At 66.2% G+C, this 57,311-nt stretch carries 46 protein-coding genes, 5 tRNA genes and 1 pseudogene (2 of these 52 cut by a window edge); 25 read left to right on the plus strand and 27 right to left on the minus strand.

The features are described from left to right. From alaS to EZ304_RS17315, 3 genes are all read left to right on the plus strand, one after another. Positions 1-406: the final stretch of an alanine--tRNA ligase gene (gene alaS, locus EZ304_RS17305; protein WP_142807697.1), read on the plus strand. Its footprint begins 2,243 nt before the window's first position; 406 of the gene's 2,649 nt are visible here — the last part of the coding sequence; the start codon falls outside the window, past its left edge; its stop codon occupies positions 404-406. 147 nt (positions 407-553) lie between these two features. Next, entirely contained in the window at positions 554-757 is a 204-nt protein-coding gene (gene csrA, locus EZ304_RS17310; RefSeq protein WP_004152909.1) for a carbon storage regulator CsrA, read from the plus strand. Between the two features lie 78 nt (positions 758-835). Continuing rightward, a tRNA-Ser gene (locus EZ304_RS17315) sits at positions 836-928 on the plus strand. Positions 929-1,047: 119 nt separating this feature from the next. Here EZ304_RS17315 and EZ304_RS17320 read toward each other — a convergent pair. Then, entirely contained in the window at positions 1,048-3,378 is a 2,331-nt protein-coding gene (locus tag EZ304_RS17320) for a TonB-dependent receptor (RefSeq protein WP_142807698.1), read from the minus strand. Positions 3,379-3,517: 139 nt separating this feature from the next. On the opposite strand from EZ304_RS17320, the gene EZ304_RS17325 reads away from it, so the two are divergent. Together EZ304_RS17325 and fauA are read left to right on the plus strand one after the other, a co-directional pair. Further along, complete coding sequence (locus EZ304_RS17325) at positions 3,518-4,453, plus strand: helix-turn-helix transcriptional regulator (protein WP_142807699.1); 936 nt, start codon at positions 3,518-3,520, stop codon at positions 4,451-4,453. 111 nt (positions 4,454-4,564) lie between these two features. After that, positions 4,565-6,736, plus strand: a complete 2,172-nt coding sequence (gene fauA / locus EZ304_RS17330) for a TonB-dependent alcaligin siderophore receptor FauA (RefSeq protein ID WP_142807700.1) — start codon at positions 4,565-4,567, stop codon at positions 6,734-6,736. A gap of 17 nt (positions 6,737-6,753) precedes the next feature. On the opposite strand, the gene EZ304_RS17335 is transcribed toward fauA, so the two are convergent. The 4 genes from EZ304_RS17335 to EZ304_RS17350 form a co-directional block, all read right to left on the minus strand. Further along, complete coding sequence (locus tag EZ304_RS17335) at positions 6,754-7,860, minus strand: YdcF family protein (protein ID WP_142807701.1); 1,107 nt, start codon at positions 7,858-7,860, stop codon at positions 6,754-6,756. Further along, the gene (locus EZ304_RS17340) at positions 7,860-10,355 is read right to left on the minus strand and encodes a TonB-dependent receptor (RefSeq protein ID WP_142807702.1); all 2,496 of its coding nucleotides are present in this window, start codon (positions 10,353-10,355) and stop codon (positions 7,860-7,862) included. Before EZ304_RS17340 ends, EZ304_RS17335 begins: the two co-directional genes overlap by 1 nt. Before the next feature lie 86 nt (positions 10,356-10,441). Then, positions 10,442-11,599: an ROK family protein gene (locus tag EZ304_RS17345; protein WP_142807703.1), complete on the minus strand. Its 1,158-nt coding sequence runs from the start codon at positions 11,597-11,599 to the stop codon at positions 10,442-10,444. Then, entirely contained in the window at positions 11,596-12,825 is a 1,230-nt protein-coding gene (locus EZ304_RS17350) for an MFS transporter (protein WP_142807704.1), read from the minus strand. The genes EZ304_RS17345 and EZ304_RS17350 overlap by 4 nt, the downstream gene beginning before the upstream one ends. Before the next feature lie 191 nt (positions 12,826-13,016). Here EZ304_RS17350 and EZ304_RS17355 point away from each other — a divergent pair, with 191 nt between their 5' ends. Next, positions 13,017-13,499, plus strand: coding sequence for a LuxR family transcriptional regulator (locus EZ304_RS17355; RefSeq protein ID WP_099554306.1), 483 nt, complete (start codon positions 13,017-13,019; stop codon positions 13,497-13,499). A 51-nt stretch (positions 13,500-13,550) separates the two neighbouring features. Here EZ304_RS17355 and aceE read toward each other — a convergent pair whose 3' ends face one another. Then, positions 13,551-16,223, minus strand: coding sequence for a pyruvate dehydrogenase (acetyl-transferring), homodimeric type (aceE, locus tag EZ304_RS17360; protein ID WP_142807705.1), 2,673 nt, complete (start codon positions 16,221-16,223; stop codon positions 13,551-13,553). Positions 16,224-16,468: 245 nt separating this feature from the next. Then, positions 16,469-16,867 carry a hypothetical protein gene (locus EZ304_RS17365; protein ID WP_142807706.1) on the minus strand — a complete coding sequence of 133 codons (399 nt, stop codon included), beginning with the start codon at positions 16,865-16,867 and terminating at the stop codon, positions 16,469-16,471. 38 nt (positions 16,868-16,905) lie between these two features. On the opposite strand from EZ304_RS17365, the gene EZ304_RS17370 reads away from it, so the two are divergent. From EZ304_RS17370 to EZ304_RS17385, 4 genes are all read left to right on the plus strand, one after another. Continuing rightward, a complete protein-coding gene (locus tag EZ304_RS17370) occupies positions 16,906-17,421 on the plus strand; it encodes an RNA polymerase sigma factor (protein WP_072166673.1) in 516 nt (171 codons plus the stop codon). Next, on the plus strand, positions 17,418-18,440 hold the full coding sequence (locus tag EZ304_RS17375) for a FecR family protein (RefSeq protein WP_142807707.1): 1,023 nt from the start codon (positions 17,418-17,420) through the stop codon (positions 18,438-18,440). Before EZ304_RS17370 ends, EZ304_RS17375 begins: the two co-directional genes overlap by 4 nt. A 141-nt stretch (positions 18,441-18,581) precedes the next feature. After that, positions 18,582-21,515, plus strand: coding sequence for a TonB-dependent receptor (locus EZ304_RS17380; RefSeq protein WP_142807708.1), 2,934 nt, complete (start codon positions 18,582-18,584; stop codon positions 21,513-21,515). Between the two features lie 10 nt (positions 21,516-21,525). Then, entirely contained in the window at positions 21,526-23,121 is a 1,596-nt protein-coding gene (locus EZ304_RS17385; protein WP_142807709.1) for an alkaline phosphatase D family protein, read from the plus strand. A gap of 57 nt (positions 23,122-23,178) precedes the next feature. Here the strand turns inward: EZ304_RS17385 and EZ304_RS17390 are convergent, their stop codons facing one another. The 4 genes from EZ304_RS17390 to EZ304_RS17405 form a co-directional block, all read right to left on the minus strand. Next, a complete protein-coding gene (locus EZ304_RS17390; RefSeq protein WP_142807710.1) occupies positions 23,179-25,287 on the minus strand; it encodes a phosphocholine-specific phospholipase C in 2,109 nt (702 codons plus the stop codon). Between the two features lie 8 nt (positions 25,288-25,295). After that, on the minus strand, positions 25,296-27,674 hold the full coding sequence (locus EZ304_RS17395) for a TonB-dependent receptor (RefSeq protein WP_142807711.1): 2,379 nt from the start codon (positions 27,672-27,674) through the stop codon (positions 25,296-25,298). Positions 27,675-27,789: 115 nt separating this feature from the next. Then, on the minus strand, positions 27,790-28,716 hold the full coding sequence (locus EZ304_RS17400; protein WP_142807712.1) for a c-type cytochrome: 927 nt from the start codon (positions 28,714-28,716) through the stop codon (positions 27,790-27,792). Next, a complete protein-coding gene (locus tag EZ304_RS17405) occupies positions 28,713-30,059 on the minus strand; it encodes a c-type cytochrome (protein ID WP_142807713.1) in 1,347 nt (448 codons plus the stop codon). The genes EZ304_RS17400 and EZ304_RS17405 overlap by 4 nt, the downstream gene beginning before the upstream one ends. Positions 30,060-30,242: 183 nt before the next feature. Here EZ304_RS17405 and EZ304_RS17410 point away from each other — a divergent pair, with 183 nt between their 5' ends. Further along, the gene (locus EZ304_RS17410; protein ID WP_049412666.1) at positions 30,243-31,361 is read left to right on the plus strand and encodes an alpha/beta fold hydrolase; all 1,119 of its coding nucleotides are present in this window, start codon (positions 30,243-30,245) and stop codon (positions 31,359-31,361) included. A gap of 81 nt (positions 31,362-31,442) precedes the next feature. On the opposite strand, the gene EZ304_RS17415 is transcribed toward EZ304_RS17410, so the two are convergent. After that, positions 31,443-32,582: an MFS transporter gene (locus EZ304_RS17415; protein ID WP_142808119.1), complete on the minus strand. Its 1,140-nt coding sequence runs from the start codon at positions 32,580-32,582 to the stop codon at positions 31,443-31,445. A gap of 184 nt (positions 32,583-32,766) precedes the next feature. Here EZ304_RS17415 and EZ304_RS17420 point away from each other — a divergent pair, with 184 nt between their 5' ends. After that, positions 32,767-33,462: an alpha/beta hydrolase gene (locus EZ304_RS17420; protein ID WP_099554286.1), complete on the plus strand. Its 696-nt coding sequence runs from the start codon at positions 32,767-32,769 to the stop codon at positions 33,460-33,462. 144 nt (positions 33,463-33,606) lie between these two features. Further along, positions 33,607-35,811, plus strand: coding sequence for a TonB-dependent siderophore receptor (locus EZ304_RS17425; RefSeq protein ID WP_142807714.1), 2,205 nt, complete (start codon positions 33,607-33,609; stop codon positions 35,809-35,811). A 113-nt stretch (positions 35,812-35,924) separates the two neighbouring features. On the opposite strand, the gene EZ304_RS17430 is transcribed toward EZ304_RS17425, so the two are convergent. Continuing rightward, complete coding sequence (locus EZ304_RS17430; protein ID WP_049428172.1) at positions 35,925-36,626, minus strand: pirin family protein; 702 nt, start codon at positions 36,624-36,626, stop codon at positions 35,925-35,927. A gap of 140 nt (positions 36,627-36,766) precedes the next feature. Between EZ304_RS17430 and EZ304_RS17435 the strand changes: the two genes are divergently transcribed. Continuing rightward, a complete protein-coding gene (locus EZ304_RS17435) occupies positions 36,767-37,687 on the plus strand; it encodes a LysR family transcriptional regulator (protein ID WP_099554280.1) in 921 nt (306 codons plus the stop codon). Between the two features lie 585 nt (positions 37,688-38,272). Here the strand turns inward: EZ304_RS17435 and EZ304_RS17445 are convergent. The 10 genes from EZ304_RS17445 to EZ304_RS17490 form a co-directional block, all read right to left on the minus strand. After that, positions 38,273-38,349 (minus strand) — tRNA-Arg (locus EZ304_RS17445). 32 nt (positions 38,350-38,381) lie between these two features. Continuing rightward, a tRNA-Arg gene (locus EZ304_RS17450) sits at positions 38,382-38,458 on the minus strand. A 69-nt stretch (positions 38,459-38,527) separates the two neighbouring features. Beyond that, positions 38,528-38,604: transfer RNA gene (locus EZ304_RS17455), tRNA-Arg, on the minus strand. Further along, complete coding sequence (locus EZ304_RS17460) at positions 38,595-39,521, minus strand: alpha/beta hydrolase family protein (protein ID WP_142807715.1); 927 nt, start codon at positions 39,519-39,521, stop codon at positions 38,595-38,597. The genes EZ304_RS17455 and EZ304_RS17460 overlap by 10 nt, the downstream gene beginning before the upstream one ends. Next, positions 39,518-40,327 (minus strand): bifunctional hydroxymethylpyrimidine kinase/phosphomethylpyrimidine kinase, encoded by an 810-nt coding sequence (thiD, locus tag EZ304_RS17465; protein WP_099554275.1) that lies wholly within the window; start codon positions 40,325-40,327, stop codon positions 39,518-39,520. The genes EZ304_RS17460 and thiD overlap by 4 nt, the downstream gene beginning before the upstream one ends. 64 nt (positions 40,328-40,391) lie before the next feature. Next, on the minus strand, positions 40,392-41,060 hold the full coding sequence (locus EZ304_RS17470; RefSeq protein ID WP_049410361.1) for a YoaK family protein: 669 nt from the start codon (positions 41,058-41,060) through the stop codon (positions 40,392-40,394). Positions 41,061-41,071: 11 nt separating this feature from the next. Continuing rightward, on the minus strand, positions 41,072-41,578 hold the full coding sequence (locus tag EZ304_RS17475; protein WP_099554271.1) for a hypothetical protein: 507 nt from the start codon (positions 41,576-41,578) through the stop codon (positions 41,072-41,074). Then, positions 41,575-42,975: a PhoH family protein gene (locus EZ304_RS17480; RefSeq protein ID WP_049486960.1), complete on the minus strand. Its 1,401-nt coding sequence runs from the start codon at positions 42,973-42,975 to the stop codon at positions 41,575-41,577. The genes EZ304_RS17475 and EZ304_RS17480 overlap by 4 nt, the downstream gene beginning before the upstream one ends. 84 nt (positions 42,976-43,059) lie before the next feature. After that, entirely contained in the window at positions 43,060-43,539 is a 480-nt protein-coding gene (locus tag EZ304_RS17485; protein WP_142807716.1) for a peroxiredoxin, read from the minus strand. A 91-nt stretch (positions 43,540-43,630) separates the two neighbouring features. Continuing rightward, positions 43,631-44,191 (minus strand): glycine cleavage system protein R, encoded by a 561-nt coding sequence (locus EZ304_RS17490; protein WP_005409051.1) that lies wholly within the window; start codon positions 44,189-44,191, stop codon positions 43,631-43,633. A 164-nt stretch (positions 44,192-44,355) separates the two neighbouring features. Between EZ304_RS17490 and dapA the strand changes: the two genes are divergently transcribed. Then, positions 44,356-45,249 (plus strand): 4-hydroxy-tetrahydrodipicolinate synthase, encoded by an 894-nt coding sequence (gene dapA / locus EZ304_RS17495; protein WP_111202489.1) that lies wholly within the window; start codon positions 44,356-44,358, stop codon positions 45,247-45,249. A 32-nt stretch (positions 45,250-45,281) separates the two neighbouring features. Next, complete coding sequence (locus EZ304_RS17500) at positions 45,282-45,797, plus strand: hypothetical protein (RefSeq protein ID WP_005409053.1); 516 nt, start codon at positions 45,282-45,284, stop codon at positions 45,795-45,797. A gap of 150 nt (positions 45,798-45,947) precedes the next feature. On the opposite strand, the gene fdxA is transcribed toward EZ304_RS17500, so the two are convergent. Then, positions 45,948-46,271 (minus strand): ferredoxin FdxA, encoded by a 324-nt coding sequence (gene fdxA / locus EZ304_RS17505; RefSeq protein WP_005409054.1) that lies wholly within the window; start codon positions 46,269-46,271, stop codon positions 45,948-45,950. 193 nt (positions 46,272-46,464) lie between these two features. Between fdxA and EZ304_RS17510 the strand changes: the two genes are divergently transcribed. Next, positions 46,465-47,889: a sugar porter family MFS transporter gene (locus EZ304_RS17510; RefSeq protein ID WP_099554263.1), complete on the plus strand. Its 1,425-nt coding sequence runs from the start codon at positions 46,465-46,467 to the stop codon at positions 47,887-47,889. A 259-nt stretch (positions 47,890-48,148) separates the two neighbouring features. Here EZ304_RS17510 and EZ304_RS17515 read toward each other — a convergent pair. Beyond that, positions 48,149-48,223 (minus strand) — tRNA-Glu (locus EZ304_RS17515). 52 nt (positions 48,224-48,275) lie between these two features. Here EZ304_RS17515 and pcnB point away from each other — a divergent pair. From pcnB to pgi, 7 genes and pseudogenes are all read left to right on the plus strand, one after another. Then, complete coding sequence (gene pcnB / locus EZ304_RS17520; RefSeq protein WP_099554321.1) at positions 48,276-49,655, plus strand: polynucleotide adenylyltransferase PcnB; 1,380 nt, start codon at positions 48,276-48,278, stop codon at positions 49,653-49,655. Between the two features lie 3 nt (positions 49,656-49,658). Then, positions 49,659-50,144 (plus strand): 2-amino-4-hydroxy-6-hydroxymethyldihydropteridine diphosphokinase, encoded by a 486-nt coding sequence (gene folK / locus EZ304_RS17525; protein ID WP_099554261.1) that lies wholly within the window; start codon positions 49,659-49,661, stop codon positions 50,142-50,144. A 34-nt stretch (positions 50,145-50,178) separates the two neighbouring features. Continuing rightward, a complete protein-coding gene (gene panB / locus EZ304_RS17530; RefSeq protein WP_099554258.1) occupies positions 50,179-50,994 on the plus strand; it encodes a 3-methyl-2-oxobutanoate hydroxymethyltransferase in 816 nt (271 codons plus the stop codon). Continuing rightward, on the plus strand, positions 50,991-51,830 hold the full coding sequence (gene panC, locus EZ304_RS17535; protein ID WP_099554257.1) for a pantoate--beta-alanine ligase: 840 nt from the start codon (positions 50,991-50,993) through the stop codon (positions 51,828-51,830). The genes panB and panC overlap by 4 nt, the downstream gene beginning before the upstream one ends. A 66-nt stretch (positions 51,831-51,896) precedes the next feature. Continuing rightward, positions 51,897-52,394: a hypothetical protein gene (locus EZ304_RS17540; RefSeq protein ID WP_142807717.1), complete on the plus strand. Its 498-nt coding sequence runs from the start codon at positions 51,897-51,899 to the stop codon at positions 52,392-52,394. 87 nt (positions 52,395-52,481) lie between these two features. Then, the gene (gene panD / locus EZ304_RS17545; RefSeq protein ID WP_005409061.1) at positions 52,482-52,862 is read left to right on the plus strand and encodes an aspartate 1-decarboxylase; all 381 of its coding nucleotides are present in this window, start codon (positions 52,482-52,484) and stop codon (positions 52,860-52,862) included. Beyond that, positions 52,859-54,374 (plus strand): annotated as a pseudogene (pgi, locus tag EZ304_RS17550) (glucose-6-phosphate isomerase). Before panD ends, pgi begins: the two are co-directional and overlap by 4 nt. Before the next feature lie 102 nt (positions 54,375-54,476). Here pgi and EZ304_RS17555 read toward each other — a convergent pair. Then, positions 54,477-55,040 (minus strand): response regulator transcription factor, encoded by a 564-nt coding sequence (locus EZ304_RS17555; protein WP_005409063.1) that lies wholly within the window; start codon positions 55,038-55,040, stop codon positions 54,477-54,479. After that, positions 55,037-56,263: an ATP-binding protein gene (locus EZ304_RS17560; protein ID WP_142807718.1), complete on the minus strand. Its 1,227-nt coding sequence runs from the start codon at positions 56,261-56,263 to the stop codon at positions 55,037-55,039. The genes EZ304_RS17555 and EZ304_RS17560 overlap by 4 nt, the downstream gene beginning before the upstream one ends. A 114-nt stretch (positions 56,264-56,377) precedes the next feature. Here EZ304_RS17560 and ispG point away from each other — a divergent pair, with 114 nt between their 5' ends. Further along, positions 56,378-57,311: the 5' portion of a flavodoxin-dependent (E)-4-hydroxy-3-methylbut-2-enyl-diphosphate synthase gene (ispG, locus tag EZ304_RS17565; protein WP_099554248.1), read on the plus strand. Its footprint extends 332 nt past the window's final position; only the first 934 of its 1,266 coding nucleotides appear in the window; it begins with the start codon at positions 56,378-56,380; its stop codon lies beyond the right edge, outside the window.

Consider the following 57,311-nt stretch of genomic DNA (forward strand, 5'->3'; position numbering starts at 1 on the left):
GCTGGAGCGGGAGCTGGAAGCCGTGAAGGCCAAGATCGCCGCCGGTGCCACGGCCGACCTGTCCGGCCAGGCCGTCGAGGTTGCTGGCGTGAAGGTGCTGGCGGCCCGCCTGGAGGGCTTCGATGCCAAGGCCCTGCGTGACGCCATGGACCGCCTGAAGCAGCAGCTGGGCGACGCGGTGATCGTGCTGGCCGGTGCCCAGGACGGCAAGGCCGCCCTGGTCGCGGGTGTGAACGGCAGTGCAATGGGCAAGGTCAAGGCCGGGGAACTGTTGTCCCATATCGCCGGTCAGATCGGGGGCAAGGGCGGCGGACGCCCGGACCTCGCCCAGGGTGGTGGCGAGGACGGGCCCGCCCTTGCCACTGCGCTGGCTGCAGTCGTCGAATGGGTCAGCCCCCGCCTGTGATGAACCTGGCCGTCCCCCTCCTTGTAGGAGCGGGACGGCTGACGGTACCATTGCGAATCTTTTCCCTTTGTCGTGGTAGCGCTTCTTGACGGAGCGTCAAGCCGGTGGGGGATACCCTTCCACACGGTTCCATGGAGACTTACAAAAATGTTGATCCTGACTCGCCGCGTCGGCGAAACCCTGATGATCGGTGACTCGGTGAGCGTCACCGTGCTTGGCGTCAAGGGTAACCAGGTGCGTATCGGCATCACCGCGCCGAAGGACGTCGCTGTGCATCGCGAAGAGATCTATCAGCGCATCCAGCGCGGTGACGAAGCCGGTGGCACCGGTAGCGAAAATTCTGCCGAATAACGCTTTACCTTCGCACTCGATTAACGTTATGATTCACGCCCCGCTGAGGTGCAACGCACCAGACGCGGAGAAAACCCCGGAGTGATGCCCGAGTGGCCGAAGGGGCTCCCCTGCTAAGGGAGTATAGGGTCAAAAGCTCTATCGAGGGTTCGAATCCCTCTCACTCCGCCAGATACAAAGAAGCGCCTGCAGATCCTCGATCTGCAGGCGTTTTTCTTTATGGTGACACTCATTGCCGGTGCGCCATCCACTGATCAGAGATCAATGGATGGCGCTTCGGATGCCCCGGCTCAGAGCCTTACCGTCACACCCACCTGGAAACCACGCCCCGGCAACGGCGCGATGTATTTCAGCGGCGAGTTGTGCGGGCGTGCTTCTTCATTGAGCAGATTGCTGCCGTTGACGAACACCTCCATGCCGGCGATGTAGCTGTTGCGTACCGGCAGCTCACGACTGACCTGCAGGTCCACCAGGTTGAAGGCATCCAGTGGCACTTCCTCGCTGACATTGCGGCCGAGGTACTTCTGCGTGTCGTAGTAGGTGCTGGACAGCTGCGCCTTCCAGCCCTCCCGTTGCCACTGCAGGTTGGCGCCGTAGCGATTGGTCGGCATGTTCGGCAGGTACTCGCCGTCATTGTGGGCACGCAACGAGTCGGGGTGATCGGCCTTGTTCTTCACCAGGTCGGCGAAGGCGGACACGTTCAACGTGCCGTAGCGGCCCAGGTCCAATGCCTGCGAGGCATCGATCTCGAAGCCCTTCACCGTGGTGTCGGTCTGTTTCCAGTACTTCAGCGGCAGGCGGTTGGCGGTCTGCACCCCCGAGTAACCCAGGTATAGATAGTTCTCGTACTTCATCCGGTAGGCGGTGGCCGACAGTTCGAAACCACCGAGGTGGAACAGGCCGGTCAGTTCCAGGTTCTTCGCGCGTTCCGGCTCGAGGTTCTGGTTGCCTTCTTCCTGGGTCATCACCGAATAGTGAGCATTGCTCGCATACAACTCGTTGATCTCCGGTGCGCGCTGCGACGACGAGTAGCGCACCTTTGCGGCGAACAACGGACCGAGCTCGGCATACGATCCCAGGCTGTAGCTGTTGAGCCGGTAGTCGCGGTCCTGCAGTTTCGTGTTGGCGGCATTGCGTGCGGTCTTGAAGCGGCTTGGCTGCAGGTCATGGTCAACGCGCTCGTGGCGCACGCCAGCGTCGAAACTGGCCCAGCCGAAGTCCAGCGTCTCCTTCAGGAACACCGCGTTGCTGCGGGTGTCCACGTCAGGCAGGTAGCGCAGCGAGCCGCTGCCGGTGACATCACGCGACTGATGGCTGAAGCCCAGCAGGCCGCTGAGCGGACCGAGGCGCTGATGGCTGAGCAGCAGCTCGGCCTGGGTGCTCTCGAAATCGTAGTCGTTGGCCCGGGTGGCACCCAGCCGCTCGCCCGAGGTGTTGTCCAGCTTGGAGACTCGCAGTTCGGCGCGCTCGAACCACGGCAGCGGATCGCGCAGCAGGGCTTCCAGGGCGTAGCGTTCCTGCTTGATCACCACACCCACAGGCAGCCCGTTGGCATAGTTGGAACCGAACGACAGGTTCTGCATCGAGAACCCCGGCACGCCGTACTCGCTGTCCTTGGCATCGATGCTGACACCCACGTAACCCCGCTCGAAGAACAGGGTCGACCCGAACGCCACCTGCGAATTGCGCGCGTAGCTGTTGCCCAACCGGTGATGGTAATCGGGCGTCACGTCGTTGTTGATCTGCTTCTGCACGTACGACGGCGTGCCAGCGACATAGGCAGGATTGACCGGATTGATATAGGTACGGCGCTGCCAGACCGAGGTCGGGTTGTTGGTGAAGAACGAGAAATCACCATCGGCCCAGTCCGGATTCTCGGTCATGAACTGGTCGATGTAGGGCTGCGAGGCCTTGTTGTAGATCTGCTGCACGCGCGCTTCCTTCTGGCAGCTGTCGGCCAGCGCCGAGTTGACGCCGCCGGTAGGCGGGAACAGTTGGGTGTTGCAGGCACTGGCCTTGCTGTTGCCGGGGATGTCGTAGTGCGAGATGCGCTGTCGCGAGACCAGCAGGTTGGTCGAGAGGTTGCGCTGGTTGTTGAAGTTCATGCGGAAGCCCTGCGCATCGGCGGCATTGAAGCCCCTGCGCAGGACCAGTTCCATCGACTGGTCCCTGTCTTCCATGCTGCGCGAGATCAGGCCCGGATCGATCTCCACGCTGCCGCCGATCGCATTGCCGCCATAGCGCACGGTGTCGGAAGACTTGTTGACGGTGACGCTGCGTACGAACAGTGGATCGAACGGAATGTTGATGTCGCCGCTGATCGCGTTCATGCCGAGGATGGACTGGCCGTCCTGCAGGATCTGCACGCGGTTGCCGCTGAGGCTGCGGATGACCGGCGCGCCGGCATTCGGCCCGAACGCGCTGCTCTGCACGCCGGAGACGTGTTCGAGCAGGTTGCCCAGGGTGCGGTTCTGCGCCTGCGGGTTGTCGACGGTGACCCGGCTGTCGATGCGCGAGGGCTGGGTGGCCTCGACCCGGAGGGCGGGTAGGGTGGGTTCGTCCGCGGCCTGGGCGGTGTGGACGGCGAACAGAATGGCAGCAGCAAGCAGGTGGCGACGCATGGCACGATCCGTGAAAATGATGTGAAATGTTATAACGTAACTATTTGTATCGACAAGGGTGGAATGGGCCTTGCGGCAATGGCTGGATATGAGAATGGTTCTCATATGAAAATGCAGGACGATCCCGCCTGGTCCCATCATGCTCAACCTCACCCTTGCCGACCTCGATCGCCTGGGCCGCAGCAGCGGCTTCCGCTATCGCCTGCCTGCGCTGGCCGCCGATCTGCCGGGTGAACAGTGCGTGGTGCAGGGCAGGGTGGAGCAGCGTCGCCTGCGCCCGGGCATGACCCTGGCGCTGTCGGACGTGATCGCCCATCAGCCGTTCGAGGCAAACGCGGAGTCGCCGCCGGCCTTCTCGGTGATCGTGATGCTGGAGGGACGTGCAGGGGCGCGGTTGGCCGGGCAGGCGGTGATCGGCATGAGCCCGGGTGCAGGCGCGATGGTGCTGGCCGAGGCGGCGCCGATGACCGCGATTCATCCCGCAGGGCAGCGGATGCGCAGCCTGAATGTCTCGTTGGACGCGCCCGACGGGATTGACGACCCGATGATCAGCGAGCTGCTGTCCACCGCGCACCGCACCGGTCACCCGCGGTTGCGTGGTTGGCAGGTCCCCGGGCACCTCGAGCACGCCGCCGACCAGCTGCTGTCGGGCAGCTGGCACGGCGCGATGCATGCACTGCTGTGCGAGAGTATCGGCCTGCAGATGCTGGCCCTGGCGCTGGGCGCACCTGCGCGGGAGGCATCGCCGGACCTGCGTGTTTCAGCGCGTGATCGCCGCATGCTGCAGCGGGTGATGGATTGCCTGGAGGCGGCTCCGGCCGCCGACCATTGCCTGGAGGATCTGGCGCGCCTGGCATGCATGAGCCCAAGCAGCCTGCGCCTGAAGTTCCAGCAGGTGTACCAGTGCTCGGTGTTCGGCTGGCTGCGCGAGCACCGCCTGCAACTGGCCTGCGAGCAGCTGCGGCAGGGCTGCAGCGTGCAGCAGGCCGCGCATCTGGTCGGCTACCGGCATGCCACGAATTTCGCGACCGCATTCCGTGCGCGCTACGGCATCGCGCCCAGCCAGCTGAGCTGACCCCGGATCAGGGTCGGCAGCGCGCATACATCTGCTGCGTTCGGGCATACGTGTGCTCACGCTCAAATGACAATAATTCTCATCCAGCCTTTCCTTCCTGCTGGATCTCCCATGCCCGCCTGTATCCGCCCGCGCGCCCTGGCAATCGCCATTGGCACGACCCTGGCGCTGTTCAATACTGCCCACAGCGCCGAGCGCGCCCCCGCTGCGAAGACCTCGCAGCTGCCCACCGTGCAGGTCACGGCCGACCTCGATGGCAGCACCGAAACCTCGCGTTCCTACACCACCGATTCCATGGGCACGGCGACGGGGCTGTCGCTGACCTCGCGGCAGACGCCGCAGTCGGTCAGCGTCATCACCCGCCAGCAGATCGAGGATCGTGGCCTGCTCAGCAGCGCCGATGCGCTGGCCACCGCTCCGGGCATTTCGGTCACGCGCAGTGATGCCAACCGTTACTCATTCTCGGCACGCGGCTTCGATATCGACAACTATCAGTTCGATGGCGTGGTGATGCCGGTGCTGTCGCCATGGAACTTCGGCGAGAACAATCTGGACATGGTGGTGTACGACCGCATCGAGATCGTGCGCGGTGCCAATGGCCTGATGACCGGTGCCGGCAATCCGTCGGCTGCGGTGAACTATGTGCGCAAGCGCCCGCTGCGTGATTTTGCTGCCAGTGGCGGCATCAGCCTCGGCAGCTGGGACGCGCGCCGCGCCTGGGTGGATGTGTCCAGCCCGTTGAGCAGGGAAGGGCGTGTGCGTGGTCGTGTGGTCGCCGCGCAGGCAGAGGGCGACAGCTACACCGCTGGCCTGGACAGCACCGCGAAGACGCTCTACGGCGTGGTCAGCGTGGACCTGGGCGAGGACACCGGATTGATCGCCGGTATCTCTTACCAGGCCAACGACAATCGTGGCTTCGGCAGCGGCTTCGCGCTGTTCAACGCCGATGGCACGCGTACCCGCTTCGACCGCTCGGTATCGGCCACCGCGCCGTGGGCACGGATGACTACCGACACCCGCAACGGCTTCTTCGATTTCAACCATCGCTTCGGCAACGACTGGCAGGCGCGCGTGTCCTACAGCCGCTCGCATACCGACATGGAGATGAAGCATCTCTACCGGGGCGGCTATCCCGATCCGGTTACCGGTGCGATGCCTGCAGGCAACAGCTTCACCCGCTACGACGGTCCGGTGCGCCGCGAGGCGGTCAGTGTCAGCCTGACCGGTCCCTTCCAGCTGTTCGGCCGCCATCACACTGCGTCCGTCGGCTGGTCGCGTTCACGCGACGAGATCGCACTGGGGCAGTACCGCGCACTGGCGCCGCTGCCGCCGTTGGCCAGCTACCTGGACTGGCACGGACCCGGTACGCCGGAGCCGGTGTGGGCCAGCAACAAGACCCAGGCCGATGATCTGGACAATCATCAGAGCGGTGCCTATGCGGTGGCGCGGTTGTCGCTGGCCGATCCGCTGCATGTGATCGTCGGTGGTCGCCTGAGCAACTGGGAGACCGACCAGGTCTACTTCGGCAGCAAGCGCAAGTACCGCTATCGCAACGAATTCGTACCGTATGCCGGCGTGGTCTGGGACATGAACGGTTACAGCAGCGCGTATGCCAGCTACACCGGCATCTTCAAACCACAGAACAACCGGAATGAGTCCGGGCAGATCCTCGACCCGGTCAGCGGCCGCAGCTATGAGCTGGGCCTCAAGGGCAGCTGGTTGCAGGAGCGCTTGAATGCCTCGGCGGCACTGTTCCGTACCCAGCAGGACAACCTCGCCGAAGCTACCGGTGGGCTGGTCGAGGGCAGTACGCAGGCGGCGTATCGTGCGGTGAAGGGCGCAACGGTGGACGGCCTGGAGCTGGAACTGGCCGGCGAACCATTGCCGGGTTGGAGCCTTGGCACCAGCTTCACCACCTTCATCGCGCAGGACGCGCAGGGCAGGGCGATCAACACCGCCAAGCCGCGCAGCCTGTTCAAGCTGTTCACTACCTGGCGGCTGCCGGGTACCTGGGACCGGCTGACCATCGGCGGTGGCGTGGACTGGCAGAACCGCATGTACCAGACCGCCACCGCGCCCGGAAACCGGCGGGTGCCGGTGGAGCAGCCCAGCTACGCACTGGTGAACCTGATGGCGCGCTACCAGTTCAGTTCCAATGTGTCGGCGGCGGTCAACATCAACAACCTGTTTGACCGCCACTATTACTCGCAGATCGGCTTCTACAACCAGGGCTGGTACGGGGCACCGCGAAACGTGATGTTCACGGTGAAGGTTGGCTATTGAGGATGCCGTCGCGAGGGTCAGGGATCCAGCGGATCCATCGGGTCGATGCGCAGCGATTCGGGGGCCGGCACGAACGGGATCGCGTAGGGCGAAACATGTGAACCGACCTTGCCCGGAACGTAACCCAGTTCATGGCGGTTGCGCTCGCTGAAGGCGCTGCTGGCGACCGAATCGATATGCGACGGACTGCTGACCACCAATGCTGGTTGCCGTGGCGGTGCCTGCAGGGCCGCCAGCAACCGGGCTGCATTGCGCAGGTTGGTGGTGGTGTGGCGGGCATACGGCTCGATGATGATGGCATCTGCGGGAATGCCGAAGCGTGCCATCAGCGCCTCGCGCATCTGCACCGCTTCGACGCTGCGGGTGCCGCGCGGATGTACCGCACCACCCGAGACGATGAGGAAGGGCGCATCACCTGCCGCGTAGCGCTGCGCGGCCGCCTTCAGGCGCAGCTTGCTGCCGGCGCTGAGCGGGGTGGTCAGTTCATCCGGTCCCTGGCCAAGAACGATGATCGCGGTGTACGGATGCGCATTCCAATCGAGCTGCCGCGCACGCGCAAACGGCGCGGCGTTCGTCCCGGCGCTGGTGGGCTCGAAGCGGATCGCATCAAGGCGGTCATTGGCATCGAGCAGGCCCACCGCCACCGCGATGCTGCGATCAAAGGCGGTGTAGGCCGCGCTGGCGTCCACCTCGCTCATCTGCATGGCAATGGCAACATCGCCGACCAGCCGCGTGCTGCCTGCCGCGCCGACCGGGCCGTCGATGGCGTCGTAGCGGGACGGCTGGCCCTGGCCATAGACGGAGAGAATATTGTTGAGGCCGGCCAGTTCCCGTTCGATGGCCTCGGCGTGCGCGGGAGCCGCGGCGGTCAACAGGCCTGCCTGCGCGGGCGTCCAGCGAGCGGACGCGAGCGTGCAGGTGGCGGTCCGGCAGCGGGCCAGCTGCTGCGTACGTTCGGCCAGGAGGGCGCGCGCATCATCGGGCAGTGTATCGGGCTTCAACTGCATGAGGGTCGGGAACAAGCGTGCGGCAAGCGTGGCGCTGTCGCGGTCGTCGGCCACCGCCGCAAGCGGCAGCGCTGCCGTGGCGAGCAGGACAAGGGACAAGGCAAGTCGTCGATGCATCACCAGCTCCTGCTGACCATCAGGCGGACGTTGCGGCCGAACAGCGGCCGTCCATAGATGGCCTCGGCCGAACCCTGTCCGGCGAGGGCATCGGTGCGGGTGTTGCCTTCGGTGAGTCCCTTTTCATTGGTGAGGTTGTCGCCCACCAGCTGTGCGCCCCAGTTGCCACGCTTCCATGAAATGCCCAGGCCGAGGGTCTGGTAGGCGGGCAGCGCTGTCTGGTTGAACAGATCAACATATGATTTGCCGACCACGTCATAACGCAGCCAGGTCTCGAACTGGTCCTGGCCATGCTGGAAACTGAAGGTCGGGCGGAGGTTGCCGTAGAGCTTGGGCTCGCGAACGATCTGCTTGCCGTTGACGGCAGCCGGATCGGCGCCGGAATCGTTCTGCAGGCTGTCGTACTGCGGATCGCTGACCGTGATCGAGCCGGCGATGCTGAACCAGTCCAGCGGCCGGAACAGCCCATCCAGTTCGATGCCCTTGGAGACGGCGGTACCGATGAACGGCACCGACTGGTCATTGCGGCCGGTTGTCGGGTTGAAGGCCACGAACGAGGCGTTGAGCGGATCGAACTTCGTGTAGAACGCTGTCAGGTACAGGTAGGACCGGCCGAATCCGGCCTTCAGGCCAAGCTCGTACTGGTCCAGCTGGGTCTGCACGATGGTGGGATCGATCGAGCGTGCCACTGACGAGTTGGGAACGATCTCCATGTGGGAGACGCGGGCGTAAGCACCCACCGAAGGGGTGAAATCGAAGTTCGCACCCACGGTCCAATTGGTCGCGGACGGATCCAGGCGATGGTTCTGGACCACGCCGGTGAACCGGCGCGTGGTGTTGTCGGCCAGTGTGTTGCGGTCGCCGAGGTCGACCTGGGCGGTCTGCTCTGCGTAGCCTTCATAGCGATAGCGTTCATGGCGGATACCAGCGTCGAGCTTGAAGCGGTCCGTCAGTGCCCACGTGTCATTGGCATACACCGCGAACATGCGGGCATCGACCTTGCCGCGATTCAGGGTGGTGGTGTAACGCAGCGTGCCCTTGTCGGTCACATAGCCCAGCGGGGTGCCATCGTTGCCGTAGGCCACCAGATCCAGCAGGCGTGGCTTGCCGCGCATCTCCATCAGCATGTCCTGGTACAGGCTGAAGGCCGTGGTGCCGAAGAAGGCCGTATATGCGCCGATGTTCAGATCGTGGCTGCCCCAGGCCGTCTCAAACAACCGCGTCGCACTGAAGTCGGCCTGGCCGGAGTAGAAGTCCGAATCTGCGGCCCGGTACTGGGCCGAGATCACCAGGCCGGAGTCGGCATAGGGATCGTAGGCGCTCGCGCCGTTGCTGCCGGCCAGGGCGTAGCCCATCCGCGCGACGCCGGCACCGAAGGCGGTACGGGCCGCGCCCAGATAGCCGTTGGCGAAGGTGCGTGCGTCGACCGGGTTGGTGGTCGAGTACAGTGCGTCGAAGGTGTTGCGACCCTTGGTGTAGCCGGTTTTCAGCGAGATCGTCCAGTCGCTGGCGGTATTCTCGTACTGGAAGCCGATGTTGCCGAAGCGCATGTGCCGGCCATCAGCCAGGTCGCGGTTCATGCCCTGCAGGACGCCGCCGCCATCGAGGTACTTCAGGTTGACATTGCGCAGCGACGGCGAGTTCAGCGTACCGTCGAAGTAGTCGATGTACGGGTCCAGCGGAACGCTGGGATTGCGCGGATCGGCGACCGGGATCGGCAGGTAGAACGTATTGTGGTCATCGACGAAGGTACCGCTGACCTTGAACCAGCTGGTGTCATCGAAGTAGTGCTTGATGTTGCCCCTGATCTGCCCGCCCTTGTCGTTCGGGAAGCCATTGTCGCGGTAGCCATCGTGCTGGCGCAGGAATCCACCGACGGCATAGAAGGTGTCCTTGCCGAGGGCGCCGGACTGGTACATCTCGCCGCGGTACAGCCCGGTGTCACCGACGGTCAGCTGGGCCTTGCCGTGGGTCTCTTCCGAGCCCTCGGCCAGGATGTTGTTGACGATGGCGCCGCCACTGCTTGCATAGATCGGCGCCGGGCCACCACGTACGATCTCCACCCGCTGGTTCATCACGTCGAACCGGTTCATGCCGTCGCCGGAGTTGAAGAAGTGGCCATCCAGCTCCTGGTAGAGCGGCAGGCCGTCCTGCTGGAAGGCGATGAAGCCACGATCGGTGGGAATGCCGCGCAGCCGGGTGATGTTCTGCACCTCGCCTCCGGTGGCCTCGACATGGATGCCGGGCACGGACCCGAGCAGGTCGGCGTAGCTTTTCGGTGCGAGCTTCTGCACATCTTCGCGGCTGAGTGAATTGACCGCGAAGGACGCATCGAAACGACGCTGGGTGCGTGCTGCACCGGTGACCACCACCGCATCCAGCGTTGCGGCGTCGGCGCTGTCCTTGTTCTGGACCGGGGCGTCCTGCGCAGAAGCATTGCCGTGCAGGGATATCAAGGCCAGGGAGATTCCCAGGACCAGGGGGCTGATGTTCATCGGAGGGCGGCCATGCAGGGAAGGGGGACCGCTGCACGGTAGGTCCGGGCGATGACGGAATTGTTTACTTCGGCGGAAATAAACAATTAAACGCTGGCATCGGCGCCCAGCTGGTGGATCGGCAGCAGCGCCGCGCCCACCGATACTGCGGATCCTCCCAGCCGGGACACATGCACCTGCGGCAGGCGCAGGCTGTCCAGCGCACTGCTCCAGCGTGCTGGCTGCTGCAGGTGTTGCCCAAGGGCCTCCAGTACCTGGCGGGGCAGTGAACCGGACAGGATCACGGCGCCGGGATCGAGCCAGGCGACGCCGGTATTGGCCGCTGCGCCCAGCTGGTTGCCCGCGCGTTCGGCCCAGGCGCTGATGATGCCGGTATGGCTTTCCAGGCAGGCCTCCAGCTCGAACAGCGATGGAATTCCAGCGCCCGCCTCGCGCAACGTGGCCAGCAGGTCGATGCCCGAGGGGCGCGGCGCGTCCATGCGGAACAGGCGGCCGATGTCGCCGGCATTGCCGAATTCACCGCGCATCACATCACGCCGATGGATCACGCCACCGCCCACGCCATGGCCGACATACAGCAGCAGCGCCGAAGTGCAGTCGCGGATCAGCCCGCTGTCGTAGTACTCCGCCAGCGCCGCCAGGGTTGCATCGTTCTCCACCCAGGCCGGAAAGCCAAAGTAGTCTTCAAAGAACTGGTCGTTGTCGATATCGCGCCAGCCATGCAGCCAGTCCACCGCGTGCCGGCGTGCCGGGCCGGTTTCGACCACGGGCCCGGGGACCGCCACGCCGAGGCCGAGGAAACGGGCGCGCATGAGCCCGGTGCTGCTGGTGAGGCTGCGCAGGCGCTGGTCCACGCAATGGACGAAATCGTGGGGATCTGCGCTGTCGAACGCGGTGGCATCACGGGCGATGACCTGGCCGGCGAAGTCCACCAGTGCGATCTCCAGCCAACCAGGATGCACCGTGGCACCGGCGGCATAGCCGCCCCGACCGGACAGCGCCAGTGGCACCGACGGACGGCCACGCTGGCCATCGGACAGTTGTCCCTGTTCCTCGATCACTTCCAGCATCAGCAGTTCACGCGCCAGGCGGGTCAACGCGCCGTTGTGCATGCCCAGCTGGTGGGCGATGGTGATGCGGGGAACGGCGCCCATCGTGCGCAACAGCCAGATGATGCGCTTGTGGTCGGCATCCAGCGCGATCAGCGGCTTGCGGCGCAGCCGCGATGTCGGGGCGAGGTTCACGGGCGCAGGCCCTCGGTACGTGCTGGCGGGATGGGCCAGGCCAATGCGGCCAGCGAAAGCAGGCTGCCGATGGCGACCAGCGAGACCAGGGTGGCCGCGGTGCCCGGATCGCCCGCCTGTATACCGGGCAGCACTTCGCCCAGCAGCAAGGAAGAGGCCGCGATGGATAGCTTCATGGTTCCGGTAAGCAGTGCAAAACAGCTGAGGTCATCGTCGCGTCCGCTATGGGCGGCATGGCGATGGGCGATCAGCGCGGTGCGTCGCCACAGTACCAGGCCGACGCTGGCCACTGCCGTCCCATGGATGGCGGCACATGCAATCGCTACAGGCGTGGAGGGGATGGCCAGATACCCGCCAACGGCGGCGACGGCCAGCACCGACATCAGCGCGAGCATCCCGGTCTCGCTGTGCAGCCTTGAACGCAGGCGCAGGCAGAGCCAGGGGGCAACCACCATGCCCGCCACCATCGCGAAGGTCAGTGCTGCCCCGTGTTCAGCGAAAGGGAACAGGCGCCCGGCCAGACCCACCAGTGCAGTCTCCGCCGCTGCGGCCAGCAGAACCGGCAGCAGTGCCGGCAGGGGCAGGGCAACAGCAGCGGACATCCCGGTTGCGGAGGGCCGTGGCGGTGTTGCGACGCAGGCCAGGGGAAGCGCAGCGGCCGCGATCAGCACGCCGATGATCATGCAGATCAACAACGCGTTGCCACTGCCCTGGGACGCAGGAGGACCGACCACGCTGAACAGCGCCGCGGCAATGCACAGCTTGGAAATGGGCACCACCACGGCGCGCGTGGAGACATAGCGCATGGCCTCGTCCTCGTCACGGGGCAGCAACGAAGTCAGTGCGTTCTGCGCCACGTCGTAGACCGCATAGCAGGTACGGAACAGCAACGATGCGACCAGCAATGGCAGGAAGGTGGGCCCGGCTGCGCTGTGCGGGCTGAATAGCAGGCAGGCGCTGGCGGCCGTGCCGAGCCCGCCGATGAGCTGCAGGCGCAGGGCGAGGCGCTGCTGGTTGCGCAGGCGGGTGAACACGGCGGCCAGCAGCAGATCGAGCAGGCTGCTGTAGGCCAATGAAATGGCCAGCAGCAGGCCGGTGTGGGCCGCCGGCAGCCCCAGGCGGGCGTGCAGGTAGTAGCCCAGCACCAGATCCACGAACGACCAGACCAGGGTGCGGGCAAAGTGGCCGGCGGCATAGAGGTGCCGTGGCGAGGGCTGCGTGTTCAACGCCGTGTAATGGGGGGAAGAGCCGGAGATGCTGGATCGTTCTACTACCCCTGTGTGACATGGCCCTGACATGGTGCGTGGCCGGGCGTTCAGCAAGCGGCTTGCACCCCCTGCCGCAGGCGCGCAGCATTCGCCCTGCTGCCCCCCATCACGCGTCACGCAGCGCTTTCTTCACTGGAACGGAGCAACGTATGAAACTGTTGTCCGCTGTGTTGTTGTCTGTGCTTTCGCTCTCCGCCGTTCCGGCGCTGGCAGTGGAAGCTTCGCCCTCACCGCTGCTGGGGCGCTGGTCGCTGGATATCGCCACGTCTGCGCTACCCGAAGCGCAGCGCCCAAAGCACGTGGTGCTGGAGTTCAAGGACGCCGGTGCGGGTCGTTGGAGTTCACACGTGGACATCGTCCTGCACGACGGCAAGACCATGAAGTCCGACGGCACGCTGGCGCTGGACGGCACGCCGGGGCCCTTGTCCGGCACCTACGGCGCGGACAAGGCCAACCTGAAACTGCCGGCGCCGAACACCCTGGTGATGCAGTTGGTGGACCATGGCACGCCAGCGTCCACCCGCATCTACACCGTAGCGGCCGACCGCACGACGATGACCGAGACCAAGGCGTTCTACAGCCATGACGGTACACCGATCCTGCAGACCAACCTGTTCAAGCGGATACCCTAGCGGTTCCGTCCGCACCACGCCCGCACAGCGGGCGTGGTGAACTCAGCAGCCTTACACCGCAGCCGGATCGCGCTTGCCGGTGTCGATGCCGTACCTGGCGATGGCCTCCTGCATCCGCGAACGCTCGATGCGACCTTCATCGGCCAGCGTCTTCAACGCTGCCAGCACGATGAAATGACGGTCCACTTCGAAGAACGTGCGCAGCGATTCACGCGTGTCGGAACGGCCGAAGCCATCGGTGCCGAGTGCGGTGAAGCGGCGGTCGTTGATGAAGGGGCGGATCTGGTCGCCGACGATCTTCATGTAGTCGGTGGCCACCACCACCGGGCCTTCATGGCCCTGCAGGCACTGCTGCACGTAGGGTACGCGCGGCTGCTCGGCCGGATGCAACAGGTTCCAGCGTTCGGCGGCCAGGCCATCGCGGCGCAGTTCGGTCAGGCTGGTCGCGCTCCACACATCGCTGGCGATGCAGAAGTCCTGCTGCAGCAGTTCTGCCGCGGCTTCCACTTCGCGCAGGATCGAGCCGGCGCCCATCAGCTGCACGCGTGGCTGCGAGGCGGCATCGGCGGCTGCCGGGTGCAGCAGGTAGAGGCCCTTCAGGATGCCGGTCTCGGCGCCTTCGGGCAGTGCCGGCTGCGGGTAGTTCTCGTTGAGTACGGTGATGTAGTAGTAGATGTCTTCCTGGTCGACATACATGCGGCGCAGGCCGTCATGGATGATCACCGCCAGCTCGTAGTTGTAGGTCGGGTCGTAGGACACGCAGCTGGGAATCACCGACGACAGCACGTGGCTGTGGCCGTCATCGTGCTGCAGGCCTTCGCCCATCAGCGTGGTGCGGCCCGACGTGGCACCGAGCAGGAAGCCGCGGGTACGCGCATCGGCAGCGGCCCAGGCCAGGTCACCGACGCGCTGCAGGCCGAACATCGAATAGAAGATGTAGAACGGAATCGTCGCCAGGCCGTGGTTGCTGTAGGCGGTGCCGGCGGCGATCCACGAACAGATCGCACCGGATTCATTGATGCCTTCCTGCAGGATCTGGCCGTCCTTGGCTTCCTTGTAATAGCTCAGCTGGCCGGCGTCCTGCGGGGTGTACAGCTGGCCCAGGTAGGAGTGGATGCCGATCTGGCGGAACAGGCCTTCCATGCCGAAGGTGCGCGATTCATCGGGCACGATCGGAATCACCAGCTTGCCCAGTTCCGGGTCCTTCAACAGGCTGGTGAGGATGCGCACGAAGCCCATGGTGGTGGACTGGCCGCGATCGCCACTGCCCTGCAGCTGGGTGTTGAAGATCGACAGTGGTGGCAGCGGCAGGGGATCGACCTTGGCCAGGCGCGCTGGCAACTGCCCACCCTGGATGCGGCGGCGCTCGGCGAAGTAGGCCGCCTCGGCGCTGCCCGGTTCCGGGCGCAGGTAGGGCATCTCCTCCAGCTGGTCGTCGCTGACCGGCAGGTTGAAGCGGTCACGGAAGGCACGCACCGCGTCGGCGCTCATCTTCTTCAGCTGGTGGTTGATGTTCTGGCCTTCGCCGGCTTCGCCCATGCCGAAACCCTTGACCGTCTTGGCCAGGATCACGGTGGGCCGGCCGCTGGTGTTCACTGCCTGCTGGTAGGCGGCGAAGACCTTCTGTGGATCATGGCCACCACGCGCCAGCGCCCAGATATCGTCGTCGCTCATGTGCGCGACCAGCTCCAGCAGCTCGGGGTAGCGACCGAAGAAGTGTTCGCGCACGTAGGCGCCGCTCTGCGACTTGAAGGTCTGGTAGTCGCCGTCCACGCACTCCATCATGCGCTGGCGCAGCAGGCCGCTGTGGTCGCGGGCCAGCAGGTCGTCCCAGCCGCTGCCCCAGATCAGCTTGATCACGTTCCAGCCGGCCGCGCGGAAGGTGCCTTCCAGTTCCTGGATGACCTTGGCGTTGCCGCGTACCGGACCGTCCAGGCGCTGCAGGTTGCAGTTGACCACGAACACGATGTTGTCCAGCCGCTCGCGGCCGGCCAGGGAAATTGCCGCCAGCGATTCGGGCTGATCCATTTCGCCGTCGCCGAGGAAGGCCCAGACCCTGCGGCCCTGGTGCTCTTTCAGGCCGCGGTATTCCAGGTAACGCATATAGCGCGCCTGGTAGGCGGCGGTCAGCGGGCCCAGCCCCATCGACACGGTGGGGAACTGCCAGAACTCCGGCATCAGGCGTGGGTGCGGATACGAGGACAGGCCTTCGCGGCCGGCTTCGCGGCGGAAGTTGTCCATCCGTGCCGGATCGATGCGGCCTTCCACGTAGGCGCGGCCATAGATGCCCGGCGCCGAATGGCCCTGGATGTAGATCATGTCGCCGTCGAAGGTGTCGGTGCGGCCACGGAAGAAGTGATCGAAGCCCACGTCGTACAGCACCGCTGCCGACTGGTAGGTAGCGATGTGGCCGCCGACGTTGGAATGCTTGCCGGCACGCAGCACCATCACCATCGCGTTCCAGCGGATCATCGCGTTCAGGCGGCGCTCGATGGCCAGGTCGCCCGGGTAGGCCGGCTGGCGCTCGGGCGGGATGGTGTTGACGTAGGCGGTCCAGGCACGGGTATGCAGGTCGCCGTGCTGCTGCGCGTCCAGATCGCTCAGCTGGTCGATCAGGTAGTGCGCGCGCGGCCGGCCGCCGGCCTGCATCACCGCCTCCAGCGATTCACGCCATTCCTGGGTTTCCAGTGGATCGGTATCGAAGGGAATGAGGGCTTGGTTCATGACTGTCTCCAGAGGGCGCCGGTCGGACTTCTGCCTGGGCGACAACACCGGCAGGGCGCACAGCACTGGAGCGGGGTCGCAACGGCGGGGGCCGTGACGCGAAGGGCGACCGTGGCGGCCACCGAGAAGACAAGCGTAGGCCTGCTCCCCACGCTTCGGTAGGCGTGCAGGGCTTGGGTCTCTGGCAAGCAAGGGTTGGTGCCGCGCGTCGTATCAAGGGCGGATGCGCTGGGCGCGGCCGCCGATCAGGCCGGGGACAGCCCAGGCAGGAACACCGGGATGATCGCCACGCCGACGCCCAGCAGGCACCAGGCGACGATGGGCAACCAGCGCGCCAGGCGTTGGGCGGGTTCCGATGCACGGCGGCCGCCGATCCACAGCAGCAGCGTGAGCACACCTAGCGCATAGGCGAGGACGACGATCACCGGATGCACATGGATGACCCGGCTGGGCGGCCACATCTGCTGCTGGTAGGCGGTGGTGTGGGCGACCAGCAGCAGGAACAGCAGGCTGCTGAGGGTGTTGATGGCGGTGCGTGCGTTGATGGGAGCACTCCTTGTGCGGGCTGCCGGGACATCGCAGGGGCCGCATTCTAGCGGCTGCCTGCCGGCTGTTGAAACGCCACTGTCATCGATGGCGGTCACCCTGCGGGGCTTTCCAGCCTCGGGGTGGTTGGCCGGCCGTGAACAGCGTGAGGATCTGGGAGAAGAGCTACGAACTGCGGCGCCGGCTGCTGCGTGGCTTCTTCCTGCGTCGCGGTTCGGCCAGCGAGGATGCCGAAGACCTGGCGCAGGAGGTCTATCTTCGCCTGCTGCGCAGCACCGGCGAAGATGCCGATGCGGTCGAGAACCCGGAAGCCTACCTGTTCACCGTGGCGGCCAACCTGGCGCGCGAGCACGCGCGCGCGCGGTCGTCGCTGCCGCCGCTGGAAGACGTCGACCTGCTGGCCGAAGTGCTGAAAAGCGAAGAAGACATCGAAGGCGAATTCGAGCGTGCGCAGCGCTGGAACGATATCCGCAGCACCATCGCACGACTGCCGGCAACCACGCGGCGGGTGATGGAGCTGCACTACCGCGACGGGCTGGACTGCCCGGGAATCAGCCAGCAGCTGCAGGTGTCGGTGCACATGGTGCGCAAGCACATCGGCAAGGGTCTGGAGGCCTGCAGGAAGGCGCTGGGCGCCAGGGAGCTCACATGAACCGGAATTCATCGCCCGTGGCCGACGACACGATCGCCTGCGAGGCCATGGACTGGTTCCTGCGCAATCGCGAGGGGCCGTTGGATGAGGCCGGGCGCGTCGCGTTCCTGGAGTGGATGAAGCGCTCGCCGGAGCATGTGCGCGCCTACATGCGCGCCCTCGCGCTTCACCGGCAGGTCGGTGAGGCGCTGCAATCGCCGTTGGCTGACGAGGCGGCGGTTCCACCGCGGCAGATCGCCGCCAAGGTGGTGCCGCTGTTCGGTAGCGTGCACGCGCCGCCGCGCGCTGTGCCGCGTCGCGGTCGTGCGCGCTGGTGGGTGGCGGCTGCCGCAGCCTGTATCGCCCTGCTCGGCGTGGGCCTGGTTCCGCAGGTGGCGCCCACCGAGCAGCTTTACAGTGCCGGACAGGGTGAACTTCGCGACCTGGTGCTGCCCGACCAGACCCAGGTGCGGCTCAACGCGGACAGCCGCCTGCGGGTACGCATGGGCTGGTTCAGCCGCAAGGTGGAGCTGCTGCAGGGTGAGGCCACGTTCGACATCGCCCGCGACCGCCGTCCGTTCGAGGTGCAGGTGAACGGCCTGGAGATCCGGGACATCGGCACGGTATTCGATGTGTCGCGACGGCTGCAGAGCACGCGCATCGGCGTGGTCTCCGGCGAGGTGGAGGTATGGAGCCAGGGTGCGGACGCCCGGCGTCTTGCGCAACTGGGCGAAGGCCGGGTGGTGCAGGTCGACGCGCGCAGCCATGCGGTCGAGTCATTGGACCTGCCATTGTCGATGCTGCTGGATTGGCAGCAGCGCAAAGTGTCCTTCCTCGACGAGCGGCTGGACGAGGTGGCCGCTGCCTTCAACCGGCACAACCAGGTGCAGGTGCGCGTGCTGGACGAAGGCGCGGCATCGGCACGGTTGTCGGGCAGTCTCGATGCGCATCGCATCGGTGCGCTGCAGGCCTTCCTCGAACGCGACCCGCGTTTCGTGGTGAAGCGCGAAGGCGACACCGTGCGGGTTGGCAGTCGCTGAGGCCGACGTGGCCGTTGACTGTCAGAAAAAATTCATCGAATCCGCGTTCTCCACTTCGGTGAATGCGGGCTCTTACTTGGGAGAAGCCGCTGCCGAGCCACGCAGCGGCGCCTGCTGCCTTCTCTCTTCCAAGGACCCGTGATGCGCAACACGCTCTACCTGTCGATCATCCTCGCCCTGTCTCCCTGCAGCGTGCCGCTGGCCTTCGCCGCCGGTGCCGATGGCCTGGAGGCGCGTGTATCCACGCCGATCGCGGCGCAGCCGTTGGCGCGTGCGCTGGAGCAGTTGTCGCGCAGTTCCGGGGTACAGTTCCTGTACTCGGCCGGCGGTGATGCCCGCATGGCCGGTGCGGTGCCGCGCGGTGCCACCGTCAGGCAGGCGCTGGACGCGCTGCTGGCAGGGACCGGCCTGGGTTACACCGTGGTCGATGGCAATGTCATCGCCATCGATCCGGCACCCGTAAGCAACGCGCCGAAGCCGGCCGCGCCGAAGCCGCGCGAGGCCGAGGCGGTGGTGGCGCCGACCCTGGATACGGTGAAGGTGATTGCCGCACATGAGGTCATCGACCAGAAGAAGTCGTCGCCGGTGATCAAGGATTCGGTGGTCTACGACGAAATGGACAGCTACGGCGACGAGACACTGGCCGAGAGCCTGATGGCCGCTCCAGGCCTGAGTGCGGTAGAGGATGCCGGCGAGCCACGCTACGTGACCGTGCGCGGCGTGCAGGCCAACCTCAACTACACCACCATCGATGGCATCGCGATTGCCAGCGTGGGAGGCAGTGGCTCCGGCGAGCGCATGAACAACCTGCAGCTGATTCCCAGCGACATCGGCACCCGTACCGACATCTACAAGAGCTTCAGTGCGGAGCAGGCACCGGATGCGATCGGCGGCGTGATCGACATCATCAGCCGCAGTGCCTTCGACCGGTCGGGCAAGTACGTGTTTGCCGATGTGGCAGGCATCTATTCCACCGCCGAGACCAACGTCGAGCGCAGCGCAGGCGGCAACCACGAGACCCGGGGCCACTTCGGCAAGAGCGCCAAGATGGTGTTCTCCAACCAGTTCGGCGTCGACCAGGAGTTCGGCATCGTTGCGGTGGCACGCTATGAGCAGCGTTCACGCAACAGCGTCAAGCGCTGGGTGGAGTCGAACTACTACTACAACGACGCTGGCAAATACCTCACCGACGGTACCACCGGTCCGGACGAGGCCAAGGGCTGGAACGGGCTGCGTGCGCCTGGCAACTTCAGCACCGGTACCTATACCAACTTCATCACCAACTTCGGTGGCTCCGCCAAGCTTGAGTGGAAGCCCTCGGATGATCCGTTCTACGCATCGCTGCTGCTGTACTCGTACCGGTTCTACGAGAACTCGACGATGAACAAGACTGATCTGTACGGCAACGCCAAGTTTCCGATCCGCAACCAGACCGAGGACAGCGGCACCACCCAGATCAACAGCATCTACATCAAGAACCGCCACGACCGCTGGGACCGCAGCAACCGTGGCGCCATCGCCAGCTTCAACTGGGACATGGGCGACCGCTCGCGGCTGACCCTGCGTGGCGGCCATACCGAAGAGACCTTCCACAACAACCAGGTCTACTGGGGTGTGCGCGCCTACCCAGGCAATCTGTTCGTCGACTACGAGAACGACAGCCACGGGTTCCCCAACGCGGTTGCGGTTTCCGATTCCAGCCTGCTGACCAGCTCGGCGTTCAAGCTCAATCCGGCGCAGGCCTATGTCTCCCCGCGCGATGCAAAGGAGAGCATCGACAACCTGCGCGCCGACTTCAGCTACAACATCGACGCCGATGCGCGTGGCTTCGGCCTGGCCGCCGGCGCCGAATACCGCCATCTTAAGATCTGGCAGGACATCGACTTCGACTACTTCAAGAGCAGTGCCACGCTCAACGACTACCTGTATCCGGGTTCGACGCTGCTGGGCAGCGTGCCGGGCTTCCCGCTGATCGACAACCGCAAGTGGAACGAGGAACTGCTGCCGAAACTGGGCAGCAACAATGCGGCGTATCCAAATGCCAACTTCACCAGCGACTACAAGTATGTAGAGGACATCACCAATGCCTATGTATCCGCGCACTATGCCTGGGACCGGCTGCTGCTGATCGGCGGCCTGCGCTACGACCACACCCGCTTCGATGCCTACAGCCCATTCAGCGATGATGGCGGAACTACCTATACCTCCGCCTTCCGCAACACGAGCGGTGGCTACAACAACCTGCTGCCTTCGTTGAATGCGACGTTCAAGCTGAGCGAGGACCAGCGCCTGCGCTTCTCCGCCAGCCGCACGCTGGGCCGGCCGACGCCGAGCAACATCGCCCAGGCCACCAGCACCAGCTGTGGCGATGACGAGGAGGGCAGGGGCTTCTGCACCATCAAGCAGGGCAATGCCGACCTGCAGCCACGCCGTTCCACCAACATCGACCTGGCGTGGGACCTGTATTTCAACGGCAACAACGGCCTGGTCTCGGTGGCGCTGTTCGACAAGGTGATCAAGGACGACATCTACACCCTGACCACCTTCGAGAACGTGGGCGATACCCGCTACCGGGTGACCCAGCCGATGAACACCGATGAGTCCACGCTGCGCGGCGTCGAGTTCGCGGTGGCCAACCGCAACCTGCAGTGGGGCCGCCAGCGTTTCGACATGTACTTCAACGCCACGCGGCTGGAAGGCCAGACCAACTACCGCATCACTGATGGCACCGAGCGCCGCCTGGACCGCCTGCTGTACCAGCCGGACTGGTCGCTCAATGGCTCGGTGATCTGGCGCATGCCGTGGAAGAGCGCGCAGCTGCGCCTGTCCGGCACCTACCGCAGCCGGATGCTGGTCGACTTCGGCGACACCCAGTGGCTGGATTCGTACTACGACCCGTACATGACCTTCAACATGGGCTTCAGCCACAAGGTCAGCAAGCACGTGACGCTGAAGTACGAGGCCAAGAACCTGTTCAATACCCAGCCGACCTACAGCACCGGCCCGAACGGGCGCTTCCGTACCGAGATCGACGACTACGGCCGCTTCTTCTACTTCCACATCATCTACAACTGAGGGCACAGCCGTGGATACGATCAATCGCAGGCGATTCCTGGCCCTGGCCGGTCTGTCCGCTGCCGGTGCCTGGATGGGCACGGCACACGCGCTGGCCGCGCAGGCCGATGCCACCGCGCTGAACCCGCGCAACCTGCTGGCCAAGCCGCGTTTTGCCAGCACACCCTTCACCCTGGGCGTGGCCTCGGGTGATCCATCGGCCGATGGCATGGTGCTGTGGACGCGCCTGGCGACCGAACCGCTGGTGTTCGGCGGTGGCATGCCGGCCCGTCCGATGCGGGTCGATTGGCAGCTGGCAGCAGACGAAGGCATGCGCAAGGTGGTACGCCAGGGGGCGGCGATGGCGCATCCCGAACTCGGCCACGCCGTGCACGTGGAACTGTACGGGTTGGCGCCCGGACGGCCCTACTGGTACCGCTTCACCGTCGGTGGCCACGCCAGTGCGGTCGGCTGCACCCGCACGCTGCCCGCAGCCACGGCCGTGGTGGACCGTGTGCGCTTTGCGGTGGCCGGTTGCCAGCACTACGAAGAAGGCCACTACACCGCGTGGCGGCGCATTGCCGAGGAGCCGCTCGATTTCGTCTTCCACTACGGTGATTACATCTACGAAGGCGAAAGCCAGCCGGGCCTGCGGAAGATGAACGGCCAGCCGTTCACCAACCTGCGCAACCACGTGGGGCCGCAGACCTACACGCTGGACGATTACCGCCGCCGCTACGCCCAGTACAAGAGCGATGCCGACCTGCAGGCCGCGCATGCGGCGGCACCGTGGTTCGTCACCTTTGACGACCATGAAGTGGACAACAACTGGGCCGGTGCCGAAGACCAGGATGACACGCCCAGCGAAGTGTTCTTGCTGCGTCGCGCACAGGCGTTCCAGGCCTACTACGAGAACATGCCGCTGCGCCGCTCGGCATTCCCGCGCGACGGCCACATGCAGATGTACCGGCGCGCGCGCTACGGCACGCTGATGGATCTGCACCTGCTCGACACCCGCCAGTACCGCAGCAAGCAGGTGAACATGGCGCTGCGTGAGGAGGTGGAATCGGCGGAGCGCAGCATTGTGGGGGCGAAGCAGGAACGCTGGCTGTTCGACGGCCTGGCCGATGCCGCACCGCGCTGGCATACCGTCGCCCACCAGGTGGCGCTGGGCAACTACATGCGCGAGAAGGACGGGGTGGTGCAGGCGTCCGACGACCAGTGGTCAGGCTATCTGGACAGCCGCCGGCGCCTGCTTGACCACATCCAGAAGGTGGGCTTCGGCAACGTGGTGACCGCCTGCGGCGACGCGCATCGCCACTATGCCAGCGATCTGGTGCAGGACCACCGTGACTCGGGTGTGATCTCCAGCGAGTTCCTCGCCACGTCGATCACTTCCGGCGCCGATGGCCAGGGTGTGGACGCGTATGCCAGGAACCAGCTTGCGCACAGCCCCTATCTGAAGGCGACCACCGACAAGCGTGGCTACGTGCTGTGCGATGTCACCCGCGATGCGTGGATCGGCGACATGAAGACGCTGGATACCGTGATGCAGCCGAATGGCGCGGTGCAGAGCTGGAAGCGCTATGCGGTGGAGCATGGCCGGCCAGGGTTGCAGGAGGCCTGATCAGCCCAGCCCCTGCGTAGAGTCGAGCATGGCTCGACTCTACAACGGCCGGGTTGCTCAATCGTGCTCGAACCGCAATGGCTCGCCGCCCATCGCCGGGTCACTGGTGCCGGGGCGTCCATCCTCGGCGCGGCCGGCCAGGCGCAGGGTACTGTCACCTGCACCGATGTGCAGGTCGTACCAGCCTGCGGTGGGCGTTGCATCCCACGCCAACGAAGTCTCTGCATGCGCCGGCAGTGCCACCGTCTGCTCCGGCATGTGTCCGGCATAGGCGCCAGCCTGCACACGCACCTGCTGTGCGCTGTCATCCAGGTTGCGCAGGTGCAGCCGCAGTTGGCCATCCGTGCGATCAATTGAAGCCTGCACGGCAGGATCCTTGGCCGCCCCCTGGAAGTGGCGGTGGAAGCCGTTTGGGCCCAGCAGCCACAGGTCATAGCGGCCCTGGGCATCGAGCGGCCAGCGCTCGCGCAGCGGCATGCCCGGCAGCAGCGTGTAGCGGCGTGGCACCGCATCCAGCCGCAGCCGGTCGTAGACATGCAGCACCGCCGCCGCACCTTCGCAGGCCAGCGCCAGATCCACGCCCGAGGCGTCGACCGCAGCAATCGATGCCTGCGGCCGATAGGGCAGGGCGCGTGCAGGGCGTACGCCGCTTTCCTGCTTCGCTGGCTTCAGCCCCTCCGGCAGCGCCGGCACGGTACGCCGTGGCAGCGCCGCCGCTCGTGCCGCCACCGCGCTTACATCGGGCAGGCCGCGCACGAACGGGCGGATATCGCGCTGGGCGAAGTCGAAGGCGCCCGTCAGGTCACCGCAGACCGCTCGGCGCCACGGCGAGATGTCCGGCGCGGCGACACCAAAGCGACGTTCAATCAACCGTATGACCGAGGTGTGGTCGTACACCTGTGAATCGACCCAGCCACCACGGCTCCACGGCGAGATGACGTACAGCGGCACGCGGGGGCCGAGACCATACGGGCGTCCGCGCAGCTCGGCAGCATCGTACTTTTCGTCGCCCGGCGCGGGATGACGGTGATACTCGCCCTCGGTGCTGACCGACGAGGCACCTGCCCATCCACCGTTCACCGGTGAGGGAGGGGCAGGTGGTGGCATGTGGTCGAAGAAGCCATCGTTCTCGTCGAACATCAGCAGCAGGGCGGTGCGGCTCCACACCTCCGGATCGGCGGTCAGTGCGTCCAGCACGCGTGCGGTATAGGCCGCACCCTGTGCCGGGCTGGAAGGACCAGGATGCTCGCTGCCTGCGGCATCGGCGATGATGAAACTGACCTGCGGCAGGCGCCCCCCGATCACGTCCTGGCGCAGCTGCGCCAGGCCACGCGTGCTGACCCCGCGTGCGCGCAGCTGCGGGTCATGCCCCGGCGCAGCGCGATGGGCCTGGCGGAATGCCTCGAAGCCGGCCAGCGGGTTGTCCGTGAAGTTGTCGGCCATGTCCTGGTAGATCTGCCAGGACACGCCGGCGTTCTGGAGGCGCTCGACATAGCTGGTCCAGCGGTAGGACGCCGGGTGCCCGCCCTGTTCGGGGAAGTTGTCGTGCGAGTTGGCGATCACCGGGCCGCCAGCACGCGCGCGTGCATCATTGTGGCCGGTCCACAGGAATACCCGGTTCGGGTTGGTGCCGGCCTGCATCGCGCAGTGGTACGCATCGCAGAGGGTAAAGGCATCGGCCAGCGCGAACTGGAACGGCAGGTCGCTGCGCTGGAAGTAGCCCATCGAGTGGTTCTGCTTGGCCTTCGGCCAGTGCCCCATGCGCCCGTGGTCCCAGGCGCGCTGCGCATCGGGCCAGGTGTGTGGCGTGCCTTCCACCCGCATGTAGCCGAAGTGCGCGGCGGTATCCAGCGGGAAGGGCGCGATCGCACGCTTGCCGCTGGCATCGGGCTGCAGCCACAGGCTGCGCACGCGGCCAGCGGCCTGCAGCGCGGCAGCCGGGGCCACGAAGCGGTCGCCGAAACCACGTACACCCGGCAGCGTGCCGAAGTAGTGGTCGAACGAACGGTTCTCCTGCATGAGCACCACGATGTGCTGCAGGTCTTCGAGGCTGCGCGTCTGCGCGGCGGGGGCGATCGCTGCGGCCCGGGCGATGCTGGGCAGCAGCGGGGAAAGGCCGGCGGCAACGCCGGCCTGCAACAACCGGCGTCGGCCGATATCGGTCACGGGCTCACTCACAGGTCCACGCGGAAGGAGATGCCGACGGTGCGCGGAGCGCCGATGAAGGCGTTGTCGCGGCCGTCCACCCCTGCAAGATACCGCTTATCGGTGAGGTTGCTCACCACCAGGTTGGCACCCATGCCCTTCAGGCGCGGCGACAGGCCCTGCAGGTCGAAGCCGATGTTGGCGTTGAACACGGTGGCCGAGGGCAGCTTGTTGACGTTGGCGGCATCGAGGTAGCGCGTGCCGAGGTAACGGCCGGAGAGGCCGAAGTTCCAGTTGGCGCCCTGCCAGTCGGCCGACAGCACCAGGGTGTTCTCCGGCTGGCCGATCACCTTGGCACCGTCGACGATGCCCAGCTGGGTATCGCGCGCGGCGTTGCCGCTGCCGAGGTACTTGGAGCGGTTGTAGGTGTAGGCCGCGTTGATCCGCCAGCCATTGTCCCAACCATAGCCGAACGCCGCTTCCAGGCCGTTGCTTTCCACGCCACCGAAGTTCTCGTAGACGCCGTCGGTCTCGCCCAGGTAGTCGATGCCGCTGACGAAGCCCGCGGGCAGGTAGACGATGCGGTTGTCGAACTTGATGTTGTAAAGCGTGACCGAGGCGGTCAGCGGCCAGCGGCTGATGCGCATGCCCACTTCGATGTTGTCGGCGGTTTCGGGCTCGACGTTGCGGAAGCGCTGCGGGTCGGTCTCGCCAAGCACGCCGGACGGAATCGCGGCGAAGTTCTGCGAGAAGCCGGCGAACAACTCCATGCCTTCCACGCCGGGTGCCCAGGTGAAGCCGGTGGACAGCAGTGGATCGGACTTGGAATCGGAGGTGACGTGCTCGCTGGCACCGATCACGCGGCGGCGCGACTGGTCGACGAAGAACTGCTTGACGCCCAGGCGCGCGCTGAACGGACCGAAGCGGGCCACGTCCTCGACGTAGTACATCTGCTCGTCGACCTTGTATTTGTCCTCGAACTGCACCCAATACGGCTGGTGGTCGAAGTCGATGCTCTGGCCGACATTGAGCAGGCGATGCCAGTCGCGGCGTGCCGAACGGTCCAGCTTCTCCACCCACAGGCCGCCACGGATCGTGTTGTCGACCGCTCCGAAGGTCTGTCGCCACTCGACATCGGCGGTCACGCCCATGCGGTCGTTGTCGTAGTGCGTGTGGCGATACGACTGCGCGCCCAGCACGTTGCCGGCGTAGCAGTTCGGATCATATTCGGCGGTGAAGCCCAGCCGTGGCGTGCAGCTGGCCAGGCGCTGCGCGGCGCTGCCGTCGGGATTGACGAAGAAGATCTGGCCACGGTTGCTGCCGCCGTACACGGTCTTTCCACCGATGTACTCCGACTCGGGGCGGCCCGCACCGTCATCGCTGACCTGCGCCAGGTAGGGTGGCAACCAGTCGCCACGGCCCTGCATGCGGTGCCCGTAGGCGGCCACCGAGGTCTTGAATCCATTGCCGCCGTCAAAGGCTGCGCGAAGGTAGCCGAAGGTGTTCTCGCGCAAGGCGCGCGAACCGGAGCGGTAGTTCTGGTCCAGGTACGGAATGCCGGTGAGGGTGCCGACCAGGTTGTCGCGCTCGGGATTGGTCGCGAACCCCTTCGGCGAGACGCTGGTGTATTCGGGCTCGTCGGCATCGTTGTAGGACAGGTAGCCGGTCAGGGTCCAGCGGTCCAGTTCGGTGATGAACTTGCCGGCGATGTGGTCGTTGCTGGCGTGGCCGGTGCCATCGATCCAGTCGTGCACGCGTGCGGAAGAAGCGCTGACCCAGGCGCGGGTGTGGCCGCCGAGCAGGCCGGTGTCGTAGCGCACGTAGTACTTGCGTGCCTCGTTGTCACCGGCGCCGACCACGAAACGCAGGCGGCTGTCCTGCAGCGGATCGCTGGTGAGGAAGTTCAGGGTGCCGCCGAGGGCCTCGTTCGAGCGCGAGGAGATATCAGCGGTGCCCTGGCTGACTTCCACCGTCTCCAGGTCGAGGGTGTCGATGTAGCGGTTGGCCAGTGAGCCGCCACCGTAACCTGAGCCGCCATTGGGCAGGCCGTCGATGGTGGTGCCGATCTGCTGCGTATCGCGGTTGGTGACGAAGCCGCGCATGCTGATCTGCGTGCCCCACACCGACGAGCCGGTGGCATCGGCCTCGCTGATCACCACGCCCGGCACTTCATTGAGCGCGTCGTTGACGCTGCTCATCACCGTCTGCCGGTTCAGCGTTTCCGCGCGCACCGAGGTCTTGGCGTAGCTGGTGGCCTGGCCGATCACCTGTACCTGGTCCAGGGTACGGGCGTCAGTGCTGCGCGCTTCGGCCGCGTCGCCCTGCGGTGCTTCGGCCAGGGCGTCCAGGGCGGGGGCGATCAGCAGGGCCAGCAGCGAGACACGGGGAAAGCGCGCAATCGTTCGCATCGAAACCGGACCTTCAGAGGGAGGAAACCCCGGAGTGTCGGCAGCGCCAATGACATCGGCATGACGTGACGATGCAGGAATCGTGTTGTGCGACGGCCGGCACCTGCTGCCTGCTTCAGTACCGCGCGTCCTTGGGTTTCGGGTCGCGCGGCCAGTCCTTGGCCTTGTTGGCAAAATCCGGCCGCGGCTGGTTGATGAAGTAGCTGGCGATGTCCACCGCATCCTGGTCGGGCATCGCCTGCTGGCCCAGTGGTGGCTCGCGGGTCACCGCCGGTGGCATGTTGTGCTTGACGAAGCCGGCGGCCCTGTACAGGCGCGCCATGCCGGCGCCGATGTTGAAGCTGTGGTCGCCCCATAGCGGCGGGAAGGCGATGTCACCGCTGGCGTCGCGCCGTCCTTCGCCGTTGTCGCCATGGCAGGCGGCGCACTGCACGGCGTACAGCGCCTGGCCGCGGACCGGGTCCGGGGTCAGCGTGCTGTCGATGGGCCCCTCACTGGGGGCGGCCACCTTTGCACCGTCCGGCACAGGACTGCTCAACCACGCCATGTAATCGAGCATCGCGCGCATCTGCGGTGAGTCCTTCGGCAGCGGCTTGCCGTTCATCGAACGCTGCAGGCAGCCGTTGATGCGCTCGGTCAGCCCGATCACCTTGCCCGGACGCGGCATGTAGCGCGGATAGGCGCCGCCGCCGGTATTGAAGTAGTGATTGCCGAAAGGCCGCTTGCCCTCGGCCATGTGGCACGAGTTGCAGTTCAGATCGTTGCCGACATTGTCCGGCAGCAGCCGTGCGGTCTCGTTGAGGATGCGGCGGCCGAGCATCACCGATTCGGCATTGCCGAGCCCAGCGATTTCTTCGGCGCTGGGCGCATGGTAGTGGCCGACCACCTTGCCCTGCGCATCGAGGATATCGATCGTGCTGGCCACGGCGGCATCCAGATCCGGGTACAGATGACGGTAGGCGAGGGTACCGGCGCCGGCCAGCACTACGAGGGTGATCGCACTGCCAATCAGCAGGCGGGAACGCGTGCGCGAACGCTTCATTGTGCGGCCTCCTGCGGAACGTAGTGCACCGGCTTGTCGCGCACCACCCGGCGCATGCGCGCCACGTCGACCTCGCTCACCGCGCTGGCCTGGTTGCCCCAGCCGCTGCGGATGAAGGTCAGGATCTGTGCCAGCTGCGCATTCGGTAGCTGCTCGAAGCCGGGCATGGTGAAGGCCATGCGGTCGTGCGGGGTATGCGGCGTGCGGCCGCCGATCAGGGTTACCTGTACCAGCGAGCTGGGATCGTCAGCGAACACGATCGAGTTGCCGGCCAGGGCCGGATAGACGCGCGGCATGCCGCGCCCGTCGGCACGGTGGCAGGCCTGGCAGTGCTCGGCATAGGCCAGCGAACCGGCCACGCGGTAGTCACCGCTGCGCAGTGCGGCGGTGGTGGTGTCGGTACCGGGCGACCACTGCGCACTGCGGCCCTCACGCGCCGGCAGCTGTTTCAGGTAGCGGGCCATGGCCAGCAGGTCGGTGTCGGACAGGTACTGCGTGCTGTGCTCGACCACGTCGGCCATGCCACCGAAGGCTGCCGATCGATCGGTGCGGCCGGTGCGCAGGAAGTCGACGATCTCGTCCTCGCTCCAGCTGGCCAGGCCGGTCGATTCATTGCGCAGGTTCTTCGCATACCAGCCTTCCAGCACCGAGCCGGACAGGAACTGGCGGCTGCCATCATCGGCCATCGCCTTTTCCTGGAACGCCAACCCGCGTGGCGTGTGGCAGGCGCCGCAGTGGGCCAGGCCTTCCACCAGTTCGGCGCCGCGCTGTTGGCTGGCATCCAGCGACGGATCCGGGTTGAACGTGCGCGGGCGTGCGAACAGCAGCTGCCACCAGGCCAGTGGCCAGCGCATGTTGGCCGGCCACGGGATCGTGCTGTCGGCGTTGTCCTGCTTCACCGGCTGCACCGAGCCCATGAAGTAGGCGTACAGCGCCTTGATTTCGGCGTCGCTGGCGATCACGTACGAGGCGTACGGCATGGCCGGATACAACGGCTGCCCATCGTGACGGATGCCGCGACGTACCGCGCGTTCAAAGTCGGCGTAGTCGTAGGCACCGATGCCGGTCTGCGGATCGGGCGTGATGTTGGTCGAGTAGATCGTGCCCATCGGCGTCTGCATGCCAAGGCCACCGGCGAACGGCTTGCCGCCGGGCGCGGTGTGGCAGGCGGCGCAGTCCGCGGCGCGCGACAGGTACTGTCCCTGCGTGATCAGCGTCGGATCGTGGATGTCGACCTGCGCCGTCTGTCGCGGTGCGAACCAGTAGGGCGTGGTGCGGGCGATGCCGTAGGCGGCGGCCAGCGTGGCGGCCAGGGCAATGGCGAGCTTGAACGAGGTGCGCATGGCAGCACTGTGGGCAATCCCGCGCGCGCGTTCATTGATCCGGATCAATGACTGAACGGATACAGCTTGTACAGCAAGCTGAATCGTTCCTGCGTTGTCATCAAGCCGTCATCCGCGCGCGATAGATGGCCCACGCCCGCGTCGCTAACCTGCCACGCTGTCGCACCTTTTCCCCGATTGCCCATGAAGCGCCTGCTGCTGTTGTTGCTGGCGTGCGCCGGCCTGTGGCTGGCTGCATGCTCGTCCTCGATCAATGCCTCGTCCACCTCGCTCGCCGATCGGCTGATCGCGCCGGGTGGCGTATCGACCCTGCTCGATCGTCCGCGCATTGCCGCGGCCATTGCCGAACTGCCCAATCGCCACGGCTTCGCGCCGGGCCGCGATGGCGTGCCGATCTTCTGGCGTGTGTTCGATCCTGGCGATTATGGCGCGCGTTACCACTACCTGCCGCAGCGCCACGAGAACGGCCTGCCGCTGGATACCGGGCTGAGCCTGGCGGTACCGCAGCCGTTCCGCGCACAGGCGCCGCGCGGCACCGTGGTGCTGCTGCACGGCTGGATGATGAACGGTGATTCGATGCTGCCGTGGTCGCTGCAGCTGGCCGAATCCGGCTACCGCGTGGTCACGCTCGACCTGCGCAATCATGGCCAGTCCGGTGCGGGGCCGTCCGGCTATGGCACCTACGAATCGGACGATGTGGTCGATGTGATCAACGAGCTGCGTGCGCGCGGCGAAGTGACCGGCCCGCTGTATCTGTTCGGCGTGTCGTATGGCGCGGCCACGGCGGTGTTCACTGCCGACAAGCTGGGGGACCAGGTGGAAGGCGTGGTGGCGATGGAATCGTTCGCCAACGCCGGCGTGGCCATCCGCACGATGATTCCGCACCTGATGGGGCTGCAGCCGGAAGGCTTGAAGGCGCAGGCGGTGGCCTCCTACGCGCGCTGGCGCTATGGCGGCCAGGACATCAACCAGGTGATCGCCGCCGCCAGCCGGCGTATCGACGTTGATCTGGACCGTGTGGACGTGGCCCGCGCGCTGGCCGATACCCGCGCCTGCGTGCTGCTGCTGCACGGGCAGGGCGACCAGCACATTCCGGTCAGCCAGGGCCGCGAACTGGCCCAGGCCAACCCGCGCGCGCACTACATCGAGATGCGCGGCGAGGATCACATCACCCTGCCGCTGCGGCTGGACCTGCTGGCCGGCGTGGTCGACGACTGGATGGCGCGCGACGAGCACCATCCGCAGAGTGCCTGCCCGGCACCCCAGCTGCCGGCCCAGGCCGAGTGGCTGACGCGCAGCTGAGAAAAGGGGACGGAGGGGATTAAGTCGTTTCCCGCACTCCTGGGTTGGAAACGACTTAATCCCCTCCGTCCCCTTTTTCCGTCAGGCCACCCGTCTTGCCAGCGAGCGGGCAGACGCCGCGACGCCGAGCAGCAGCGCGGCCACGCACAGGAAGGCGAAACCGAGGCTGGTGGCATGTGCCAGTGCGCCGATCGCCGCCGGACCGGCGAGGATGCCGGCATAGCCCAGCGTGGTGACCGCGGTGATGGCGATGCTCTCCGGCATCACCCGCTGCTGGCCCGCCATCGAGAACAGCGCCGGCACGATGTTGGCGCAACCCAGCCCGACCAGCACGTAGCCGGCCAGCGCCACCGGGAACGAGGGCACCAGCGTGGCTAGGGTGAAGCCTGCTGCTGCAGTGATGCCGCCGATGACCAGGGTGCGGGTGCGGCCGAGGCGCTCGACGATACCGTCGCCGAACAGGCGCATCGCGGTCATCGCCAGGGTGAACAACGCGAAGCCGGCCCCGGCCTGGTCGCGTGGTACCTGCCGCACTTCAGCCAGGAACACCGCACTCCAGTCCAGCATCGAGCCCTCGGCAAGGAACACCACGAAGGCCAGCACGCCGATGAACAGGACCACGCCATGCGGCAGCGCCAGCAGAGGTCCTTCGTGCAGGATCCGTTGCGGACGCCAGTGCGCCGCCGACAGCACGGCCACCAGCAGCAGAGCGGCCACCGAAACCAGCGCGGCCAGCCACAGCGGCGTGCCGAGGATCAGCAGCCCGGTCATGCAGCCGGCGCCGACGAATCCACCGATGCTGTAGAAGGCGTGGAAGCCGGACATCATTGCGCGCCCGGCGTCGCGCTCGACCGCCACCGCCTGCATGTTCATCGCACAATCCAGTGCACCGACGCCGGCGCCGAACACGAACAGTGCCGCCCCCAGTGCCAGTGGCGTCGGTGCCAGTACCAGCAGGGGCAGGGCGCACAGCATCATCGCGCAGGTGATCACCATCACCCGGCGGCAGCCCAGCCGCCCGGTCAGCGCACCTGCCAGTGGCATCGCCAGCAGCGAACCCAGCCCGAGGCACAGCAGCACGGCGCCGAGACTGGCGTCGGACAGCCCGGCCTTGGCTTTGGCGTAGGGCACCATCGGCGCCCACGCGGCGGTGGCGAATCCGGGGATGAAGAAGGCGGCACGGGTGGCGTGCTGCTGGGCACGCGGGGATGAAGGCGTCATGCGCGATGCGAAGCTCCAGGGGATGCTCATGAAAACGTTTTCAAGTCGGATCGGCAAGTGCCATGCATGACATCGGGCGACGCATACGATTGCAATGACCCGATTGCGTCACCAGTGATTAACGCCATGCGCGGACAGTGGCTGCACGGTCGGCATCCCGCCGGCCGCTGCCGGAGACCTGTTCATGAGCACGACACCGACCATCCTCCTCGTCCATGGATTCTGGGGTGGGGCCGCACACTGGGCCAAGGTGATCCTGGAACTGCATCGCAACGGCCATGACCGCGTGCAGGCGGTGGAACTGCCACTCACCTCGCTGGCAGACGACGCAGGACGTACCCAGAAAATGATCCGGCAGATCGACGGGCCGGTGCTGCTGGTCGGCCACTCCTACGGTGGCGCTGTGATCAGCCAGGCCGGTAACGAGCCCAACGTGAAGGGCCTGGTCTACATCGCCGCCTTTGCTCCCGATGCCGGCGAGAGCCCCGGCGGAATCACCCAGCAGCATCTTCCGGAAGCGGCGCCGAACCTGGCCCCGGACAGCGATGGCTACCTGTGGCTGCGTGCCGACAAGTTCCATGAGAGCTTCTGCCAGGACCTGAGCGACGACGAAGGCCGGGTGATGGCAGTGACCCAGAAGGCGCCGTTGGCCAGCACGTTCGGCGATACGGTCAGCGATCCGGCGTGGAAGCACAGGCCGAGCTGGTACCAGCTGTCCCGCCACGACCGCATGATCGCACCAGAAAACCAGAAGGCCATGGCCGCAAGGATGCAGCCCAAGCGCCTGCTGGAGCTGGATGCCAGCCATGCCTCACTGGCCTCGAAGCCCAAGGAAGTAACCGCGTTGATCCTGGAGGCCTGCGCCGCCATCGGCGGTTGAGCCCCAGCAGCACAGCGCGACAGAACACAGCACGACAGCCGGGGCGCAGGGGAGTACACTCCTGCGCCTGCGGCCGCCCGGCCGCGTTCCCATCCTGCCTCCAGCCGCCGCCAGAGGATCCCACCCTATTGTGGAGGTCCTGCCGTGCTGTCTGTGCCCGTTGTCCGTCTTCCGTCCTCATTGCCGCGTCGCCGCCTGCTGCCGCAGGTACTCGCGCAGAGCCTGCTGATCGCATTGTTGGGCAGCAGCGCAATGGCTGCCGCGCAGTCCGTCACTGAAGCGGACAAGGATCGCCAGGCGCCAGCCTCGCAGACCCTGCAGACCGTGCAGGTCACCGCCAACCAGCTGGGCACCATCACCGAAGGCAGCGGCGCCTACACGCCGGGCACCATCGCCACCGCCACCCGCCTGGTGCTGACCCCGCGGCAGACCCCGCAGACCATCAGCGTGATCACCCGCGCCGAGATGGATGACTTCGGCCTGCACGGCATCGATGACGTGATGCGGGTGACCCCGGGCATCAGCATCGTCACCTACGACAGCGAGCGCACCGAGTACTACGCACGCGGCTTCGCCGTGCAGAACTTCCAGTACGACGGCATTCCGATGTCGCGTGACTCGGCCTACTCGGCGGGCAACACGCTCAGTGATACCGCCATCTATGACCGCATCGAGGTGCTCAAGGGCGCCACCGGTCTGTTGACCGGCATGGGAGATCCCGGCGCGACCATCAACCTGGTGCGCAAGAAGCCGGGCAAGGACTTCGCCGGCAGCGCGACGCTGGGCGTGGGGCGCTGGGATGACTACCGTGCCGAGATCGATGTCGGCGGCCCGTTGACCGCCGATGGACGCGTGCGCGGTCGTGCAGTGGGCGCCTGGCAGGACAAGCATTCCAATCTCGATTACTACCAGCGCACCAGCAAGGTCGGCTACGCGGTGCTGGAAGCCGATCTGGGCGAGCGCACGCTGCTGACCGTGGGTGGCGATGCGATGGACAGCGACCCGAAGGGCTCGACCTGGGGCGGCATTCCGCTGCTGGACAGTGCCGGCAACTTCAATGACATGCCGCGTTCGTTCAACAACGGCACCCGCTGGAGTGGCTGGCGCCAGTATGTTCGCACCGGTTTTGCCACGCTCGAGCACACCTTCGCCAACGACTGGGTGGCCAAGCTGCAGCTCAACCACCAGGTCAACGGCTATGACGCGGCGCTGGCGGGAGCGGCCGCTGGCAATCCCGATCCGGTCACCGGCGAAGGCGTGTCGTTGTGGCTGGGCAAGTACGTTGGCAAGACTGTCAGCAACGCGGCCGACTTCTACCTGAGCGGTCATTTCGGCCTGTTCGGCCGCGAGCATGAGCTGGTGGTCGGTGGCAGCGCCTCGCGCAAGCGCTGGACCAATACCGGTTACTCGCCGCAGCCAGGCTATCCGACCGAGGTGCCCGATTACCGCGCATGGCAGGGCGACATTGCGGAGCCGCAATGGCAGCGCAGCTACGACAACAATGAAGTGACGCGCGAGAATGGCGTCTATGTGGTCGGTCGTTTCGACGTGGCCGATCCACTGAAGGTGATCGTGGGTAGCCGCCTGGCCAGCTATCGCTCGCCGGGCACGCGCGAGAGCGGCGTGTTCGTGCCGTATGCCGGTGTGGTCTATGACCTTGGCGAGCACTATTCGGTGTACGCCAGCTACAGCACCATCTTCAAGCCGCAGGGCCAGCGTGACGAGCAGGGCAAGGCACTGGATCCGCTGGAGGGCCGCAGCTACGAGGTAGGCCTGAAGGCTGAGTTCTTCGATGGGCGCCTCAATGCCAGCGCGGCGCTGTTCCAGCTTGACCAGGACAACTTTGCCCAGCCCACCGGCGGCAAGACGCCGGATGGCCAGGATGCCTACCGCGCGTTGATGGGCGTGCGCACCAAGGGCTACGAGCTTGAGATGTCGGGCCAGCTGGCGGAAGGCTGGCAGGTGCAGGGTGGGTTCTCGCACAAGATCGCCCGCCAGGCCGGAGCCAAGGTCACCACGCTGGAACCGGAAAACCAGTTCAGCCTGCACACCAGCTATCGCCTGCGTGGCGACTGGCAGGGGCTGACACTGGGTGGTGGCGCGCGCTGGCAGGATTCCACTTTCGGCGAGATCACCAACCCGGCGAGCAGTGCGCAGGTCGTGCATCGCACGCAGCCGTACTGGCTGCTCGATGCGATGGCGCGCTACCAGTTCAACGATCGCCTGTCGGCCACGGTCAACGTCAACAACCTGCTCGACAAGCGTTACTACACGATCTTCAACTGGTACAGCACCTACACCTGGGGTGAGCCGCGCAATGTACGGCTCACCTTGAACTACAGGTTCTGACGCGGGTCTTGTAGAGCCGAGCCCACGCTCGGCTGGCTGTCAAACCGCAGCCGAGCATGGGCTCGGCTCTACACATACGCCCGCGATGCTCTGCAGCATCGCGGGCGTTGTGGTTACAGCGGCAGGTCGAACACCAGCACTTCGGCGTCGTTGCCGTTTTCCAGGGTCAGCTGCGCTTCGTCGCTGACCTGCAGCGCATCACCGGCTTCCAGGGTGATGCCGTTGACCTGCAGCTGCCCACGGGCCACCTGCACATAGGCGCCACGACCATTGCCGAGCGCATGGTGCAGCTTCTGGCCGCCGTCGAGGATGGTGGCGAAGATGCGGGCATCCTGGTGGATGCGCAGCGAACCGTCGGCGCCGTCCGGCGAAGCGATCAGGCGCAGCTGGCCGCGCTTGCTGTCCGGCGTGAAGTGGGTCTCCTCGTAGGACGGCGCGATGTTCTCCGCATCCGGGAAGATCCAGATCTGCAGGAAGTGCACGGTCTCGTCGGCCGAGTGGTTGAACTCGCTGTGGGTGACGCCGCTGCCGGCGCTCATGCGCTGCACGTCGCCGTAGCGCAGCACCGAACCGGTGCCCATCGAGTCCTTGTGTTCCAGCGCACCGCCCAGCACGTAGGAGATGATCTCCATGTTGCTGTGGCCGTGGGTGCCGAAGCCCTGGCCGCCGATCACCTTGTCTTCGTTGATCACCCGCAGCGGGCCGAAGCTGACGTAGCGCGGGTCGTAGTAGTTGGCAAAGGAGAAGGTATGGCGCGAGGACAGCCAGCCATGCTCGGCCAGGCCACGGGTAGCGCTCTTGCGGATCTGCAGCATGATGGAATCTCCTTGTTCGATGGTTTCGATGGGGCGGGGTGGGCCGGTAGCCGCTGTGTTTCCCCGTTGGAGAGAAGTATCCGCTTGCGCCCGGGGTTTGAAAAACGGATAGTTTTGACAGCCATCATCGAAAAATTCGAATGCTCAAGCTCAGCCTCGATGCCCTGCAGATCCTGGATGCCATCGACCGCCGCGGCTCGTTCGCCGGCGCCGGCAAGGCCCTGCACAAAGTGCCCTCGACCATCTCCTACACCGTGGCCAAGCTGGAGGAGGACCTGGGCGTTCAGCTGTTCGACCGGGTCGGCCCGCGCGCCGAGCCGACCGAGGCTGGCCGCGCGCTGCTGGACGAAGGCCGGCACCTGCTGCGCGCCGCCCGCGAGCTGGAGCTGCGGGTGCGCCGGGTGGCATCGGGCTGGGAGACCGAACTGACCCTGGCGGTGGACTCGGTGTTCCCGACCTGGCTGCTGGGCCCGGACATCGCCGCGTTTCGTGAGGCCGAGGCACCAACCCGGCTGCGTCTGATCGGTGAGGCACTGTCAGGCACCTGGGAGGCCTTGCTGGACCGGCGTGCCGATCTGCTGGTCGGCGCGCCGGGTGAGGGCCCCAGTGGCGGTGGTTATGTGGTCGAGCCGCTGGGCACGGTGGAGTTCGTGTTCGCGGTCGCGCCCGATCATCCGTTGGCCGCAGTGCCAGGCGTGCTCGGTCGCGAGCAGCTGGTCGAGCACTGCGCGATCGCGGTCTCCGATTCGGCGCGACGGCTGCTGCCGCGCACGGTCGGCCTGTTGATGGGGCAGGAGATGCTGACGGTGCCGGACATGGCCAGCAAGCTGAAGCTGCAATGCGAAGGCGTGGGCTTTGGTTTCCTGCCCGAGCCATGCGCGCGCGCTGCGGTGGCGCGTGGCCAGCTGGTGATCCGCGAGGTGGAGGAGCACAAGCCGGAAGAGACCTTCTGGCTGGCCTGGCGCACCGGTGAGGATGGTGCGGCATTGCGCTGGTGGCGCGAACGCCTGCGCAGGCCGGAGCTGCTGTCGCAGTGGTGGCAGGCAATGGCCGGGGTGTAGGGTTTTGGCAGGGCTGCGCCCTGCACCCGCTAGGGGTTGGAGCAACAGCAACTGCAACAACAACAGAAGCTGGTTTCCTGAGGGATGGCGGGGTGGGTCCGGTTGCGGGAGACGCCGTAAACCCGTCCTTGGGGGCTTGGCCGCGGCATCCATGCCGCGGACACTCCCGCAACCGGACCCACCCCGCCTTCGACAGAGTCCCGCTGCTGTTGGTAGGTGTCGACCTTGGTCGACACGGTAGATCCACGCCATGCGTGGATGCTCTTCGATCAATTATCGAAATACTCGAACTCGATGGAGATTCATCCACGCATGGCGTGGATCCATCAGATCGCGGAAATCTGTCAGAGGTGGGGTGGTGTCGGAGTGCGGGGTGTCAGCCGCATGGATGCGGCTGCCAAGGCTACATGGATGTACTTGCGCCGTCCCCGCACTCCGACACCGCCCCGCCAAACCACGGAATGCCAGCTTTTGCCGTTGCCGTTGCCGTTGCCTTGGCTTGAAGCCTCTGCAGGTGCAGGGCGCAGCCCTGCCGGAAAACACACATAAAAAAACAGCAGGCCGAGGCCTGCTGTTTCGGTGTAATGGTGCGCCCGGAGAGATTCGAACTCCCGACCGCCTGGTTCGTAGCCAGGTACTCTATCCAACTGAGCTACGGGCGCCAATTACATAAACTTGTTGTGCTGACTGTGTATGGTGCGCCCGGAGAGATTCGAACTCCCGACCGCCTGGTTCGTAGCCAGGTACTCTATCCAACTGAGCTACGGGCGCGCGGTACACAATCAATCTACTGCTTAATTTTACTTCATTTCCAGCGGCGGATGCTGGAAACCTGTCGAGTGGTGCGCCCGGAGAGATTCGAACTCCCGACCGCCTGGTTCGTAGCCAGGTACTCTATCCAACTGAGCTACGGGCGCCCTGCGACAGGAGCGGAATTATGCGGATGTCGGCGCGCACCGTCAACAGTTTTGTGAAAATTTTCATCCAACTGAATGAAAAAGCTGTCAGCCACGGCGTCCGGGGCCTTCAGCCAGGCGAAGTGATCGGCGTGCGTACCCAATTCCTGCGCGGACAGCACGCGCAGCTGCGCGACCACATTCGGCAGTTTCGCCAGTAACGTCTGCATCGATCCGGTCGGTGCCAGCCAGTCATGTTCCATCAGCACAGCCTGCGCGCTGCCATGCACGCGCGCCATCTGCGTGTCGAGGTCTTCGTCCATGCCGGCGGCGGCGTAATGGTTGTTCAGGCCGACGCGCGCCCAGTCGGCGATCAGGCCACGTGCCTCGGTACCGCCGAAGCCAAGGCGTCGCCCATGCAGGACGCCCTGGCGTTGCGCGATCCACGGCAGGAAGCGGTAGACCAGCGGCAGCAGCCAACCCCGCGGTGGCGGGAAGCCGCGCCAGAAGGGTGAGCCACTGGCGGCCAGCCACAGCCGGTTGAAGTGCTGCGGATTGCGCCCGGCATGCACGCATGCCAGCTGTCCGCCGAGGCTGTGGCCGCCGATGATCCAGGGCAGGGCGCCAGCCTCGTCATCCGCTGTGGCAAGGACCGCTTGGCTGGTCGGTAGATCCCGCTCGAGCACCTCGCGATAGCCCCAGTCCTGCGTGCGCGATGGCCGCAGTGAACTGCTGCCGTTGCCGCGCCACTCATGCAGGTAGACCGCCACGCCCTTCGCAGCCAGGGCCTGCGCCAGCGGAAGATAGTGGCGCGCAGCCACGCCCAGCGCGGGCAGCCACAGCAGGCGCGCAATGGGCTGTGCGGGCACGCAGGCGATCACTTCGTAGCGATGGCCGTCGATGCACTGCACGGCGAGGATGCGCGGTGTCAGGCTCATGCGTGCGGAGCCGCGCCAAAATGGTCGAGCACCAGTACTTCGCTGCGGCCCGGCGCATAGCCTTGCTGCAGCCCACGTGCAACGTAGTCGATGCCGGCTTCGCAGGCATTGGCCAGGCTCAGGCCGTTGCACAGCTGCGCAGCAATGGCCGAAGCCAACGTGCAGCCGGTACCGTGCGCATCCAGTGGCAGGCGCGCATGGATGAATTCTTCGCTGCTGACGCCGTCGAAATAGCGGTCGATCACGCGATTGCCTTCCTGCAGGTGGCCGCCTTTCAGCAGCACTGCGCCAGCACCGAGGTCGAGCAGGGCCGAAGCGGCCTGTTCTGCGTCTTCGCCGTTGCTGATCTTCCGGCCGACCAGCAGTTCTGCTTCCGGCGTATTGGGGGTGATCAGCGTGGCCAGCGGGATCAGGCGCTCACGCATGGCCTGCAATGCGCTGTCTTCCAGCAGGCGTGCGCCGCTGGTGGCGACCATCACCGGGTCCAGCACCACGTGGGGCGGACGATGCTTCTCCAGTGCGTCGGCGACGGCGTTGATCACTTCGGCGTTGGCCAGCATGCCGAGCTTCACCGCGTGGATGTCGAAGTCGTCGAAGCAGGCGTCCAGCTGTGCACGCAGGAAGTCGATCGGTGGCACATGCACGGCGGTCACGCCGCGGGTGTTCTGTGCGGTCAGCGCGGCGATCGCCGAAAGACCATGCACGCGATGCGCGGCGAAGGCCTTCAGGTCGGCCTGGATGCCGGCGCCGCCACCGGAGTCGGAGCCGGCGATGGTAAGGACGGAGACGGGAGTGGTCGGGCTCATCGGTTGATTGTGCCGTGGTCCAGCAGGGGAAGGTAGATCCACGCCATGCGTGGATGCCTTTGATTCAATGCCGCCAACGTGCCCATTGCTGGTACAGCACATAGCCCAGCCCGGTCAGGCCGGTCAGCAGGGCAGGGGCGAGCAGGGCGTCGTACTGCCAGCGTACGAACAGCCAGGCGCCGATGATGCCTCCAGCGAGGAAGCCGCTGATGATCAGGCCGCTGAGGGTCAGGCGTCGTACCTGCAGCGGCAACCCGCGCAGCAGGTGACCGAGGCCGATGCCCAGGTCGGTGAACATGCCGCTGAGGTGGGTGGTGCGCACCACCGCGCCACTGAAGGTGGTGGCCATCGCGTTCTGCAGGCCGCAGGCCATGGCGGCCGCCAGTGCGCCCCAGATCTGGTGTTGTTCAAAGAGCGGAATGGCGATCAGCAGCAGCGCCGATTCCAGTGCCAGTGCCACGCCGTAGCGCCGGCCCAGTTGCAGGGCGCTGTCCTGGATCAACAGGCCGCTGAGCATCGCGCCCAGCGAGAACGCGATCAGCAGCCCCCACAGGTGCCCGACGGCGCGCCAGTCCCCCTGTGCCAGTGCCATGCCGAGCTGGCTGGTGCTGCCGGTCATGTGGCTGACCGCCTGGTGCTCGAAACCGAGGAAGCCGACCACGTTGACCATGCCGGCCACGCACGAGAGCGCGACCGCGCCAATCCAGACCCAGGTGGGCAGGCGTATTCCCATCGACGGGGCCCTCAGGGCCCGCCGAAGCCGCCGTTGAACTGCAGCTCGCTGAAGGTGTTGCTGGCCGGATCGAACACTGCGCCCCAGAACTGCGTACCGCCGTCGCAGACGCGGATTGCTTCCCGTGCCGGATTGATGCCGCTGTCGTCGGGCAGGTGGAAGGCGTTGACGTAGATCAGCCGCTTGCCGGCGCTTTCGATGCCGACGTACTGGCGGTCGAAGTCCAGCACCTTCGGCACTTGCGCTTCAAGCGATGACAGCTGGGCTTCCAATTGATCGATCTGCTGCCGGCTGGGCGCCCAGTAGCCGCTGACCCGCCCGGCCTCGCGGCCGGGACTGGGTCGCGAACAGGTGTCGAGCACCTGCGCGGCGATGATCGGGCGGGTGACCACCCAGGACTGGCCGGTGCGCTCGGCGGTCGGCACGCTGGCCGGGCCGCGCGTAGTGGTGCAGGCGCCCAGGGTGGCTGCGAGGGCGATCGCAGCCGTGGGCAGCAGCAGGCGGGTGCAGCGGTTCACAACACCTCCGAAGCGTAATCGGCCAGGCGCGAACGCTCGCCCCGGCGCAGGGTGATGTGTGCACTATGCGGCCAGTTCTTGAAGCGATCCACCGCGTAGGTCAGGCCCGAAGTGGTTTCGGTCAGGTACGGGGTGTCGATCTGCTCGACGTTGCCCAGGCAGACGATCTTGGTGCCGGGACCGGCACGGGTGATCAGCGTCTTCATCTGCTTCGGGGTGAGGTTCTGCGCCTCGTCCAGGATCAGGTAGCGCGACAGGAAGGTGCGGCCGCGCATGAAGTTCATCGAGCGGATCTTGATGCGGCTGGCGAGCAGGTCGTTGGTGGCCTGGCGGCCCCAGGTGCCGCCTTCCTGGTTGTGCGTGAGCACTTCCAGGTTGTCGGTCAGCGCGCCCATCCACGGCGTCATCTTCTCCTCCTCGGTGCCTGGCAGGAAACCGATGTCTTCGCCGACGCTGACCGTGGCGCGGGTCATGATGATCTCGCGGTAGCGCTGCTGGTCCATCGTCTGCGCCAGGCCGGCGGCCAGCGCCAGCAGGGTCTTGCCGGTACCGGCGGTACCCAGCAGGGTGACGAAGTCGATTTCCGGGTCCATCAGTGCGTTGAGCGCGAAGTTCTGCTCGCGGTTGCGCGCGCTGATGCCCCACACGGCGTGGCTGCCATGGCGGAAATCATCGACCAGCGACAGCACCACCTTGCCGTCGCCGACCACGCGGCTGACACGCAGTTCGACTTCGTCTTCGCCGGGCAGGTAGACGTACTGGTTCGGGTACCACTCCTCGCCATCCTGCGCCTGGATTTCGTAATGCGTGCGGCCCTTGTCGCTCCAACTGCGCAGGTCGTCGCCGTGACGCTTCCAGAAGTCTTCCGGCAGCTCGGTGGCGCCGGTGTAGAGCAGGCTGAAATCGTCCAGCGCGCGGTCGTTCTCGTAGTCCTCGGACACGATGCCGGCGATGGCGGCCTTGATCCGCAGGTTGATGTCCTTGGAAACGAACACCACCGGCAGGTCCGGGGTTTCTTCCTTCAGCGCGAGGATCGCGCCGAGGATGGCATTGTCGGGAATGACCTTGCCAAAGCTCTTGCCCGCGTCGAAATGGCTGGTCTGGAAGCGCAGCTTGCCCGCGCTCTGCTTGCCGCGCAGCTGCAGGCCATTGGGGCGCTGCAGCGGAATGCCGTCGGCCAGGTTGTCCAGGCCGGATTCCTGCACCAGCTCATTGAGGAAGCGGCTCACCTGGCGGGCGTTGCGGCTCGCCTCGGAGGTGCCCTTCTTGCCGTTGTCCAGCTCCTCGATCACCTGCATGGGCAGGTAGACGTCGTGTTCCTCGAATTTGAACAGCGCGGTGGGATCGTGCATCAGCACATTGGTATCCAGCACGTAGATGCGCTTGCCTCGGGTCATCGTCGATTCCTGGTTACGGACAGGGAAAAACCACCACGGCCTGCTGCAGGGCAGGGTGATGGCAGACACAGTAGGCAGTGGGACTCACTTGGACTGGGAGGCCTTCAGTTCGGCGAGAACGGCATCGGCATGGCCGGCAACCTTGACCTTGCGCCAGGACTGCACGATGCGGCTGTCGGGGGAAATCAGGAAGGTGCTGCGTTCGATGCCACGTACCTGCTTGCCGTACATGTTCTTCATCTTGATCACGTCGAAGGCGGTGCACAGCGCTTCGTCGCCATCGCTGACCAGCGGGAAGCTGAAGCCCTGCTTGGCACAGAAGTTGTCGTGCGACTTCACCGAGTCGCGAGAGACGCCGAGCACGACCGCACCAGCCTTCTTGAACTTCGGAAGCAGGGCGTTGAAGTCGATGCCTTCGGTGGTACAGCCTGGGGTGCTGTCCTTGGGATAGAAGTACAGCACCAGCCACTGGCCGGCATAGTTGCCGAGGGTGGCCTGGTCGCCACCGGACAGTGCCAGCGGCAGGGAGAGGGTGGTGCTGTCCAGGGTATCGCCGTTGTTCATGAGGTCCTTCTGTCGAGCCTGGGGTGTTTCTACGACAATTGCATGAAACGCCACGCGCCCGTGAGAGGCGCGCGAAAATCCGCACGTCCGATCAGAATTTCATCGGGTCCATGATCGCGTCCAGGTTCAGGTGGTCGCAGAACTCGAGGAAATCGTCGCGCAGCGCGGCGATGTGCATGTTGGCCGGCACGCCGATGGTGACCTGCGCGCTGAACATCTCCGCACCGGTCTGCATGGCGCGGTAGCGCGTGCTCTGCAGGTTCTCGATGGTGATGCCCTGGCGGTCGAAGAAATCGGCCAGCTGGAACAGGATGCCCGGCTTGTCGGCGGCGATCACCTCGACGATGTACGGCAGCAGGTTGGACTGCGCCTGCTTGGCGGCGGTGCGGTACCAGACCAGCTTCAGGCCTTCCTCGCGCTCGAGCCGGGTCAGCATCGCTTCCAGCTTGGCCACCGAGTCCCATGAGCCGGTGGCCAGGGCGGTGACCGAGACATCGCGACCGACCGTGGCCAGGCGTGCGTCCACCAGATTGCAGCCGCTGTCGGCAATGCGGCGGGTGACGGACAGCAGGGGGGACTCCGGATGCGTCGTATAGGCGTTGATCAGGAGGTGGTTTTCGCTCGGCGCGGGGCGCGGGGTGGTGTCGGTCAAGGCGATTCCGGGTAATGCATGCGTTAGTCTGAATGCCCGCCAGAGGCGGGGATCCACCGGTGTCCAGCATACTTGCCCGTGCTTTCGCGCCGCAAGTAACATTCAGGTCGCCCCCGGCCTTTCGTGGCGGGCGTTTTCCCTTTCCAGCCAAGAGCAGCACGTCCTTGTCCCTTTCCGGCCTCATCACCGCGCTGGCGACCCCGTTCCGGGCCGACGGCGCCCTCGATCCCGACGGTTGGCAGCGCCTGCTGCACCTGCAACTGGAAGGTCGCGTCCATGGCGTTGTCGTTGCCGGCTCGACCGGCGAGGCGGCAACGCTCACCGATGCCGAGTACGACCTGCTGCTCGCCAGCGCGGTCGAGCGCATCGGCGGCCGCATCCCGGTCATGGCCGGTACCGGCCTGTCGGGCACCGCCAAGACCATCGAACAGACCCGCCGTGCCGCCGCGCTCGGCGCCAGCCATGCGCTGGTGGTCACCCCGCCTTACGTGCGGCCGACCCAGGCTGGCCTGATCGCGCACTACCGCGCGGTCGCCGACCAGGGCGGGCTGCCTGTCGTGCTGTACAACGTGCCAGGCCGCACCGGTTGCGACATGCAGCCGGAGACCGTGGCCGAGCTGGCCAGCCATCCCAACATCGTCGGCATCAAGGAGGCGGTGGGCGACACCGGCCGGGTGCAGGCGCTGCTGGCCCTGCGCAGCCCGCAGTTCGCCGTGCTCAGCGGCGACGACGGCACGGCGGCACGGTCGATCCAGGCCGGCGTCGATGGTCTGATCTCGGTCGGATCCAATGTGCTTCCGGGCGCTTACCGCCGGATGTGTGAGCTGGCCGCCGCCCACGACCATGAAGCCACCGGGTCCTGGGACGCGCGCCTGCAGCCGTTCCATGACTTCTGCGGTGTCGAGCCGAACCCGATTCCGGTCAAGGCGCTGCTGCGCCGCATCGGCATCGGCCACGACCTGCGCCTGCCGCTGCTGCCGCTGTCGGCGCCGCACCATGCGGCCGCCGACCATCTTGCCGGCGACATCGCCGCCCTCGAAGCCCTTTCCAGCCACTGACCTTTCGTCTTGGTCTGACCCAGGAGATTCACATGCGTCAATCCGTTTCCACTGTCCGCGTGCTGTCCTACGCCCTGCTTGCTGTAGCTGTTGCGGCCGGCACCACCGGTTGCTTCAAGCGTGGCGTCAAGGGCGACTACGCCCTGGCCCCGGAAATGCGCCCGCTGGAAGTGCCGCCGGACCTGAACCTGCCGGCCACCACCGGTGACAACAAGGTGCCGGCGCTGGTTTCGGCCACCAAGCCGGCAGCACCGGCAGCCGCGGCTCCGGCCGTTGGCAACACCGGTTTCACCATTGCCGGCGGCAAGGATGAAGCCTTCGCCAAGGTCGGTACCGCGCTGGAAGGCGTGGAGGGCGTGACCATCGCCAGCCGCGCCCAGCTGCTCGGTTCGTACGACGTGGCCTACGAAGGCAGCAACTTCCTGGTCCGCGTGGTGGCCGTCGATGCTGGCGCCTACATCTCCGCGGTCGACCCGCGTGGCCTGCCGGCCACCGCCGAAGCGCCGGTGAAGCTGATCGCCGCGCTGAAGGCGAAGCTGGCCCAGTAAGGCCGGTCGGGTGGGCGTGGGCCCAGGCCCGCACCTGCCCGGGTAGAGGCCGACCTTGGTCGGCACTTCTGTGCCAACCAAGGTTGGCACCTACCGAGAACAGAAAAGGGCGCCATGGGCGCCCTTTTCCGTTGTCGCAGCGGGCGCTTCTCAGCGCTCCAGCAGCTTCAGCTTGTCCGGCTTGCCATCCCACTCGCCGGCGTCGGCGGGCGGGTCCTTGCGCACGGTCAGCACCGGCCACTCCTTCGCCAGTTCGGCGTTGAGCGCGACGAAGCCTTCCTGGCCGGCGGGGACATCGTCCTCCGGGAAGATCGCATTGACCGGGCACTCCGGCTCGCAGAGGGTGCAGTCGATGCACTCATCCGGGTCGATCACCAGGAAGTTCGGGCCTTCGTGGAAGCAATCCACGGGGCATACTTCCACGCAATCGGTGTGTTTGCACTTGATGCAGTTTTCGGTGACGACAAAGGGCATGGGCTGGGGGTGGATCGATTCCTGAACCCGCCAATTCTAGAACAGGTTGGCCTCCGGTGTCGGCGCAGAGCGGAAATCGGGCGTCTGGCAGGCGCGGCCGTGGCGGTCATTGGCGGCAGGGCAGGGCCTGTGCGACGCTGCGGGGCGATCGGTCACCCGCCGTGGCCGGACTCCCTTCCCAGCAGGATCGTCCATGTCCCAAGCCCAGCCCAGCACCGCGCCCCACGGCGGTGAGAACACTGCATTCATCGTCCTGATCAGCTGCGTGGCCACCCTCGGTGGATTCCTGTTCGGCTTCGACAGTGGTGTCATCAATGGCACGGTCGACGGCCTTCGCCAGGCCTTCAACTCCAGCGAGGCGGCGCTCGGTTTCGAAGTCGCTTCGATGCTGCTGGGGTGCGCCATCGGTGCCTTCCTGGCCGGCTGGCTGGGGGATCGCCTGGGCCGTCGTGGCGTGCTGATCGTGTCGGCGCTGATGTTCCTGGTTTCGGCGCTGGGCGCCGGTGCCGCCCACGCCTCCTGGCTGTTCATTGCTGCACGCGTGCTTGGCGGCTTCGCGGTGGGGGCGGCGAGCGTGATGTCGCCGGCCTACATCGCTGAAGTGGCCTCGGCGCGCTATCGCGGGCGTCTGGCCACCGTGCAGCAGATGGCGATCATCTGCGGCCTGTTCGCGGCGTTCCTCAGCAACTACCTGCTGGCCCGCGCCGCCGGGGCCTCGACCGAGCCGTTGTGGCTGGGCCAGGAGGCCTGGCGCTGGATGTTCTGGATGCAGGCGCTGCCCTCGGGGCTGTTCCTGCTGCTGTTGCTGGTGATTCCCGAAAGCCCGCGCTTCCTGGTCGTGAAGGGGCGCCCGGAGCAGGCGAGGGCGGTGCTGTCGCGCCTGTATGGTGAGGGCACGGCTGCGACCAAGCTGGCCGAGATCGAGGCCAGCCTGGCCCAGGACCAGCACAAGCCACGCTTCGCCGACCTGCGCGACAAGGTCACCGGCAAGCTGCGCCCGATCCTCTGGGTCGGCATCGGCCTGGCGATGTTCCAGCAGCTGGTCGGCATCAACGTGGTGTTCTACTACGGCGCAGTGCTGTGGCAGGCGGTCGGCTTCTCGGAAAGTGACGCGCTGCTGATCAACGTGCTGTCCGGTGCATTGAGCATCGGCGCCTGCCTGCTGACGGTGCTGTTGATCGACCGCATCGGGCGCAGGCCGCTGCTGTGGATCGGTTCGGTCGGCATGTCGGTGGCGCTGGTGCTGATGGTGGTCGCTTTCGCCAGTGGCAGTCTTGCCGACGGTCGCCTGCAGCTGTCCGATGGCATGGGCCGGCTGGCGCTGGTCGCGGCCAATGTCTACGTGGTGTTCTTCAACATGTCCTGGGGCCCGGTGATGTGGGTGATGCTGGGCGAGATGTTCCCCAACCAGATCCGCGGCCCGGCGCTGGCCGTTGCCGGTGCGGCGCAGTGGACCTCGAATTTCGCGATCACCGTGACCTTCCCGATGCTGCTGGCCGGCATCGGCCTGGCCGGTGCCTATGGCATCTATACGGTGGCGGCCATCCTTTCGATCTTCTTCGTGGTCCGCTACGTGCGCGAGACCAAGGGCAAGGAGCTGGAGCAGATGGAAGGCTGACGGCCGGCCTGTGTTTCAGCGCCTCCCTGTTCTGCGGGGAGGTGGCAGGCCAGCCGATCCAGGACACGCCGTAAACCCATCCATGGGGGCTCGATGGCGCCATGGATGGGCTTTTGCGTGTCCAGGCCAGGGTGGCCGGCCCCCTCAAACGCAGGAAAAGGCAGGCGCCAAAGCGACCAAACCGATCGATGCCATTGCAAACCCCGGACAACAGAAAAGCCCGCACAAGGCGGGCTTTTTCGGTTCCTGCTGCGGCGACTGGCGCTCCCTAGGGGACTCGAACCCCTGTTTTAGCCTTGAGAGGGCCACGTCCTAACCACTAGACGAAGGGAGCGTAACTGTGTCGCTGCCGAGGCAGGAGCGCTAGTATATGCACCTCGATGCCATTGGGCAATCCCGAAACTTCAACCGGAAGCGCCAACATCATTTCCTCTGCTCCATCACCGTTCAGCCTGCGCGTCATCCCGCGCGACCAGCACACGATCTCCCGCAAGGACATCAGCCCGAACGCCCTGCGCGTGCTTTATCGCCTGCGCGATGCCGGCTTCGGCGCCTACCTTGTCGGCGGCGCGGTGCGCGACCTGCTGGTCAATGGCCAACCCAAGGATTTCGACGTGGCCACCGACGCCACGCCCGAACAGGTCAAGCAGCTGTTCCGCAACTGCCGCCTGATCGGCCGCCGCTTCCGCCTCGCCCACGTTGTGTTCGGCCGCGAGATCATCGAAGTCGCCACCTTCCGCGCCAACAGCGATGACGGCAGCGGCGACCGCGAGATGGAAAACGGCATGCTCGTGCGCGACAACGTGTACGGCACCATCGAAGACGACGCCGTCCGCCGCGACTTCACCTGCAACGCCCTGTACTACGCCATCGAGGATTTCTCGGTGCGTGACTACACCGGCGGCTTCGAAGACGTGCAGGCGCGCCTGATGAAGCTCATCGGCGACCCGGTGCAGCGCTACCAGGAAGACCCGGTGCGCATGCTGCGCGCCGTGCGCCTGGCGGCCAAGCTCGGCTTCCAGATCGAAGAGGGCACCGCCGCGCCGATCCCGCAGCTGGCCGGCCTGCTCAACGAAGCCGCACCGGCACGCCTGTTCGAGGAAGTGCTGAAGCTGTTCCTGTCCGGGCACGGCGTGGCCAGCTTCGAAGGCCTGGAGCGTTACGGTCTGCTGGACGTATTGTTCCCGGAAAGCGCAAAGGCGCTGAAGTCCAACCGCACCGGCGCGCTGCGCCGCATGCTGGTCGAGGGCCTGGCCAACACCGATGCACGCGTGGCCAACGACGAGCCGGTCTCGCCGGCGTTCCTGTTCGCGCTGCTGCTGTGGCCTGCGTTCTGCCGCGCGCAGGCGACCCTGCTCAAGCAGGGCGTGGCGCCGGAGGAGGCACAGCGTCGTGCTGCCGACCGTGTGACCGTGCAGCAGCTGAGCACCATCGCATTGCCGCGCCGCTTCTCGCTGCCGATGCAGGAAATCTGGCTGCTGCAGTCGCGCTTCGGCTCTCGCCAGCGCAAGCGCGTGTTCCGTACGCTCACCCACCCGCGCTTCCGCGCGGCGTTCGACTTCCTCAGCCTGCGCCAGGTGGCCTCGGCCGAGCACGCTGCCGATGTTGAATTCTGGCGTGAGGCACAGGCCCAGTCCGGCCGCGAGTTGGAATCGTCGCTGGATGCGATGCACAGCGAAGAGGGCGATGACGAGAACGGAGCACCGCGCAAGCGTCGCCGTCGTCGTCGCCGTCCGGGTGCCTCGGCCGGTGCGGCTGGCGAATAAGCCATGACGCCTGCGTGGATCGGCCTCGGCGCCAATCTCGGCGATGCGGCCACGACTGTCGGCGCGGCGATCACCGCGCTGGACGGCCTGCCCGGGACGCGTGTGCTGCAGGCCTCGCGCCTGTACGCAACGCCGGCCTGGGGCAATGAAGACCAGCCACCGTTCGTCAACGCGGTGGCCGCGGTCGAAACCTCACTGGCTGCCGATGGACTGCTGCAGGCGATGCTGGCGCTGGAGCAGCGCTTTGGGCGCGTACGTGATGCGGCGGTGCACTGGGGGCCGCGCGCGCTGGACCTGGACCTGCTGCTGTATGGCGCTCAGGTGCTTGACCTGCCCGGCCTGCAGGTGCCGCATCCCTACATGCACGAGCGCGCCTTCGTGTTGGTGCCGCTGGCCGAAATCGCGCCGGATCTGGCCATTCCCGGGCATGGCCGCGTGCGGGATGCAGTGATGCGGGTGGATGCCTGCGGGATCGCGCCGATAGGGTGATAATGCCCGGGTTATCTCCCCCGGTTATCAGCACATGAGCACCCACGCAGACAGCAAGCCCTGGACCGTTCCCGCCCTGGCCGAGGCCAAGCGCAATGGCCAGAAGCTGGTCATGTTGACCGCCTACGACGCTGGCTTCGCCCGCACCTTCGATGCCAATGGCATCGACCTGATCCTGATAGGCGATTCGCTGGGCATGGTCGTGCAGGGCCATGATTCGACCCTGCCGGTGACCGTGGCCGACATGGTCTACCACACTCGCGCCGTGGCCCGCGTGCTGCAGCGTGCACTGCTGGTGGCCGACCTGCCGTTCGGCGCCGATGCCACCCCGGAACGCGCGCTGGATGCCTCGCTGCAGCTGCTGCAGGCCGGTGCCGAGATGGTCAAGATCGAAGGTGCCGGTTTCAAGGTCGACATCATCCGCTACCTGGTCGAGCGCGAGATTCCGGTCTGCGCGCATCTGGGCCTGACCCCGCAGTCGGTGCTGCGCCTGGGCGGCTTCAAGATCCAGGGGCGTGGCGATGCCGCGCGCCAGCTGGTGGAGGATGCCAAGGCCGTGGCGGCCGCAGGCGCCAGCATCATGGTGCTCGAATGCGTGCCGACCCCGGTCGCTGCGGAAGTGACCGCGGCGGTGGATGTGCCGACCATCGGCATCGGTGCCGGCCCCCGGTGCGATGGCCAGGTGCTTGTGCTGCACGATTTCCTCGGCCTGGACAGTGGCCATCGCCGTCCCAAATTCGTCAAGGATTTCCTTGCCGAAGGCGGTTCGGTGGCCGGTGCCACCCGCGCCTATGCCGACGCTGTGCGCGACGGCAGCTTCCCCGACGAACAGCACGCCTACGCCCAATGATCCAGACCTTCAACGAGCTCGGCGCACTGCGCGGGCAGATCGCCCAGTGGAAGCGCGAGGGCCTGCGCGTGGCGCTGGTGCCGACCATGGGCAACCTGCATGGTGGCCACCATTCGCTGGTGACCCTGGCCCGCCAGTACGCCGACAGGGTGGTGGCCAGCATCTTCGTCAACCCGACCCAGTTCGGGCCGAACGAGGACTTCAGCCGCTACCCGCGCACGCCCGAGGCCGACGTGGCCGGGCTGGAGCAGGCCGGCTGCGATGCGGTGTGGCTGCCCAGCGTCGAGGCGATGTATCCGCTGGGCGTGGACAAGACCACGCAGATGCACGCGCCCGGCGTCAGTGAAGTGCTGGAAGGCGCCAGCCGACCGGGACACTTCGATGGCGTCTGCACGGTGGTGGCGCGCCTGTTCCTGCAGGTGCAGCCGGACGTGGCCGTGTTCGGCCGCAAGGACTACCAGCAGCTGGCGGTGATCCGGCAGATGGTGGCCGAGCTGTCGTTCCCGATCCAGATCGTCGGTGCTGACATCGTGCGCGACGAGGATGGCCTGGCCAAGAGTTCGCGCAACCAGTACCTGAGTGCCGATCAGCGCCCGGTCGCGACCAGCATCCACCGCACTCTGCTGGGAATGCGCGAAGGCTACGTGGCCGGGCAGGCACGTGATCGCATCGAGGCCGACGCCACGGCGGCATTGCAGGCGGCCGGTTTCCAGGTCGATTACGCGGTGCTGCGCACCCCTGAGCTGGCCGAACCGACCTTCGACGGCGGCGGCCGCGTGGCGCTGATCGCCGCGCGCCTGGGCACGACACGCCTGATCGACAACCTGGAATTCTGAGCCGCACCTGGCTCCCGGGCGCCCCCACGGGGCGCCTCTCGCCATCCCACGGACGGGAGACTGGAAATGAAAGAACCGAACACTGAGGCGGGTCGCCTCGCCCAGGCCTCGATCCTGGCGGTGCTGGCGGCAGGCATGTTGCCGGCCCAGCTGTTCGGCGGCCTGTTGTTCGCACTCGAGTTCACGCGCACGCCGGTACCTGCGCTCACCGGCGGGGGGCTGATGTTCGTGCTGGCGGCCTGCAACGCGATTGCCGTGCTGCTGCCGATGGCGTTGATCCAGCAGTCTCAGCAACGCCTGCGCCGGGTGGGTTTCCTGCTGGTCGGTTTCGGGCTGGGCGCGCTGGCCATGGCCACCTGCGCCTGGCCGGGCGCGGACAATGGTCCACTGCTGCAGCGCCTGCGCTATGTCGACACCTTCGACGTGATCAGCTACGCCCTGCAGGTGCTGGCTGCGGGGGGCTTCGGCCTGGTCGCCGGGCTGGCCTTCCATACGGTGTTCCGGCTGTCACTGGAGGGCAGTTCCGGGCATGCCGCGCCGCCGCCGCCGGGCGAGGGCGCCTGAACGGCCTTCAGCGTCCTGCAGCCGCCCCCTGACGATGGCCAAGCGGGTGCTAGAATCCGCTCTTTCCTTTGCCGTTGCAGCGCCCCCATGCACCTGTCCCTGCTCAAGACCAAGATCCACCGCGCCACCGTCACCCATTCCGAGCTGAACTACGAAGGCTCGATCGCCATCGATGACAACCTGCTGGCTGCCACCGGCATCCGCGAGTTCGAGCAGGTGCACATCTGGGACGTGACCAATGGTGCGCGCTTCTCGACCTATGCCATCCGCGCCGAAGCCGGCAGCGGCGTTGTCTCGCTCAACGGTGGCGCTGCGCGCCACGTGCAGGTTGGTGACATCATCATCATTGCCGCGTTCGCCAGCATGACCGAGCAGGAAGCCGACAGCTTCAAGCCGAAGCTGGTGTACGTTGATGGCAAGAACCAGATCACCCACACCAACGACACGATCCCGACCCAGGCCGCATGACAACGAACAACGGATTCGACTCGCTGCATTCCCACGCCCAGCGCCTGAAGGGCGCAAGCATCCCCAGCCTTCTCGCCGCCGAGCCCGGCCGCGTGCAGGACCTGGCGCTGCGGGTCGGTCCGTTGTACGTCAATTTCGCCCGGCAGAAATACGATGCCGCGGCGTTGCAGGCATTGCTGGCTTTGGCCGCCGAACGTGATGTCGGCGGTGCCATCACGCGCCTGTTCCGTGGTGAGCAGGTGAATCTGACCGAAGGTCGCGCCGCACTGCACACCGCACTGCGCGGCGACGTGGTTGATGCGCCGGTTGCCGCCAAGGCCTATGCCACCGCGCGCGAAATCCGCCAGCGCATGGGCGTGCTGGTGCGCGCGCTGGAAGACAGCGGCGTCACCGACGTGGTCAGCGTCGGCATCGGCGGTTCCGATCTCGGTCCGCGCCTGGTCGCCGATGCGCTGCGCCCGGTCAGCGGTGCGCGCCTGCGTGTGCATTTCGTGTCGAATGTGGACGGCGCCGCCATGCAGCGCACGCTGGCTACGCTGGATCCGGCCAGGACCGCTGGCATCCTGATCTCCAAGACCTTCGGCACCCAGGAAACCCTTCTCAACGGCCAGATCCTGCACGACTGGCTGGGTGGCAGCGAGCGCCTGTACGCGGTCAGCGCCAATCCGGAACGTGCGGCCAAGGCGTTCGCCATTGCCGCCGATCGCGTGCTGCCGATGTGGGACTGGGTGGGGGGGCCGTTATTCGCTGTGGTCGGCGGTTGGTTTCCCGATCGCGCTGGCCATTGGTTTCGAGCGTTTCGAGCAGCTGCTGGAAGGTGCTGCGCAGATGGATGCGCATGCACTGGATGCGCCGCTGGAGCGCAATCTGCCGGTGCTGCACGGCCTGACCGACATCTGGAACCGCAACCTGCTGGGTCATGCCACGCATGCGGTGATGACCTACGACCAGCGCCTGGCGCTGTTGCCGGCCTACCTGCAGCAGCTGGTGATGGAAAGCCTGGGCAAGCGCGTGCAGCGTGACGGCCAGCCGGTCACCACCGATACCGTGCCGGTGTGGTGGGGCGGGGCAGGTACCGACGTGCAGCACAGTTTCTTCCAGGCGCTGCACCAGGGCACCAGCATCGTTCCGGCCGATTTCATCGGCTGCGTGCACAACGATGATCCGTACACGATCAATCACCAGGCGTTGCTGGCCAACCTGCTGGCGCAGACCGAAGCGCTGGCCAATGGCCAGAGCAGCGATGATCCGCACCGCGATTATCCGGGGGGCCGCCCGAGTACGCTGATCCTGCTCGACGCGCTGACCCCGCAGGCGCTGGGCGCGTTGATCGCCATGTACGAACACGCGGTGTACGTGCAGTCGGTGATCTGGAACATCAATGCCTTCGACCAGTTCGGTGTTGAACTGGGCAAGCAGCTGGCCAGTGGCCTGTTGCCGGCGCTGCAGGGCGAGGATGTGGCGGTTGCCGATCCGATGACCCGCGAGATCCTGGCGCAGTTGAAGCGCTGATGCCCTGGTAGTGCCGGCCGCTGGCCGGCATTCCGGCGATGCGCCCGCCGTTCATGGGGTTGCCGGCCAGCGGCCGGCACTACCGGTGGACGGCGTGGCGTCTCACCGGCTCGGGTCGCGTTCCGGGCTCGGCCGCTTGGCCAGCTTGCGCTGCAGCGAACGCCGGTGCATGCCGAGCAGGCGTGCGGCCGCCGAGACATTGCCGCCGGTTTCGTGCATCGCCTGCTGGATGTGTTCCCACTGCAGGCGGCTGATCGGCGTCATCGCGTCGGGCACTTCCATTTCGCCATCGTCGGCCGGGCCGTCATCCTCCTCGCCCAGAGCGCGCAGGATCATCGGGACCGTGGCCGGCTTTGGCAGATAGTCGTCGGCCCCGAGCTTGATCGCTTCCACCGCGGTGGCGATGCTGGCGTAGCCGGTGACCAGCAGGATCCGCATGTCCGCGCGCAGGGCACGTAACGGCTGGATCAGCGCCAGGCCGGAGTCGCTGCCCAGCTTCAGGTCGATCAGGGCGAACGCCGGCGGGTGCTGGCGGGCCAATGCCAGCGCGCTGGCCGCATCCTGCGCGGTCTGCGTTTCAAGCCCCTTGCGGGCCAGGCTGCGCTGCAGGGTGCGCAGATACAGTTCGTCGTCGTCGACCAGCAGGCCGAGGGTTGAGGCGCTCATGGGGTTTCCTCGCGTGGGGCCAGCGGCAGGCGGAAGCCGACGCGGCTGCCGGCCCCCTGGGCCGGGCGCATCCACATCTCGCCGTCGAGGCGTTCGATCGTGGCATGGGACAGGGCCAGGCCGACGCCCATGCCTTCACTCTTGCTGCTGCCGAACAGCTTGCCCGGCAGTACCGCGGCGCGGGCATTGAAGCCGTGGCCGTAGTCGCGGACTTCGCCGATCAGGTCGTCGCCTTCGATGCGCAGGTCCAGGTCCACGCGCGGCCGGCCGGCCTGTTCGCCGGCATCGGCGGCATTGTTGAGCAGGACCATCAGCAGGTGGCCCACGCCCGGATCAAGCGGCAGCCGCAGCGGTGCATCGTCGTTGCGGTGCAGATCGATGGTCGGACGCACCAGGCGCCACTGCTCGAGCACCTGCTGGGCGCTGGAATGGCTGCGTCCGGGCGCATCGGCCGAGGCAGGTGCAGCCAGCGCCAGCACGCGCTCGCGGCACTGCACCAGCAGCTCGCGCAGCGTTTCCATGTCCTCGCGTACTTCCGGTTCTTCACTGCGCTCGGCCACGTCGTCGGCGAGCAGGGTCATGGTCGCCAGCAGTGTGTTCAGTTCATGCGCCACCGAAGCGGCATGGGTGGCCAGGGCGACGATGCCTTCGTTGCGGGCGAAGCGTTCGCGCAGTGCCGACAGCTCCAGTTCGCGCTGGCGCAGCGCCAGCGCCAGCCGGGTGGAGAAGGCCAACACCACTGCGGCAGAAATCAGGAAGTTGGCGACCACGCCCCAGCGGTTGAGGTCCTGTGCGCGGAAGTAGCCGTCCGGCAGGGGCTGGCCGAAGATGCCGCTGCTGGCGTAGCCGAGCAGGCAGGCCAGTGCCACCGCCAGCGCCCAGCGCAGGGGCAGGGCGAATGCGGCCAGTGCGATCAGGATCAGGAACAGCGAACTGAACGGATTGGCCATGCCGCCACTCCAGCCCACCATCCAGGTCAGGATGATCACGTCCACCAGGATGTGGCCGAACGCGGTCAGCGGCGCGGTGTCGGCTGCTTCCGGACGCAGCTGGGTGTAGATGTTGAACAGGGCCAGCACCGCCACGCCGGCCCACAGTGGAAGCTGCGGCAACGGCAGCCCCAACACCCAGGTGGCGACCAGGATGGTGGCGGCCTGGCCGCCTACGGCAAGCCAGCGCAGGCTGCACAGGGTACGGAGAAACGGGGCGTCGGGACCGGTCATGCACGCTCATCGTATGCGTTCACGCGTGCACGTGCCTGCGACAATCGGCCGCAGCCGTGCCGCCGGCTGAATGCGAGTCACCCCGAATGCTGGGCCGGGCGGTAGAATGCGCCCATGCACGACGCCGTCACCCGCCCGACTCCGCCCTCCGATGCCACTGCCTGGCCGCGCCGCCAGACCCATGCCGTCCAGATCGGCGGGGTCACCGTGGGTGGAGGCAAGCCGGTGGTGGTGCAGTCGATGACCAATACCGACACCTCCGACGTCGCCTCCAGCGTGAAGCAGGTGGCTGAGCTGTGGCGTGCCGGTTCGGAGATGGTGCGATTGACCGTCAACACCGTTGAGGCCGCCGCCGCCATTCCGCGCATCGTCGACAAGCTGGCGATGATGGGCATCGACGTGCCGCTGATCGGTGATTTCCACTACAACGGCCATCAGCTGCTGACCGCCGAACCCGCGTGTGCCGAAGCACTGGCCAAGTACCGCATCAACCCGGGCAACGTCGGCTTCGGCAAGAAGAAGGACCTGCAGTTCGCCCAACTGATCGAGTTCGCGATCCGCTACAACAAGCCGGTGCGCATCGGCGCCAACTGGGGCTCGCTGGACCAGGCCCTGGCGGCGAAGCTGATGGACGAGAACAACCTGCGCGAACAGCCCTGGGACGCCGGCCGCGTGCTGCGCGAGGCGCTGATCCGCTCGGCGCTGGATTCGGCCGAGCAGGCGGTGGAACTGGGCCTGCCGCGCGATCGCATCGTGCTGTCGGCCAAGGTCAGTGGCGTGCAGGAGCTGATCGCGGTGTACCGCGACCTGGCGCAGCGCTCCGACTTCGCCCTGCACCTGGGCCTGACCGAAGCGGGTATCGGCAGCAAGGGCATCGTGGCATCGTCCGCGGCGCTGAGCGTGCTGCTGCAGGAAGGCATCGGTGACACCATCCGCATCTCGCTGACCCCGGAACCGGGCCAGTCGCGCACGCAGGAAGTGATCGTCGCCCAGGAACTGCTGCAGACCACGGGCCAGCGCGCCTTCACGCCGCTGGTCACGGCCTGCC

Origin of the sequence: Stenotrophomonas maltophilia (assembly GCF_006974125.1) — a bacterium.
Classification (GTDB): domain Bacteria; phylum Pseudomonadota; class Gammaproteobacteria; order Xanthomonadales; family Xanthomonadaceae; genus Stenotrophomonas; species Stenotrophomonas maltophilia_O.

What these genes read in the sequence shown, in the direction of transcription:
- EZ304_RS17415 (WP_142808119.1), bottom strand. Translation starts at nt 32,582, where the DNA reads ATGACGCCTTCATCCCCGCGTGCCCAGCAGCACGCCACCCGTGCCGCC.
- folK (WP_099554261.1), top strand. Translation starts at nt 49,659, where the DNA reads ATGACGCCTGCGTGGATCGGCCTCGGCGCCAATCTCGGCGATGCGGCC.
- EZ304_RS17485 (WP_142807716.1), bottom strand. Translation starts at nt 43,539, where the DNA reads ATGAACAACGGCGATACCCTGGACAGCACCACCCTCTCCCTGCCGCTG.
- csrA (WP_004152909.1), top strand. Translation starts at nt 554, where the DNA reads ATGTTGATCCTGACTCGCCGCGTCGGCGAAACCCTGATGATCGGTGAC.
- EZ304_RS17460 (WP_142807715.1), bottom strand. Translation starts at nt 39,521, where the DNA reads ATGAGCCTGACACCGCGCATCCTCGCCGTGCAGTGCATCGACGGCCAT.
- EZ304_RS17320 (WP_142807698.1), bottom strand. Translation starts at nt 3,378, where the DNA reads ATGCGTCGCCACCTGCTTGCTGCTGCCATTCTGTTCGCCGTCCACACC.
- thiD (WP_099554275.1), bottom strand. Translation starts at nt 40,327, where the DNA reads ATGAGCCCGACCACTCCCGTCTCCGTCCTTACCATCGCCGGCTCCGAC.
- EZ304_RS17380 (WP_142807708.1), top strand. Translation starts at nt 18,582, where the DNA reads ATGCGCAACACGCTCTACCTGTCGATCATCCTCGCCCTGTCTCCCTGC.
- panD (WP_005409061.1), top strand. Translation starts at nt 52,482, where the DNA reads ATGCACCTGTCCCTGCTCAAGACCAAGATCCACCGCGCCACCGTCACC.
- EZ304_RS17560 (WP_142807718.1), bottom strand. Translation starts at nt 56,263, where the DNA reads ATGACCGGTCCCGACGCCCCGTTTCTCCGTACCCTGTGCAGCCTGCGC.
- EZ304_RS17395 (WP_142807711.1), bottom strand. Translation starts at nt 27,674, where the DNA reads ATGCGAACGATTGCGCGCTTTCCCCGTGTCTCGCTGCTGGCCCTGCTG.
- EZ304_RS17405 (WP_142807713.1), bottom strand. Translation starts at nt 30,059, where the DNA reads ATGCGCACCTCGTTCAAGCTCGCCATTGCCCTGGCCGCCACGCTGGCC.
- EZ304_RS17510 (WP_099554263.1), top strand. Translation starts at nt 46,465, where the DNA reads ATGTCCCAAGCCCAGCCCAGCACCGCGCCCCACGGCGGTGAGAACACT.
- EZ304_RS17480 (WP_049486960.1), bottom strand. Translation starts at nt 42,975, where the DNA reads ATGACCCGAGGCAAGCGCATCTACGTGCTGGATACCAATGTGCTGATG.
- EZ304_RS17555 (WP_005409063.1), bottom strand. Translation starts at nt 55,040, where the DNA reads ATGAGCGCCTCAACCCTCGGCCTGCTGGTCGACGACGACGAACTGTAT.
- EZ304_RS17355 (WP_099554306.1), top strand. Translation starts at nt 13,017, where the DNA reads ATGAAACTGTTGTCCGCTGTGTTGTTGTCTGTGCTTTCGCTCTCCGCC.
- panC (WP_099554257.1), top strand. Translation starts at nt 50,991, where the DNA reads ATGATCCAGACCTTCAACGAGCTCGGCGCACTGCGCGGGCAGATCGCC.
- fauA (WP_142807700.1), top strand. Translation starts at nt 4,565, where the DNA reads ATGCCCGCCTGTATCCGCCCGCGCGCCCTGGCAATCGCCATTGGCACG.
- aceE (WP_142807705.1), bottom strand. Translation starts at nt 16,223, where the DNA reads ATGAACCAAGCCCTCATTCCCTTCGATACCGATCCACTGGAAACCCAG.
- EZ304_RS17400 (WP_142807712.1), bottom strand. Translation starts at nt 28,716, where the DNA reads ATGAAGCGTTCGCGCACGCGTTCCCGCCTGCTGATTGGCAGTGCGATC.
- EZ304_RS17335 (WP_142807701.1), bottom strand. Translation starts at nt 7,860, where the DNA reads ATGCATCGACGACTTGCCTTGTCCCTTGTCCTGCTCGCCACGGCAGCG.
- EZ304_RS17420 (WP_099554286.1), top strand. Translation starts at nt 32,767, where the DNA reads ATGAGCACGACACCGACCATCCTCCTCGTCCATGGATTCTGGGGTGGG.
- fdxA (WP_005409054.1), bottom strand. Translation starts at nt 46,271, where the DNA reads ATGCCCTTTGTCGTCACCGAAAACTGCATCAAGTGCAAACACACCGAT.
- EZ304_RS17375 (WP_142807707.1), top strand. Translation starts at nt 17,418, where the DNA reads ATGAACCGGAATTCATCGCCCGTGGCCGACGACACGATCGCCTGCGAG.
- EZ304_RS17500 (WP_005409053.1), top strand. Translation starts at nt 45,282, where the DNA reads ATGCGTCAATCCGTTTCCACTGTCCGCGTGCTGTCCTACGCCCTGCTT.
- EZ304_RS17435 (WP_099554280.1), top strand. Translation starts at nt 36,767, where the DNA reads ATGCTCAAGCTCAGCCTCGATGCCCTGCAGATCCTGGATGCCATCGAC.
- EZ304_RS17540 (WP_142807717.1), top strand. Translation starts at nt 51,897, where the DNA reads ATGAAAGAACCGAACACTGAGGCGGGTCGCCTCGCCCAGGCCTCGATC.
- EZ304_RS17470 (WP_049410361.1), bottom strand. Translation starts at nt 41,060, where the DNA reads ATGGGAATACGCCTGCCCACCTGGGTCTGGATTGGCGCGGTCGCGCTC.
- panB (WP_099554258.1), top strand. Translation starts at nt 50,179, where the DNA reads ATGAGCACCCACGCAGACAGCAAGCCCTGGACCGTTCCCGCCCTGGCC.
- EZ304_RS17325 (WP_142807699.1), top strand. Translation starts at nt 3,518, where the DNA reads ATGCTCAACCTCACCCTTGCCGACCTCGATCGCCTGGGCCGCAGCAGC.
- EZ304_RS17430 (WP_049428172.1), bottom strand. Translation starts at nt 36,626, where the DNA reads ATGCTGCAGATCCGCAAGAGCGCTACCCGTGGCCTGGCCGAGCATGGC.
- EZ304_RS17340 (WP_142807702.1), bottom strand. Translation starts at nt 10,355, where the DNA reads ATGAACATCAGCCCCCTGGTCCTGGGAATCTCCCTGGCCTTGATATCC.
- EZ304_RS17410 (WP_049412666.1), top strand. Translation starts at nt 30,243, where the DNA reads ATGAAGCGCCTGCTGCTGTTGTTGCTGGCGTGCGCCGGCCTGTGGCTG.